This window comes from Stenotrophomonas sp. C-A (assembly GCF_054030835.1).
In genome coordinates this window covers 3,943,006-3,999,393 of sequence record NZ_CM132916.1, presented here as the reverse complement: position 1 = coordinate 3,999,393, position 56,388 = coordinate 3,943,006, and the positions used below count along the sequence as shown (strand labels likewise).

The 56,388-nt window shown below is 66.7% G+C and carries 50 protein-coding genes (1 of these 50 only partly in view); 25 read left to right on the top strand and 25 right to left on the bottom strand.

Features of this window, described 5'->3' with window-relative positions:
* A protein-coding gene (gene gnd / locus ACW5IY_RS18560; protein ID WP_019338841.1) for a phosphogluconate dehydrogenase (NAD(+)-dependent, decarboxylating) crosses the window boundary here: on the top strand, positions 1-426 show its 3' end. 480 nt of this gene lie to the left of the window's left edge; the window shows 426 of its 906 coding nt (coding positions 481-906); its start codon lies beyond the left edge, outside the window; the stop codon is at positions 424-426.
* Positions 427-748: 322 nt separating this feature from the next.
* Here the strand turns inward: gnd and ACW5IY_RS18555 are convergent, their stop codons facing one another.
* On the bottom strand, positions 749-1,792 hold the full coding sequence (locus ACW5IY_RS18555; protein WP_049434268.1) for an oxidoreductase: 1,044 nt from the start codon (positions 1,790-1,792) through the stop codon (positions 749-751).
* A gap of 170 nt (positions 1,793-1,962) precedes the next feature.
* Here ACW5IY_RS18555 and ACW5IY_RS18550 point away from each other — a divergent pair, with 170 nt between their 5' ends.
* From ACW5IY_RS18550 to ACW5IY_RS18535, 4 genes are all read left to right on the top strand, one after another.
* On the top strand, positions 1,963-2,346 hold the full coding sequence (locus tag ACW5IY_RS18550; RefSeq protein WP_049429380.1) for a BON domain-containing protein: 384 nt from the start codon (positions 1,963-1,965) through the stop codon (positions 2,344-2,346).
* Positions 2,347-2,577: 231 nt separating this feature from the next.
* Positions 2,578-4,395 (top strand): sensor histidine kinase, encoded by a 1,818-nt coding sequence (locus ACW5IY_RS18545; protein ID WP_049434266.1) that lies wholly within the window; start codon positions 2,578-2,580, stop codon positions 4,393-4,395.
* Entirely contained in the window at positions 4,392-4,832 is a 441-nt protein-coding gene (locus ACW5IY_RS18540) for a response regulator (protein ID WP_005411057.1), read from the top strand. Before ACW5IY_RS18545 ends, ACW5IY_RS18540 begins: the two co-directional genes overlap by 4 nt.
* Positions 4,833-4,836: 4 nt before the next feature.
* A complete protein-coding gene (locus ACW5IY_RS18535) occupies positions 4,837-6,348 on the top strand; it encodes a hybrid sensor histidine kinase/response regulator (RefSeq protein ID WP_010480961.1) in 1,512 nt (503 codons plus the stop codon).
* An 80-nt stretch (positions 6,349-6,428) separates the two neighbouring features.
* Here ACW5IY_RS18535 and ACW5IY_RS18530 read toward each other — a convergent pair whose 3' ends face one another.
* Positions 6,429-7,169, bottom strand: coding sequence for a 20S proteasome subunits A/B (locus ACW5IY_RS18530; RefSeq protein ID WP_049434264.1), 741 nt, complete (start codon positions 7,167-7,169; stop codon positions 6,429-6,431).
* A gap of 91 nt (positions 7,170-7,260) precedes the next feature.
* Between ACW5IY_RS18530 and folK the strand changes: the two genes are divergently transcribed.
* Positions 7,261-7,746 carry a 2-amino-4-hydroxy-6-hydroxymethyldihydropteridine diphosphokinase gene (gene folK, locus ACW5IY_RS18525; RefSeq protein ID WP_049434262.1) on the top strand — a complete coding sequence of 162 codons (486 nt, stop codon included), beginning with the start codon at positions 7,261-7,263 and terminating at the stop codon, positions 7,744-7,746.
* Between the two features lie 31 nt (positions 7,747-7,777).
* On the opposite strand, the gene ACW5IY_RS18520 is transcribed toward folK, so the two are convergent.
* Positions 7,778-8,515, bottom strand: coding sequence for a pteridine reductase (locus tag ACW5IY_RS18520; protein ID WP_008265570.1), 738 nt, complete (start codon positions 8,513-8,515; stop codon positions 7,778-7,780).
* A 59-nt stretch (positions 8,516-8,574) separates the two neighbouring features.
* Here ACW5IY_RS18520 and ACW5IY_RS18515 point away from each other — a divergent pair, with 59 nt between their 5' ends.
* Both ACW5IY_RS18515 and ACW5IY_RS18510 read left to right on the top strand, forming a co-directional pair.
* The gene (locus tag ACW5IY_RS18515; RefSeq protein WP_010480950.1) at positions 8,575-9,759 is read left to right on the top strand and encodes a class I SAM-dependent methyltransferase; all 1,185 of its coding nucleotides are present in this window, start codon (positions 8,575-8,577) and stop codon (positions 9,757-9,759) included.
* Entirely contained in the window at positions 9,756-10,148 is a 393-nt protein-coding gene (locus ACW5IY_RS18510) for a VanZ family protein (protein WP_049434260.1), read from the top strand. The genes ACW5IY_RS18515 and ACW5IY_RS18510 overlap by 4 nt, the downstream gene beginning before the upstream one ends.
* 125 nt (positions 10,149-10,273) lie before the next feature.
* On the opposite strand, the gene ACW5IY_RS18505 is transcribed toward ACW5IY_RS18510, so the two are convergent.
* The 3 genes from ACW5IY_RS18505 to ACW5IY_RS18495 form a co-directional block, all read right to left on the bottom strand.
* The gene (locus tag ACW5IY_RS18505) at positions 10,274-12,628 is read right to left on the bottom strand and encodes a beta-N-acetylhexosaminidase (protein WP_049434258.1); all 2,355 of its coding nucleotides are present in this window, start codon (positions 12,626-12,628) and stop codon (positions 10,274-10,276) included.
* Positions 12,629-12,739: 111 nt separating this feature from the next.
* Positions 12,740-15,400, bottom strand: a complete 2,661-nt coding sequence (locus tag ACW5IY_RS18500) for a TonB-dependent receptor (RefSeq protein ID WP_049434257.1) — start codon at positions 15,398-15,400, stop codon at positions 12,740-12,742.
* A gap of 143 nt (positions 15,401-15,543) precedes the next feature.
* Positions 15,544-16,560 carry a glucokinase family protein gene (locus ACW5IY_RS18495; RefSeq protein ID WP_049434254.1) on the bottom strand — a complete coding sequence of 339 codons (1,017 nt, stop codon included), beginning with the start codon at positions 16,558-16,560 and terminating at the stop codon, positions 15,544-15,546.
* Positions 16,561-16,936: 376 nt separating this feature from the next.
* Between ACW5IY_RS18495 and ACW5IY_RS18490 the strand changes: the two genes are divergently transcribed.
* The 6 genes from ACW5IY_RS18490 to ACW5IY_RS18465 all read left to right on the top strand — a co-directional run bounded on the left by ACW5IY_RS18490 (position 16,937) and on the right by ACW5IY_RS18465 (position 25,837).
* Complete coding sequence (locus ACW5IY_RS18490; protein ID WP_049434251.1) at positions 16,937-18,226, top strand: sugar MFS transporter; 1,290 nt, start codon at positions 16,937-16,939, stop codon at positions 18,224-18,226.
* Positions 18,227-18,265: 39 nt separating this feature from the next.
* Positions 18,266-19,333, top strand: coding sequence for a LacI family DNA-binding transcriptional regulator (locus ACW5IY_RS18485; protein ID WP_006391719.1), 1,068 nt, complete (start codon positions 18,266-18,268; stop codon positions 19,331-19,333).
* 7 nt (positions 19,334-19,340) lie between these two features.
* A complete protein-coding gene (locus tag ACW5IY_RS18480; protein WP_049434249.1) occupies positions 19,341-20,369 on the top strand; it encodes an SIS domain-containing protein in 1,029 nt (342 codons plus the stop codon).
* Positions 20,369-21,517 (top strand): N-acetylglucosamine-6-phosphate deacetylase, encoded by a 1,149-nt coding sequence (gene nagA / locus ACW5IY_RS18475; RefSeq protein WP_049434247.1) that lies wholly within the window; start codon positions 20,369-20,371, stop codon positions 21,515-21,517. The genes ACW5IY_RS18480 and nagA overlap by 1 nt, the downstream gene beginning before the upstream one ends.
* Complete coding sequence (locus tag ACW5IY_RS18470; RefSeq protein ID WP_049434245.1) at positions 21,517-22,584, top strand: heparan-alpha-glucosaminide N-acetyltransferase domain-containing protein; 1,068 nt, start codon at positions 21,517-21,519, stop codon at positions 22,582-22,584. Before nagA ends, ACW5IY_RS18470 begins: the two co-directional genes overlap by 1 nt.
* 226 nt (positions 22,585-22,810) lie before the next feature.
* On the top strand, positions 22,811-25,837 hold the full coding sequence (locus ACW5IY_RS18465) for an autotransporter family protein (RefSeq protein WP_049434244.1): 3,027 nt from the start codon (positions 22,811-22,813) through the stop codon (positions 25,835-25,837).
* Between the two features lie 156 nt (positions 25,838-25,993).
* On the opposite strand, the gene ACW5IY_RS18460 is transcribed toward ACW5IY_RS18465, so the two are convergent.
* Complete coding sequence (locus ACW5IY_RS18460) at positions 25,994-26,428, bottom strand: hypothetical protein (RefSeq protein WP_049434283.1); 435 nt, start codon at positions 26,426-26,428, stop codon at positions 25,994-25,996.
* Between the two features lie 411 nt (positions 26,429-26,839).
* Between ACW5IY_RS18460 and ACW5IY_RS18455 the strand changes: the two genes are divergently transcribed.
* From ACW5IY_RS18455 to ACW5IY_RS18445, 3 genes are read left to right on the top strand one after another with little or no spacing between them, the layout of a single operon-like run.
* Positions 26,840-27,877, top strand: coding sequence for a S41 family peptidase (locus ACW5IY_RS18455; RefSeq protein WP_049434243.1), 1,038 nt, complete (start codon positions 26,840-26,842; stop codon positions 27,875-27,877).
* 3 nt (positions 27,878-27,880) lie between these two features.
* The gene (locus ACW5IY_RS18450; protein WP_049434241.1) at positions 27,881-28,216 is read left to right on the top strand and encodes a hypothetical protein; all 336 of its coding nucleotides are present in this window, start codon (positions 27,881-27,883) and stop codon (positions 28,214-28,216) included.
* 49 nt (positions 28,217-28,265) lie between these two features.
* Entirely contained in the window at positions 28,266-28,700 is a 435-nt protein-coding gene (locus ACW5IY_RS18445) for an SseB family protein (RefSeq protein WP_049434238.1), read from the top strand.
* Between the two features lie 342 nt (positions 28,701-29,042).
* Here ACW5IY_RS18445 and ACW5IY_RS18440 read toward each other — a convergent pair whose 3' ends face one another.
* The 3 genes from ACW5IY_RS18440 to ACW5IY_RS18430 form a co-directional block, all read right to left on the bottom strand.
* Complete coding sequence (locus tag ACW5IY_RS18440) at positions 29,043-30,263, bottom strand: multifunctional CCA addition/repair protein (RefSeq protein WP_049434235.1); 1,221 nt, start codon at positions 30,261-30,263, stop codon at positions 29,043-29,045.
* A 55-nt stretch (positions 30,264-30,318) separates the two neighbouring features.
* A complete protein-coding gene (locus ACW5IY_RS18435; protein WP_049429401.1) occupies positions 30,319-30,555 on the bottom strand; it encodes a hypothetical protein in 237 nt (78 codons plus the stop codon).
* Positions 30,556-30,674: 119 nt separating this feature from the next.
* Positions 30,675-32,660 carry a transglycosylase SLT domain-containing protein gene (locus tag ACW5IY_RS18430; protein WP_049434233.1) on the bottom strand — a complete coding sequence of 662 codons (1,986 nt, stop codon included), beginning with the start codon at positions 32,658-32,660 and terminating at the stop codon, positions 30,675-30,677.
* Positions 32,661-32,811: 151 nt separating this feature from the next.
* Between ACW5IY_RS18430 and ACW5IY_RS18425 the strand changes: the two genes are divergently transcribed.
* Positions 32,812-33,219, top strand: coding sequence for an ExbD/TolR family protein (locus ACW5IY_RS18425; RefSeq protein ID WP_019338425.1), 408 nt, complete (start codon positions 32,812-32,814; stop codon positions 33,217-33,219).
* 55 nt (positions 33,220-33,274) lie between these two features.
* On the opposite strand, the gene ACW5IY_RS18420 is transcribed toward ACW5IY_RS18425, so the two are convergent.
* Positions 33,275-34,162, bottom strand: coding sequence for a hypothetical protein (locus ACW5IY_RS18420; protein ID WP_152906195.1), 888 nt, complete (start codon positions 34,160-34,162; stop codon positions 33,275-33,277).
* A gap of 267 nt (positions 34,163-34,429) precedes the next feature.
* Here ACW5IY_RS18420 and ACW5IY_RS18415 point away from each other — a divergent pair, with 267 nt between their 5' ends.
* Together ACW5IY_RS18415 and ACW5IY_RS18410 are read left to right on the top strand one after the other, a co-directional pair.
* Positions 34,430-34,675, top strand: coding sequence for a hypothetical protein (locus tag ACW5IY_RS18415; protein WP_152906625.1), 246 nt, complete (start codon positions 34,430-34,432; stop codon positions 34,673-34,675).
* Between the two features lie 117 nt (positions 34,676-34,792).
* Positions 34,793-37,654 (top strand): TonB-dependent receptor, encoded by a 2,862-nt coding sequence (locus ACW5IY_RS18410; protein ID WP_049434229.1) that lies wholly within the window; start codon positions 34,793-34,795, stop codon positions 37,652-37,654.
* 132 nt (positions 37,655-37,786) lie between these two features.
* On the opposite strand, the gene fhuE is transcribed toward ACW5IY_RS18410, so the two are convergent.
* The 3 genes from fhuE to ACW5IY_RS18395 form a co-directional block, all read right to left on the bottom strand.
* Entirely contained in the window at positions 37,787-39,925 is a 2,139-nt protein-coding gene (gene fhuE / locus ACW5IY_RS18405) for a ferric-rhodotorulic acid/ferric-coprogen receptor FhuE (RefSeq protein WP_049434227.1), read from the bottom strand.
* A gap of 172 nt (positions 39,926-40,097) precedes the next feature.
* The gene (locus ACW5IY_RS18400; RefSeq protein ID WP_049434226.1) at positions 40,098-40,649 is read right to left on the bottom strand and encodes a M23 family metallopeptidase; all 552 of its coding nucleotides are present in this window, start codon (positions 40,647-40,649) and stop codon (positions 40,098-40,100) included.
* Between the two features lie 77 nt (positions 40,650-40,726).
* A complete protein-coding gene (locus tag ACW5IY_RS18395) occupies positions 40,727-41,209 on the bottom strand; it encodes an Lrp/AsnC family transcriptional regulator (protein WP_019336685.1) in 483 nt (160 codons plus the stop codon).
* A 72-nt stretch (positions 41,210-41,281) separates the two neighbouring features.
* Here ACW5IY_RS18395 and ACW5IY_RS18390 point away from each other — a divergent pair, with 72 nt between their 5' ends.
* Positions 41,282-42,157: an EamA family transporter gene (locus ACW5IY_RS18390; protein ID WP_049434282.1), complete on the top strand. Its 876-nt coding sequence runs from the start codon at positions 41,282-41,284 to the stop codon at positions 42,155-42,157.
* A 78-nt stretch (positions 42,158-42,235) separates the two neighbouring features.
* Here the strand turns inward: ACW5IY_RS18390 and ACW5IY_RS18385 are convergent, their stop codons facing one another.
* From ACW5IY_RS18385 to ACW5IY_RS18370, 4 genes are all read right to left on the bottom strand, one after another.
* Positions 42,236-42,973 carry an endonuclease/exonuclease/phosphatase family protein gene (locus ACW5IY_RS18385; RefSeq protein ID WP_005419292.1) on the bottom strand — a complete coding sequence of 246 codons (738 nt, stop codon included), beginning with the start codon at positions 42,971-42,973 and terminating at the stop codon, positions 42,236-42,238.
* A gap of 53 nt (positions 42,974-43,026) precedes the next feature.
* Positions 43,027-43,857 (bottom strand): thiol:disulfide interchange protein DsbA/DsbL, encoded by an 831-nt coding sequence (locus ACW5IY_RS18380; RefSeq protein WP_049409093.1) that lies wholly within the window; start codon positions 43,855-43,857, stop codon positions 43,027-43,029.
* Positions 43,858-43,963: 106 nt separating this feature from the next.
* Entirely contained in the window at positions 43,964-44,614 is a 651-nt protein-coding gene (locus tag ACW5IY_RS18375) for a thiol:disulfide interchange protein DsbA/DsbL (RefSeq protein WP_049434220.1), read from the bottom strand.
* Between the two features lie 106 nt (positions 44,615-44,720).
* The gene (locus ACW5IY_RS18370) at positions 44,721-45,521 is read right to left on the bottom strand and encodes a c-type cytochrome (protein WP_043401710.1); all 801 of its coding nucleotides are present in this window, start codon (positions 45,519-45,521) and stop codon (positions 44,721-44,723) included.
* Positions 45,522-45,677: 156 nt separating this feature from the next.
* Between ACW5IY_RS18370 and yihA the strand changes: the two genes are divergently transcribed.
* Positions 45,678-46,280 carry a ribosome biogenesis GTP-binding protein YihA/YsxC gene (yihA, locus tag ACW5IY_RS18365; RefSeq protein ID WP_014038472.1) on the top strand — a complete coding sequence of 201 codons (603 nt, stop codon included), beginning with the start codon at positions 45,678-45,680 and terminating at the stop codon, positions 46,278-46,280.
* Between the two features lie 105 nt (positions 46,281-46,385).
* Here yihA and ACW5IY_RS18360 read toward each other — a convergent pair whose 3' ends face one another.
* The 3 genes from ACW5IY_RS18360 to ACW5IY_RS18350 form a co-directional block, all read right to left on the bottom strand.
* Positions 46,386-47,360, bottom strand: coding sequence for an MBL fold metallo-hydrolase (locus ACW5IY_RS18360; RefSeq protein ID WP_049434217.1), 975 nt, complete (start codon positions 47,358-47,360; stop codon positions 46,386-46,388).
* Positions 47,361-48,088: 728 nt separating this feature from the next.
* Positions 48,089-48,913 (bottom strand): helix-turn-helix transcriptional regulator, encoded by an 825-nt coding sequence (locus ACW5IY_RS18355; RefSeq protein ID WP_043400074.1) that lies wholly within the window; start codon positions 48,911-48,913, stop codon positions 48,089-48,091.
* Positions 48,910-49,614, bottom strand: a complete 705-nt coding sequence (locus ACW5IY_RS18350) for a VIT1/CCC1 transporter family protein (protein WP_049435367.1) — start codon at positions 49,612-49,614, stop codon at positions 48,910-48,912. Before ACW5IY_RS18350 ends, ACW5IY_RS18355 begins: the two co-directional genes overlap by 4 nt.
* 152 nt (positions 49,615-49,766) lie before the next feature.
* Between ACW5IY_RS18350 and ACW5IY_RS18345 the strand changes: the two genes are divergently transcribed.
* Positions 49,767-51,131 carry a glutamate--cysteine ligase gene (locus ACW5IY_RS18345; RefSeq protein ID WP_049435366.1) on the top strand — a complete coding sequence of 455 codons (1,365 nt, stop codon included), beginning with the start codon at positions 49,767-49,769 and terminating at the stop codon, positions 51,129-51,131.
* 88 nt (positions 51,132-51,219) lie between these two features.
* On the opposite strand, the gene ACW5IY_RS18340 is transcribed toward ACW5IY_RS18345, so the two are convergent.
* A complete protein-coding gene (locus ACW5IY_RS18340; RefSeq protein ID WP_005419275.1) occupies positions 51,220-52,278 on the bottom strand; it encodes an NAD(P)-dependent alcohol dehydrogenase in 1,059 nt (352 codons plus the stop codon).
* A gap of 107 nt (positions 52,279-52,385) precedes the next feature.
* Here ACW5IY_RS18340 and ACW5IY_RS18335 point away from each other — a divergent pair, with 107 nt between their 5' ends.
* A complete protein-coding gene (locus ACW5IY_RS18335) occupies positions 52,386-53,270 on the top strand; it encodes a LysR family transcriptional regulator (protein WP_049435365.1) in 885 nt (294 codons plus the stop codon).
* Between the two features lie 72 nt (positions 53,271-53,342).
* Here the strand turns inward: ACW5IY_RS18335 and ACW5IY_RS18330 are convergent, their stop codons facing one another.
* Positions 53,343-54,005, bottom strand: coding sequence for a TetR/AcrR family transcriptional regulator (locus ACW5IY_RS18330; protein WP_049435364.1), 663 nt, complete (start codon positions 54,003-54,005; stop codon positions 53,343-53,345).
* A gap of 75 nt (positions 54,006-54,080) precedes the next feature.
* Here ACW5IY_RS18330 and ACW5IY_RS18325 point away from each other — a divergent pair, with 75 nt between their 5' ends.
* Positions 54,081-54,776: a DAPG hydrolase family protein gene (locus ACW5IY_RS18325; RefSeq protein WP_049435362.1), complete on the top strand. Its 696-nt coding sequence runs from the start codon at positions 54,081-54,083 to the stop codon at positions 54,774-54,776.
* A 12-nt stretch (positions 54,777-54,788) separates the two neighbouring features.
* On the opposite strand, the gene ACW5IY_RS18320 is transcribed toward ACW5IY_RS18325, so the two are convergent.
* On the bottom strand, positions 54,789-55,205 hold the full coding sequence (locus ACW5IY_RS18320) for a VOC family protein (RefSeq protein ID WP_049435361.1): 417 nt from the start codon (positions 55,203-55,205) through the stop codon (positions 54,789-54,791).
* A 59-nt stretch (positions 55,206-55,264) separates the two neighbouring features.
* Entirely contained in the window at positions 55,265-56,368 is a 1,104-nt protein-coding gene (locus tag ACW5IY_RS18315; protein WP_049435373.1) for an alkene reductase, read from the bottom strand.
* Positions 56,369-56,388 lie beyond the last annotated feature (20 nt).

Genomic DNA, 56,388 nt, shown 5'->3' with positions numbered 1-56,388 from the left:
GCACGTGTCGGCCCGTCCGGCGCTGGCCACTTCACCAAGATGGTCCACAACGGCATCGAATACGGAATGATGCAGGCCTACGCCGAAGGCTTCGCGCTGATGGAGCGCAAGCAGGAGATGGAGCTGGACCTGGCCCAGGTGGCCGAGGTGTGGCGTCACGGCAGCGTGGTGCGCTCGTGGCTGCTGGACCTGAGCACCGAAGCCCTCAAGCGAAATCCGTCGCTGGATGGCATTGCGCCGTACGTGGAGGATTCCGGCGAAGGCCGCTGGACCGTGGCCGAAGCGATCGCGCTTGACGTGCCGGCACCGGTGATCACCTTGTCGCTGCTGGAACGCCTGCGCTCGCGCGAATCCAATTCGTTCACCGACCGCCTGTTGTCGGCGATGCGCAACGAATTCGGCGGCCACGCCATCAAGAAGTCGTAAGCACGAAGCCGGGGTCGGAGCCCTTTCCGCAGGAAAGGGCTCCGACCCCATCAGGAAAGCTGTCTCCGATCGTTTCCACGTCATCCACGCATGGCGTCGATGTGTCGACCAAGGTCGACACCTACCAACAGCCGCAGGAATCTGTCGAAGGCGGGGTGGGGCCGGTTGCGGGGGCGTGAGCCGCATGGATGCGGCGACCGAGCCTACAGGGACGTATTTACGGCGTCCCTCGCAACCGGCCCCACCACGTCATACACGGAATGCCCGCTTTTGACGTTGCTGTTGCCGTTGATTCGGCAGGTGCAGGGCGCAGCCCTGCCGATCACCCCAACGCGATTCGCCGCCCTTCGCGCGCACTGTCCATGCCGGCCTGCAGCAGCCGCATCAGCTGCAACGCCTGCACCGGGCTGACCGTGGCTTCTCCGTCGCCATGCATCGCCGCCGCGAACTCTGCATACAGCCACCGGTAGTCACCGGGCAGGTTGTCGACCGTCGTGCGCTGCACGTTGTCTTCGGCATCGCAGCGCACCAGCTCACCGTGCCGCGGATCGATACCCCAGCCCGGCGCACCGGGTGCCACACCGCGGCGCAGCTGCGCCTCCTGCACGTCCAGGCCGTGCTTGATCCAGCTGGCCTTGCTGCCATGCACGCTGAAGTGCGGCGTCTGCGCCGCCACCAGCGAACCGGAATGGATGATCGCGCGATGCCGCGGGTAGTGCAGCACCGCGTGGAAGTAATCGATGCCGCTGCCACCTTCGCGCTGCACGGCCAGATCGGCATCGATCGCCTCGGGCCAGCCGAACAGCACCAGCATCTGGTCCAGCAGGTGCGGACCCAGGTCGTACCACAGGCCACTGCCGGGGCCATCCTGTTCGCGCCAGCGGTCGCGTACCTGTGGACGGTAGCGATCGAAGTGCGCATGGCACTCGGCAATGTCGCCGAGCGTCCCGTCCGCAAGCAGCGCCTGCAGCGTGAGGAAGTCGGCATCGAAGCGCCGGTTCTGGAACACGGTGGCGATGCGTCCGGCATCGCGTGCCGCAGCCAATACCGTTTCCGCTTCGGCCACGTCCAGCGCGAATGGCTTGTCGACCAGCACATGCTTGCCCGCAGCCAGTGCCGCGATTGCCAGCGGCGCATGCTGTTCATTCGGCGTGGCGATCACTACGGCATCCACGGCCGGATCGTCGAACACCTCCTGCGGCGTGGCACGCACGTGCACGTCGCTGAACGCGCGCAGCAGCGTGTCGCGCTGCGAACTGACGATGCTGTGCAGCGCTAGGCCCGGTGTGTGCTGGATCAGCGGTGCGTGGAAGACACGGCCGGCGAGGCCGTAGCCGATCAGGGCCAGTTGCAGGTCGGGGCGCATGACAGAGCTCCGGCAGTGGGAAGGGCAGGGTAAACGACGCGGGGCCACGGGCCAAAGCTGAACGGTTGTCGTTGCAGATGCCCCGATTCACGGCGGCATGACCGCAACGCCACGCCTGCTCTACGTCGGTTTGTCCAGACTGGCAGCACATTCCGAAGGAGTACGACACGATGAGCAATACGACCCGCACGCTGATTGCCTCCGCCCTGACGCTGGGCCTGGCGCTGTCCTCCTCGGCCGCATTTGCCAAGGACCCGGCCGCAAAGAGCCCGCCGACCAGTGCGCATCCGGCGACCCATGCTGATCGCCACGATTCCAACGAGCCGGTGACCGATACCTGGATCACCACCAAGGTGAAGGCCGACCTGCTTGCCAGCAGCAACGTTCCGGGTACCGAAATCAAGGTGGAAACCGTGAACGGCGTGGTCAGCCTGAGCGGTGCCGTGGCCACCCAGGCAGAGAAGGACAAGGCGGTCACCACCGCCAAGGGCATCAAGGGCGTGACCCGCGTTGATGCTGCCGCATTGAAGGTCAGCGCTGCTGCCAAGCGCTGACCCCGGTGGGCGCCCCCATGCGGGGCGCCCACTGACCTGTAGAGCCGAGCCACGCTCGGCTGGAACTCCAAGGCAGCCGAGCATGGGCTCGGCCCTACAGGTCTGATTGCCAACCCGTTCAGCCAACCGCGCTGGAAATTCCAGAGTTGTGACCGCCTGCGCTATATTGCCGGTTCCGCCGCAGTGGGGCCGGTAACGGCAGACGCTTTGCGGCTGTGCTGACGAGGAACTATGGCGCTGGTTTTCAGTGATGACATCTGGGACCGCTGGCGGTTGCCGGCCCTGGCGCTGGCCGCTGCCGCGATCATCGCGGTGCCGTGGTTGACCCTGCGCAAACTGCAGCAGGACAGCGAAGATGCGATGGCCTGGGTCAACCATACCCAGGCTGTCGGTGTGGCCCTGCAACAGCTGCAGGCCGATGTACGCGATGTCGAATCGGCTGCGCTGACCCTGTCCAAGGGCGTGGACGCACCTGGCCTGCGCGAGCGCATGGCCAAAGCCAATGACCTTCCCGGGCGCCTGGCTGAACTGGGGCGGATGACCCGCGACAATCCTGATCAGCTGATCCGCATCGGCCGCATCGAGTCGATGCTGGAAGGGCGCATGGCGCTTGCCCGCGAACTGGCAAAGTCCGAGCCCAACAGTGATCAGCGCGAGCTGGTGCAGGATCTGAGCACGCGTTATCCGATCCGTGGCCTGGTGGAGGAACTGCAGGCCAGCGAGCAGAAACTGCTGACACAGCGTGCCGAGCAGGCTGCCCGCCAGCGCAAGCAGACCGAGCTGGTATCGTGGAGTTCGCTGGTGATCCAGCTGTCGCTGCTCGGCCTGGTGCTGTGGCTGCTGCAGCGGCAGATTGGTCGACGCCTGCATGCCGAACGGCAGTCGCTGCGCTCGGCCGCACGTGCAGCCTCGGTGCTGCAGACCGTGCGTGAACCGATCGTGCTGCTCGACCGCGACCTGCGCGTGCAGCTGCACAACCCTGCCTTCGCCGAGTTGTACGGGCTGCAGGATGAACGCGCCGATGGCCTGTTGCTGGACACTGTCGGCGACGGCGCGTGGAAAGATCCCGTGATGCGCCAGCGACTGTCCGATGTGCTGTTGCGCGGCCGCGAACTGTGGGACTTCGAGCATGAACAGCGCGCTGCCGATGGCATGGTGCGCTACATGCTGCTCAACGCACGGCGCATGCCGCTGCCGGACACCGACGACGAAGTGGTGTTGCTCACGGTCAGCGACGTCACCGTGCAGCGTGCCGTGCAGTTGCGGGTGGAGGAACTGAACCGCCAGCTGGAAGGCAAGGTTGCGCAGGTGTCCGAGGTCAACAGGGAACTGGAAGCCTTCAGCTATTCGGTCTCGCACGATCTGCGCGCGCCGCTGCGCCACGTGGCCGGATTCTCCGACAAGCTGTCGCGCCATCTGGGCGACGCCGCCGATGACAAGAGCCGCCATTACCTGGAGGTGATCTCCAGTTCGGCGCGGCGCATGGCGGCACTGATCGACGACCTGCTGGTCTATTCGCGGCTGGGCCGCGCGGCAATGCGCCAGCAGGCGGTGGACATGCAGTCGCTGGTGGCCGATACCCGTGCCATGCTCGATTCCAACCTGCAGGCCGAGGCCGAGAACAGCGGCCATGCGCACCATGTGGAGTGGAGCATCGCACCGCTGCCGATCGTGGTGGGCGATGAGAACATGATCCGCCAGGTCTGGCTGAACCTGCTCGGCAACGCGGTGAAGTACTCGGGCAACCGCGAACCGGCGAAGATCCGCGTGGACTACCAGCCGCAGCCTGACGGCGGTCATCAGTTCACGGTCAGCGACAATGGTGCAGGCTTTGACATGGCCTACGCCGGCAAGCTGTTTGGTGTCTTCCAGCGCCTGCACAAGGCCAGCGACTACCCGGGTACCGGCATCGGCCTGGCCAGCGTGCGCCGCGTGCTCACCCGTCATGGTGGCCGTATCTGGGCCGAGGCTGAACCGGACGTCGGCGCCACTTTCCACTTCTACCTGCCTCCCGCGACCGATGCGGACAAACAAGGGCCTTCTGCATGACCACTCTGCGCACCATTCTTCTCGCCGAAGACAGCCCGGCTGATGCTGAAATGGCGATCGACGCCCTGGAAGAGGCGCGTCTGGCCAACCCCATCGTGCACGTCGAGGATGGCGTGGAGGTGATGGACTACCTGTTGCGCCGTGGTGCTTTCGCCAACCGTGAGGAAGGCCTGCCGGCGGTGCTGCTGCTGGACATCAAGATGCCGCGCATGGATGGCCTGGAAGTGCTGCGGCAGATCCGCGAGCACGAAGAGCTCAAGCGCCTGCCGGTGGTGATCCTGTCATCCTCGCGCGAGGAAAGCGACCTGGCCCGCAGCTGGGACATGGGCGTGAACGCCTACGTGGTCAAGCCGGTGGACGTGGACCAGTTCTTCGGCGCGGTGCAGACCCTGGGCAAGTTCTGGGCGTTGATCAACCAGGCACCGGAACTCGAGTGAGCCCATGCCCCTGACCGGTCCCGCCCTCGGGGCGCTGCGCATCCTGCTGGTGGAGGACTCACCGGAAGATGCCGAGCTGATGTCCGAACAGATGCTTGATGCGGGCCTGGAGGCCCGTTTCGAGCGCGTCGAAAGCGAGGCCGAACTGCGCCAGGCACTGGTCGCGTTCCAGCCGGACATCGTGCTGTCCGACCTGAGCATGCCGGGGTTCTCCGGTGACGATGCGCTGCGCATCGTGCGCGAGACCTCACCTGAAGTGCCCTTCATCTTCGTCTCCGGCACCATGGGTGAGGAGAACGCGGTGGCGGCGCTGCAGAAGGGCGCCAACGATTACATCATCAAGCACCTGCCGGCGCGCCTGCCGTCGGCGGTGGCGCGTGCGATCCGCGATGCCCGCAGCGCCATAGAGCGCGCACGGGTGGAAACCGAACTGATGCGCGCACAGCGCCTGGAAAGCCTGTCGCTGCTCGCCGCCGGCCTCAGCCACGACCTGCGCAACATCCTGCAGCCGCTGCTGATCATGCCGGACCTGCTGAAGGCGCGAACCGACGATCCGCAGCTGCACCATCTGGCCGATGTCATCGCCGAGTGCGGCCGCCGTGGCCATGAGATGGCCGAATCGATGCTGTCGTTCGTGCGCGGTTCGCGCAAGCCGAGCGAACGCATCGAGATCGATGGCCTGTTCGATGCGGTGGCGCTGCTGTTGCGCAGCAACGTGCCCGACGCCGTGCGCCTGGAACTGCAGGTGCAGGACGAAGGCCTGGTGGTCGATGCCAACTACACCGAACTGCAGCAGGTGATGCTGAACCTGGCGCTCAACGCGATCCAGGCGATGCCCAACGGCGGTCGCCTGAGCCTGACCGCCAGCCATGCCGGCCAGCGCGATGGCGTGGACTGGATGCATATCCGGGTCGCCGACGAAGGCATCGGCATGGATGCGGACACGCTGTCGCATCTGTTCAATCCGTTCTTCACCACCAAGGCCGATGGCACCGGCCTGGGCCTGATCTCCTGCAAGCGCATTGTTGAAGGCGCCGGCGGCAGCATCCACGTCAGCAGCCAGCCGGGGCAGGGCACCTGCTTCGAACTGCGTCTGCCGATGCACGACGCCATTGATGGCAGTGAGCCGATCGAACAGCTGGTGGCCTTGGGCAGTGGCCAGTCGATCCTGGTGGTCGATGGCGAAGCCACGCGCCTGTCGCTGCTGGGCAATGCGCTGTCCAGCCAGGGCTACCAGCTGCAGCTGGCGTCCGACGGCCCGGCTGCGCTGCGCTGGATGCAGCAGGAGGCGTTGCCGGCACTGGTGATCGCCGACGCCGGCTCCAAGCTGCTGCCGGCCAGCCAGCTGCTGGGCGAGATGGCAGCACTGGGCTATCGCGGCCCGGCGCTGGTGCTGGAAGACCCTGCGGTGCCGGTCTCGGCCGATGCATTCCCGGCCGGTGTGGAGGTGCATGTGCTGCGCAAGCCGCTGCAGATGCAGCAGGTCTTCCGCGCGGTGGCCGAAGCGCTGGGTTGATGCCGCTGGGGTTCTGTTGAGCCGAGCCTATGCTCGGCTGCTGTTCGCATTGACCTCGACAGCCGAGCATGGGCCCGGCTCTACAGGGCGGTTTCCCAGGGGAACCGCGGCAGGGCGTCCACCGCCTGTTCCAGCCGCCGCGACCAGTTCTGATGGATGTCGGCATACAACGCCGAATCCGCGCCCAGCCGTAGCTGCTGGCCGATGCGCAGCTCACCGTCGCGCAGCAGCGCAAGATCGATCGGCAGGCCCACCGACAGGTTGGAACGGATGGTGGAGTCCAGCGAGACGATCGCCGTGCGCGCTGCATCCTCCAGGCGCGTGGCCGGGCTGAGGATGCGGTCGAGGATCGGCTTGCCGTACTTGGACTCACCGATCTGCAGGTAGGGGGTTTCCGGCGAAGCAGCGATGGCGTTGCCAAGCGGGTAGATCATGTACAGCCCGGGCCGCTCGCCGGCGATCTGGCCGCCGAAGATCAGCGTGGCCTGGGTGTTGACCCCATCGTGGCCATGTTCGCTGTGGCTGCTGTGCACCTGGCTGTCCACCAGCAGCTGGCCGACATACTCGGCAGCCTCGAACAGGTGGGTCATGTCGTGCAGGTTGGGCGTGCGTCGTTCACTGGCGTCGCGCCCCAGGCGCGACACCAGCAACTGGGTGGTGGCCAGGTTGCCAGCCGCCATCAGCACGTAGGCTGCCTGGCCGGGGTACTCGAACACGTGCAGCTTGCGGTGCACGCGCACATCGTCCAGCGAGGCATTGGTCCGGGTGTCGGCAGCGAAGACCAGGCCCTCGTCCACCTCGATTCCAACGCAATAGGTCATGTCGGTGCCCTATCATGTGCGTCCCGGATTGTAGGCAGGCCGCCGTGACGACGGCATGTCCACGCCCCCCAAGCACTGTCACCTGAACCGCATGACCACCGTGCTCCTGAGCCTGGGCAGCAACGTCCAGCCCCGCCGCTACCTCCACGCCGCGGTGACCGCCCTGCGCGAGCGCTTCGGTGCGCTGCAGGTGTCACCGGCCTACCGTACTGCCGCGGTCGGCTTCGACGGCCCAGCCTTCCTCAACAATGCGGTGGCGATCGAGACCGACCTGCCGCTGCAGGAACTGGACGACTGGCTGCATGCGCTGGAAGACGCGCACGGCCGCGACCGCAGCGGGCCGCGCTTCTCCGACCGTACCCTGGACATCGACGTGGTGTTCTACGGCGACCTGGTGGTGGAAGGCCCCGGCCACCTGCGCATTCCACGCCCGGAGCTGAAGCATGCCTTCGTGCTGAAGCCGCTGGCCGACATCGCGCCGGACTTCATCGACCCGGTCAGCGGGTTGGACCTGGCCACGCTGTGGCGTGCGCACACGCAGTTTGGCGAGGCGTTCGAGGTGGTGGACCTGGAATGAGGGAGGTTGCCGGCCAGCGGCCGGCACTACCTCAACTTACCGTGCGCCCGCCATCCACGCGCAGGGTGTGGCCGGTGACGAAGCTGGCTTCGGCCACCAGCCAGTACACCGCTTCGGCAATCTCCTCGACCGTGCCGATCCGCGCCAGCGGCGTGCGCGCCAGCAGCGCCTCGCGGGCGAAATCGTCCTTGCCCTGTTCCGGCCACAGGATCGCGCCGGGCGCCACCGCATTGACCCGCACCTTCGGCGCCAGCTCCAGCGCCAGCGAGCGGGTGGCCATTTCCAGCGCAGCCTTGGCCATGGTGTAGGCGATGTGGTCCCGCATCGGGTCGGTGCCGTGCAGGTCGGTCAGGTTGACGATGCAGCCCTGCTGGCGGCGCAGGTAGGGCGCGGCGGCCTGTGACAGCAGCAGCGGCGCGCGTGCATTGACCGCATACAGCTCGTCCATCGCCTCGGCGGTGACCTGGCCGAGCGGGGTGGGGAAGAAGTTGGAGGCGTTGTTGACCAGCGCATCCAGGCGGCCGAAGTGGGTGACGGCCTGTTCCACCAGGTCAGGCAGGGCGTCGGCGTCACGCAGGTCGGCCTGTAGGGCCAGCACGCTGCCCGGGCGCACGTTGTCGAAATCGAACGCGGCCTGCTGCAGCTCGGCGCTGGAGGTGTTGGCATGCAGCACCACCGACCAGCCACAGGCGTGGAACTGGCGGGCGATGGCCGCACCGATCCGGCGCGCGCTGCCGGTGATCAGGACCACGGGGTGGGTATCGCTCATCGAGGGTCCTCCAAGGCTCGGCTATCCTGTACACCATTGTCACCGCATTCGAAGACGCCATGCAGCCCACCTTCCCCCTGCCCGAAGCCGATGCCCTGGCCCACAGCGACCAGCTGGCCGCCGCCCTGCGCGCCGAGATCCTTGCGCAGGGCGGGGCGATGCCCTTCTCGCGCTTCATGGAGCTGTGCCTGTATACCCCTGGCTGGGGTTACTACAGCGCCGGCGCCAGCAAGTTCGGTGGCAGCGGCGACTTCACCACCGCGCCCGAGCTCGGCAGTCTGTTCGCCGGCAGCGTAGCCAATGCGCTGGCACCGGTGTTCGCGCAGCTGGGTGCGCAGGCGCGGATGCTGGAACTGGGCGGCGGTACCGGCGCCTTCGCCGAGGCGGTGCTGCTGCGCCTGGCCGAGCTGGACGCACTGCCCTCGCGCTACGCCATCCTTGAGCCCAGTGCCGACCTGCGCGAGCGCCAGCAGCAGCGCCTGCAGCAGAACCTGCCGGCCGAGCTGGCCGCGCGCGTGGACTGGGTCGACCGTCCGTTCGAGGAGGACTGGGAAGGCGTGGTGTTTGCCAATGAAGTGATCGACGCGCTGCCGACACCGCGCTTCCTGATCCGCGATGGCGAGGTCTACGAGGAAACCGTCGAGCTGGACGCCGAAGGCAACTTCATCCGCGGCGCGCAGCCGGCCGACATCCTGCTCAACGGTGCGGTGCGCCACATCGAACGTTATCTGGAGAAGCCTTTCGCCGAAGGCTACCGTTCCGAGGTGCTGCCGCAGCTGCCGTACTGGCTGCAGGCGGTGGCGGGCGGCCTGCAGCGCGGCGCGATGCTGTTCGTCGACTATGGCTACAACCGCGGCGAGTTCTACCAGCACGACCGTGACGATGGTACCGTGCGTGCGTTCTACCGCCACCACGTGCACAACGACGTGCACCGCTGGCCGGGCCTGCAGGACATCACCGCCTCGGTGGATTTCACGGCGATGGCCGAGGCCGGCATGCACGGCGGCTTCGAGCTGGCCGGCTACTGCAGCCAGGCCAGCTTCCTGCTCGGCAACGGCCTGGACCAGGTGCTGCTGCTGGCCGAGGAACGCACCGACGAGGTCGGCCGCATCCAGCTGCGCGACCAGGTGAAGAAGCTGACCTTGCCGACCGAGATGGGCGAGCGCTTCCAGGCCATCGGCCTGCAGCGTGGCGTCGACTTCGAGCCGGCCTTCGAGCTGGGTGACCTGAGCTGGCGCCTGTGAGTGAGGTGTTGCCGGTGATCAAGCCGCTGCGGCGGCCGCGGTTGTGGGGCGCGCTGTGGGCGCTGGCGGTGCTGGTGGTGATCGTGGTCTGCCTGATCCCGCCGCCGCCGATTCCGCTGCCGGAAAACAGCGACAAGGGCGAACACTTCCTCGCCTATTTCATCCTGGCTGGCAGCGCGGTGCAGCTGTTCCGCCGCGGGCGTCCGCTGCTTTGGGTAGGCGTGGGCCTGGTGCTGATGGGGATCGGCATCGAATTTGCGCAGGGCGCGCTGACCAGCAACCGCATGGCCGACCCGATGGATGCCGTCGCCAACACGATTGGCGTGCTGGCCGGTATGGCCACTGCATTGACCCCGATGCGCGACCTGCTGCTGCGCTGGCGCGGGTGAGGTTCCTGTAGAGCCGAGCCCATGCTCGGCTTTCCGGTTGAAAAGCAGCCGAGCATGGGCTCGGCTCTACAGTAGATCCACGCCATGCGTGGATCCGGCCGCAAAGCGCCAACCAAGGTTGGCACCTACCTGAGCGTGACCTCATCCAGCACCCACATCGCCGGACGCGTGTCGCCGGTGAAGTTGATGCACAGATCGCCGTTGCCAGCGGTGCCCTTCGGCAGCGCCGCGCGCAGGGTCACGAAGCCGTCGGCATCGGTCTGCGCCGGCAGCGGCACCTGAGCCAGCACCTTGCCCGTGCAATCACCGCGGCGGATCAGCATTTCGCCGTGTGCGCTCCGGGCCTTTTCGAAGCGGCGCTTCGGCTCGTCGTGGGCCAGCTGGAAGTAGTACGGAATACGCCCCGCACGCACTTCCACGTTGCCGATGCCGTCCAGCTGCGCCTGCGGCCAGCGCCAGCACGGCTGGAAGATGTCCACGTTGAACACCGCACGCGTTCCCTCACGCGGGCCATCGTCTTCCAGGCGCAGCACCAGCCCCTTCTTGCCCACGCAGCTGAGCAGCTCATCGCTGCGGCGGTTGAGCAGCGACTGCGCGGTGAATGCGGCGATGGTCGGCTTCGCGGCCAGCATCTGGCCCTGGTAGAACGCGGCAGCCTGCACGGTGGTTGGCAGCTTTCCGGTCAGCGGCTGCTGGTACAGCGGCGACTGCGCGGTCACCGGTTGGCCATCGGTGCTGTAGCGCACTTCATAACCCAGCGGATTGGCCAGCGACAGGGTCACTGTGTCGGCCGCGCGGTTGTCGGTGTAGTCCACGCCCACCTCGAACGGGGTCTGCGCATAGGCCAGGCCCCAGGCACGGTAGCGCTGCAGCTGGGACGGCAGGCGCGCGAGGAAATCGCGGAAGTCGCGATGCTCCGGCGTGCTCCAGCCGGTCTCGGCCACCGCGGCCAGGCGCGGGAACAGGTTGTGCTGCAGGCGTGCATAGCTGCGCGTGTGCTCGGTGAACATGTTGGCCTGCAGGCCCAGGATGTGCCCACGCTTGTCGGCGGCCAGCTCGGCCGGCACCGGCTCGAAGTTGTAGAGCTTGCCGAGATTGACCTGGGTCGGGCGGCCCGGTGGTTCATTCGGCGAGGCCGTCTGCAGGTAATCCAGGTACAGGTAGCCGACCGGCGACATGATCACGTCATGGCCGGCGCTGGCCGCAGCCAGGCCGCCTTCGGTGCCCTGCCACGACATCACTGTGGCCTGCGGCGGCAACCCGCCTTCGAGGATTTCATCCCAGCCGATCAGGCGCCGGTCGTGCTCCTCCAGGAAGGTTTCCAGGCGCTTGATGATGTGGCTCTGCATGGCCATTTCATTCTTGATGCCCAGCGCACGCATGCGATGCTGCACCTGCTTCGACGCTTCCCACTGGTCCTTCACCGCCTCGTCGCCACCGACGTGCACGTACTTGGCCGGGAACAGGTCGATCACTTCTTCCAGCACGTTCTCCAGGAAGGTGACGGTGCTGTCTTCAGTGTTGAACAGGTTGGGGAACACGCCCCATTCGCTGATCGGCTTCAACGGCGTATCGATGGTGCCCAGCTCCGGATACGCAGCAATCGCAGCAGTCGCGTGGCCCGGCACATCGATTTCCGGAATCACCTGGATGTGCAGCTTTGCGGCATAGGCGATCACTTCGCGGATCTGGTCCTGGGTGTAGAAGCCGCAGTACGGATGCTCCTGGCCGCTGACCGGATCGATGCCGCCGTCACCGGCCGGCAGGCGGCAGCTGCCCACTTCGGTCAGCTTCGGGTAGCGCTTGATCTCCATGCGCCAGCCCTGGTCGTCGGTCAGGTGCCAGTGGAAGGTGTTGAGCTTGTGCGCGGCCATCGCGTCGAGCACGCGCTTGATCTCGTCCAGGCTCTGGAAGTGACGGGCGGAATCGAGCATGAAACCGCGCCAGCTGAAGCGCGGCGCGTCCTGGATCTGCACTGCCGGCAGCACGCCGTTGCTGCCGCCGGTGGCGAGCTGGGCGAGGGTGGTCGCGCCGTAGAACAGGCCGGTTTCGTTGCCGGCCTGGATCAGCACGCCCTGCGCGGTGCTTTCCAGCGTGTAGCCCTCACCGCTGTCGCGGAACGTCGGCACGATCTGGAAGCGGATGCTGCCGGCCTTGGCGCTGGCTTTGCCCTTGGCCAGTGCCAGGCGCGGGCCACCGCTGCGGGCCAGCAGGTCGGCGAACTGGTTGGCGACGCGCTGCGCGGCTTCGCCTTCGGCCTGCAGCACGGTATCGGCGCGAACAGTGATGCCGCTGCCCTGGCCGCGCTGCACGTTGGCCGGGGCGGGAATCAGCATCAGGCTGCCGGCGCGCAGCTGCGGGCCGGGTGCTTCAGCGGCAGGCGTGGGATCGGCGGCGAGTGCCGGCAGTGCTGGCAACAGGACGAGCAGGCTGCCCAGCAGCACTGCGCTGCGCATCCGGGCGCGGGAAGGCTTGACCATCGGTACGACTCCTTGGAACGGTGCGATGAACGCTATACATGAAAAACGCCGGGCCCGGAATGACCCAGGCCCGGCGTGCGTGCACGACTCGGCGATGCTGCCGCCGCTGGATCAGTACTTGAAGCGGAAGTTGAGGTAGTACTGGCGACCGTTGCTGTAGAACGAGGTCGGGATGGCCGCGGTCTGGTAGTACTTGTAGGTCGGGTTGTTGAGGTTGAGCGCATCGAAGCTGATGCTCAGCCAGTCGGTGGCCTTGTAGCTCAGCGATGCCGACAGCGTGCCGAAGTCATCCTGGTAGTACGGGTTGGCGCCGGACAGGCCGATCAGGAACGACGAACGGCGCGTGTAGCTGACGCGTGCACCGAAGGTGTCATTCTCGAAGTAGGCACCGACGTTGTAGGTGTTCTTCGAAGTGCCGAGCAGGTTGTCGGTTCCATCGGCCCAGGTGTGTTCGGTGCTGCCATCGGCGTAGGTGTAGTTGGCATTGACGCCGAAGTACTCGCCGATCGGCTGCTCATAGGCCACTTCGATACCGCGGACCTTGCCGTCGGCGTTCTTCGGACGCGAGATGTCGTATTCCTCAAGCTGATTGGTCAACTCGCTGAACAGCATCTGCTTCTCGGTGCTGAAGGCCACGTAGTCCTTCAGGCGCATCGAGTACGCACCGACCGACAGCATGCCGCGCGGCATGAAGTACCACTCCAGGTTGGCGTCGAAGTTGGTCGAGATCACCGGCTTCAACTTCGGATTGCCGCCGCCGCCCTTGCGGTTCAGATCCGAGCCGTACGAAGACGCGCCCAGTGCGGAGTAGTCGGGCAGGGTCTGGGTCTGGGAGGCGGCGAGGCGCAGCACCAGGTCATCGCGCAGGTCGTACTTGAAGTTGGCGCTCGGCAGCACGCGGTTGTGCTTGTTCTCGAAGGCTTCGCGGGTCCACGCACCGAACAGGCTCTTCACGTCGGGCACGGTCGAACCCGTCGCCGTGGCGTAGGTGTCGATATCCTGCTTGATGTTGACGTAGCGCAGGCCGACGTTGCCGCTCCAGCGGTCACCGCTGAAATTGCCCTGCACGTAGGCCGCGAAATTCTTCTCGGTGACCTTCCATTCGGCGCCGTAGTTGTGGCGGCCGTCGGGGCCATCATTGCCGGACAGCCATTCGGAATTGTTGGTCACCGCGTTGCGCAACGCAGCCGGCGTGTAGTACCAGATGTTGCGCGGGAAGCTGCCACCGATGTCGCCGGCGAAGCCACCCGGGTAATTGGCGGTGGGGCTGCCGCGCAAGGCGTCCCAGATATTGCCCGGGGTGGCGCCTTCCGGCGACTTGGCCTCGCGCTTGTGGTCGGCGTAGCGCGCGCCGAAATCGATCGAGCTCAGTACGCCCGCGTTGAAGTACTGGCTGAAATCGACGTTGGCCCACTTTTCCTTGTCGATCGCGGTGACCTGCTGGTTACCCCAGGTGCCGCCCCAGCTGGCGCCGGCAGGGCTGATGTCGCCCCCCACATTCCAGTCCACCGGCGAGCCGTTGCCGTGCGTGGTCCAGCTGGCGCCACCACCGTTTGCGGTCAGCAGCTCGGCGATGTACTGGCGCGGCGTTTCGCCAGTGCCCTTGGTGGTACCGGCCTGGAACTTGGCAGTCAGGTTTTCGCTGAGCTGCCAGTCGGCATCCAGGGTGATGTAGTTGGTCTTGGCCGTCGACTCGCGGTAGATCATGTCGTACACCGCGTAGTTCGTGCCTGGCTTGCCGGCATAGCTGGCCTGGGTCAGCACGCCATCCTTGACCACGTAGCCCGGATCAGGCGCCTGCGACTTGCCGAAGCTGTTGCCGAACATCATGAAGTTGCGGTTGTAGTTGTTCGCTTCCAGCTTGGAGCTGAAGCCGCTGAGTACGAAGCTCAGATCGTCGGTCGGCTTGAACTGCAGCGAAACCAGACCGCCGGTGCGCTTGCGGGTCTGCTCGAACAGGGTTGAGCCCAGCAGGCCCGGAACCTGCACGCCGACCAGATCCGGATTGGTCTTGGCCACCGGATCGTTGGCTTCAATAGTGAAGAAACCGCCCGGGATTTCCTGGGCTTCACGGCGCAGCTCGCGCTTCTGGCTGAAGGCCTGCAGCATCACGCCGAAGGTGCCTTCATCGTTCTTGTAGTTGAACAGGGCCGACAGCTGCGGGTCATTCGACTTGGCCTGGTCCGAGCGCACCGCGCCGATCGAACCTTCCGCGGTGAACTGCTTGGAGAACTCCAGCGGCTTGCGGGTGATGATGTTGACGGTACCGGTGGTGCCGCCGTCCTGCAGCTTGGCCTGCGAGGACTTGTTCACTTCCACCGAGCTGACCAGTTCCGACGGCAGCAGCGAGTAGCTGACGCTGCGGCCGACGTTGTTGCCCTGGCTGAGCACGAACCAGTCGGCCGAGCCGACGGTGTGGCCGTTGATCAAGGTCTGGGTCAGGCTTGGGCTGGTGCCGCGCAGGCTGACGCGGTCGGCTTCGTCGAAGCCGCCTTCGTCTGCGCTGGACGAGCTGATGTTCACGCCCGGCAGGCGCTGCAGGGTATCGGCGACGTTGTGCGCGGGCAGCTTGCCCACGTCTTCGGCGGTGACCACTTCCACGCGCGCATTGGCTTCGCGCTTGGTGTCCAGCGACTTTTCCATCGAACCACGGATGCCGGTGACCTGCACGGTATCCAGGTCGGTGGCGGTCTGGGCGGCCTGCTGCGCGTGCGCACTGAAGGCGAGGCAGCTGACGATGGCGGCCGAAAGCAGGGTCTTGCGGGTGTTCATGATGTCTCTCCTCATCACTCGATTGGATGCCGGCGGCGGTGTTCGGTTACGGTTGCGATGACATGCGCGGGGCGGCGGCAAAGTCCCGTGCGTTGGCGTGCCACGTACTGCGTGCTGCGATTGCGTTGAAGCCTGTTGCGGTGTCAGGCGGCCGACTGCTGCAGGTACCAGCTGGCAGCGCCGACCACGCCCAGCTGGCCGTGCTCGACCACCTTCACCGGGATGCGTGCCAGCGCTTCGCCCATCGGCCCCTTCTGCAGGTAGCGCTCGACGAAGGTGCTGGCGTGCAGGTATTCGCGGATCTGCGGCAGGATGCCGCCGGCCAGGTAGACGCCACCGTGGGCGCCGTAGAACAGCGCCATGTCGCCGATGGTGCTGCCGAGCAGGCCGCAGAACACATCCAGCGCCTGGCGCGCGTGCGCATCGGTATCGGCCATGGCGGCGGCGGTGACCGCATCGGGGCTGGCCAGCGTCGGTGCCTGTCCCTGCAGTGCGCACACCGCACGGTACAGGTTCATCAGGCCCGGGCCGGAGATCGCATGTTCGATCGACACGTGCGCGCGGTCGCGCTGCATGTGGCGGACGATGGCCATTTCCAGCTCGGTGCTGGCGGCCAGGGTCGGCTGGCCGGCTTCGGTGGGCAGTACCACCGGGCCATGCGCAGTGGGAATCCACAGTGCTGCACCGAGGCCGGTACCGGGGCCGACCACCAGGGTCGGACCGCGCGTGGCGGTGTCCGGCCCGCACAGGTGCAGCACGCCGCTGGCGTCCACCTGCGCGGCGGCATAGGCCACCGCTTCGAAGTCGTTGACGATGTAGACCCGCTGCAGGCCGACGTCGGCCTCCACCTGGCGCGCCGACAGCGGCCACGGCAGGTTGGCGGTGATCACCGTGCCGTCCTCGCGGGCGTAGCCGGCGCTGGCGACCACGCAGTGCGTGGGCCGCGGGCCTTCGCCCAGGAAATCGGACAGGATCGCGCTGAGGCCGGCATGGTCGGCATTGCGGTACTTGCGGTACTCCAGCACCTGCACCGGGTGGGCGGCATCACCGCTGGCCTGGACCCGGGCCACGCGCACATGGGTGCCACCGACGTCGGCGGCCAGGAACGAGGGCGCGACTCGGGACAGGACATGGGCCGGGGCGGGGTGGCTGGCGGTCACGCGGGCTCCTGCTGCAGATGGGGCCGGCCCGGGGATCGGGGGCGGCGATTGGGGCGGAGTCTGTAACCCCGCTGACAACGATGTCAACGAGTTCGTGACACTTTCGTTGCTGCATCGCAACGAATGCGACATGCAGTAAACGTTTACATGGCGTGAGTGCGGGTTTCACGTTGGAAGCATTGCCGCACATGGGCCAAGGCCTCCGGCGCATTCAGCACGATGCGTTGCGATCGGGTTGCGCAGTGCAGCACGAGGTTCACGGGGCTGCGCGTGGAAGTTGACAAACCGCGGCTGTCCATCGAAAGAATGTGACAACGTTGTTCCCAGCCACTCTCCGACGCCGCGTTCTGCGGCCGTCGCCGCAGGAGCCCTCCTGATGTCCGCCGTCCCCGCTGCAAGCGCGCGCCCGAACGTGGCCACCTCCATCGCCATCGTTGGCGTGCTGTTCTTCCTGATCGGCTTCTTCACCTGGCTCAATGGCCCGCTGATCACCTTCGTCAAGTTGGCCTTCGAACTCAGCGAGGTCGGCGCCTTCCTGGTGCTGATGGTGTTCTACCTGTCCTACTTCTTCCTGGCCCTGCCGGCGTCATGGATCCTGCGCCGCACCGGCATGAAGAAGGGCCTGAGCCTGAGCCTGCTGGTGATGGCCGGTGGTGCCGCGTTGTTCGGCGAATTCGCCACCCAGCGCTGGTACCCGGGCGCGCTCGGCGGCCTGTTCGTGATCGGCAGCGGCCTGGCCCTGCTGCAGACCGCGATCAACCCCTATATCTCCATCCTCGGCCCGATCGAGACGGCGGCACGCCGCATCGCGCTGATGGGCATCTGCAACAAGATCGCCGGCATGCTCGCCCCGGTGCTGATCGGTACCGTGGTGCTGCATGGCATCGGTGATCTGTCGGCCACGGTGGCCGCTGCCGATGAAGCGACCAAGGCGCAGCTGCTCAACGAATTCGCCGCCAAGATCCATGCGCCGTACCTGGCCATGGCGGGCCTGCTGGTGCTGCTGGCGGTGGCCGTGCTGTTCTCGCCGCTGCCGGAAATCAAGTCGTCCGAAGCCAATGCCACGCCGGTTGCGGCCGGTGCTGCCGAACGGCGCAGCATCTTCCAGTTCCCGCATCTGTGGCTGGGCGTGCTGTGCCTGTTCGTCTACGTCGGCGTGGAGGTGATGGCCGGTGATGCGATCGGTACCTACGGCCATGGTTTCGACCTGCCGCTGGACCAGACCAAGATGTTCACCTCGCTCACCCTTGGCGCGATGCTGGTTGGCTACGTGGTCGGCCTTCTGCTGATCCCCAAGGTGGTCTCGCAGTCGCGCTACCTGACCATTTCGGCGGTGCTGGGCGTGGTGTTCTGCCTCGGCGCCTGGGCCACCCACGGCTACGTGTCGGTGGCCTTCGTGGCCCTGCTGGGCTTCGCCAACGCCATGATGTGGCCGGCGATCTTCCCGCTGGCGATCCGCGGCCTGGGTCGCTTCACCGAGACCGGCTCGGCCCTGCTGGTGATGGGTATTGCCGGCGGCGCGATCATTCCGCAGCTGTTCGCCGTGCTCAAGCAGCACATCGACTTCCAGCTGGTGTTCGTGCTGCTGATGGTGCCGTGCTACCTGTACATCCTGTTCTACTCGGTGATCGGCCATCGTGCCGGCCTGCCGCAGGACAAGGCCTGATCGGCGATGATGGACGGCAGCCAACCCCAGGGAAAACCCATGCGCAGAGCGACCATCAAGGACGTTGCGGAGAAGGCCAAGGTCTCGTTGAAGACGGTCTCGCGGGTGATCAACAACGAGCCCTCGGTGATGCAGGCCACCCGTGCGCGGGTGCTGCGAGCCATCGCCGAGCTGGACTACGAGCCCGATCCGTCGGCGCGCAACCTGCGCAGCGGCACCACCTTCGTGATCGGGCTGGTCTACGACAACCCGAACCCGTACCACATCATCGGCGTGCAGAACGGCGTGCTGGCCGCGTGCCGCGAGACCGGTTTCGGCCTCCAGATCCACCCCTGCGATTCCAGCTCACCGCTGCTGGCCGATGAGCTGGCCGACTGGGTGCAGCGTTCGCGGCTGGCCGGGCTGGTGCTGACCGCGCCGATGTCCGAGCGCCGCGACCTGATCCAGGCGCTGACTGCGCGCGGCATCAAGCTGGTGCGCATCATCGCCGCCACCGAAGACCCGGCCGACGGTGCCTGCGTGTTCGTCGACGACCGCGAGGCTGCCTACGAGATCACCGAGCACCTTATCCAGCTCGGCCACCAGCGCATCGGCTTCCTCTGGGGTGGCATCTCGCACCGCTCGTCGGGCGAACGCTACGCCGGTTACGAAGCCGCGCTGAAGGACTACGGCATGACCGTGGACAAGCACCTGGTGGTGCAGGGCGATTACACCTTCGACGACGGTTTCCGCGGTGCGCGCCGCCTGCTGGCGCTGCGCGAGCCGCCCACCGCCATCTTCGGTTCCAACGACGAAATCGCCGCTGGCGTGCTGGCCGCCGCCAAGTCGGCCGGCATGAACGTGCCCTACGATCTGTCCATCGCCGGCTTCGAGGACAGCCCGTTCTCGCGCCAGTCGTGGCCGCCGCTGACCACCGCCAAGCAGGCCACCGAAGACATTGCCCGCCATGCCGCGCGCCTGCTGATCGCACAGCTGCGCAGCGACGCCTACGACGACGCGCCGGCACCACTGCACAACCAGGGCTTCGTGCCGCAGCTGGTGGTGCGCGGTTCGACCGCGCCGATGCGCCCGGCCGGCGCACGCCCCCTTCCTTCCGATCCTGCCTGAGCCTGCCATGTCGCTGTCAGACCCCACTTCCACCCTGATGTTCGCCGAGGCCGCTGAAGCGGCTGACGTGGTTGCCCGCCAGTTCTCGCGCAACCACGCCACCATGGAATCCCTGGCCGCCAGCCTGCGTGCTGCGCCACCCCCGTTCGTGGTCACCTGCGCACGCGGCAGCTCCGACCACGCTGCCACCTATGGCAAGTACCTGCTGGAAACCCAGCTGGGCCTGGTGGTCGCATCGGCCTCGCCGTCGGTGGGTTCGGTCTATGCCGCACCCCTGCAGCTGCGCGGCGCACTGTTCATCGTCATCTCGCAGTCGGGCAAGAGCCCCGACCTGCTGCGCAACGCCGAGGCCGCCAAGGCGGCCGGCGCCCGGGTGATCGCGCTGGTCAACGTCGAGGATTCGCCGCTGGCGCAGCTGGCCGATACGGTCATTCCGCTGCATGCCGGTGCCGAAAAGAGCGTGGCGGCGACCAAGAGCTACCTGGCGTCGCTGGCCGCACTGCTGCAGCTGGCTGCGTACTGGAAGCAGGACAGCAGCCTTCGCGCCGCACTGGACCTGCTGCCGGACGCGATGCGCGAGGCCTGGCAGTGTGACTGGAGTGCGGTGACCGAAGGCCTGGTCGAGGCGACCAACCTGTTCGTGCTCGGCCGTGGCCTGGGCCTGGGCGCAGCCCAGGAGGCTGCACTGAAGTTCAAGGAAACCTGCAGCCTGCATGCCGAAGCCTACAGCTCGGCTGAAGTGAAGCATGGCCCGATGGCGCTGGTTGACCGTGGTTTCCCGGTACTGGCCTTTGCCCAGCCCGACGAGACCGGCGCCGGGACCCGTGCTGTCGTCGAAGAATTCACCGCGCGCGGTGCACAGGTGTGGATGGCCGGTGCCGGTGGCAACCTGCCGGTGGCGGCCGCACCGCATCCGCTGTGCGCACCGCTGCTGACCGTGCAGAGCTTCTACCGCGCGATCAATGCGCTGGCGCTGCGTCGTGGCTTCAACCCGGATCTGCCGCCGCATCTGAACAAGGTTACGGAGACGGTGTGATGGCCACGGTCCTGCGCAATGCCCGGATCCTGGCGGGCGACGACTTCCGCGACGATCTGGCGGTGGTGATCGAGGACGGTCGCATCAGCGCGCTGCTGCCTGACGCTGCACCGCAGCTGGGCCAGGCGGCTGAGCAGGTGGATCTGGGCGGCGGCTGGCTGCTGCCCGGTTTCATCGATGTGCAGGTCAATGGTGGTGGCGGTGCGCTGTTCAACAACACGCCCGATGTCGCCTCGCTGCGCACCATCGCGCAGGCGCACCGGCGCTTCGGCACCACCGCGATGCTGCCGACGCTGATCAGCGACGATGTGGGCGTGATGCGCGAAGCGATCGCCGCGATGCGCGAGGCGATCGCGCAGGGCGTGCCCGGCGTGATCGGCATCCACCTGGAAGGCCCGTACATCGCGCCGGCGCGCAAGGGCACCCACGATGCCAGCAAGTTCCGCGTGCCTGACGAAGAAGAGATTGCACTGGCCGCCTCGCTGGACAACGGCGTGACGCTGCTGACACTGGCACCGGAACGCGTGCCGCTGGAGACCATCCGTGCGCTGGTCGAACGTGGCGTGATCGTTGCTGCTGGCCACACTGCTGGCACGTACGAAGAGATTCGTGCCGGACTGGATGCTGGCGTGCGTGGCTTCACCCATCTGTACAACGCGATGTCGCCGCTGCAGGGCCGTGAGCCCGGTGCGGTGGGCGCTGCGCTGGAAGACCGCGACAGCTGGATCGGCATCATTGTCGATGGCGTGCATGTGCATCCGGCCAGCCTGCGCGTGGCGCTGGCAGCCAAGCCGCGCGGCCGTCTGCTGCTGGTGACCGATGCGATGCCGCCGGTCGGCGCCGACGATCCCAGCTACGTGCTGTATGGCGAAACCATTACCGCCATCGACGGCGTGGTGCGCAATGCTGCCGGTTCGCTGGCCGGCTCGGCGCTGGACATGGCCACCGCCGTGCGCAACACCGTGCAGCTGCTCGGCCAGCCGTTGGCGGAAGCCGCGCGCATGGCCTCGACCTATCCGGCACAGTTCCTCAACGTCGATGATCGCCTGGGCCACATCGCCGAGGGCTACCAGGCCGACCTGGTGCTGCTGGATGATGCCCTGCAGGTGCGTGGTACCTGGATTGCCGGACAGTACGAGGCCGCCTGATGAACAGTGCGCCGCCACGCCGGCTGGGCTCGATCGATGCCCTGCGCGGCATCACCGTGGCGGCGATGCTGCTGGTCAACAATCCGGGCGACTGGAGTGCGGTGTTCGCACCACTGCGCCATTCGGAATGGCATGGCTGCACGCCCACCGATCTGGTGTTCCCGTTCTTCCTGTTCCTGGTGGGCGTGTCGATGGCGTTCAGCGTAGCGCCGCGCGCGCTGGACGCGTCGGTGCGGCCTGCACTGGCGCGTGGCGTGCTGGAACGCGCGCTGCGCATCCTGCTGGCCGGTGCGCTGCTGCACCTGCTGATCTGGTGGGCGTTGGATACCCATCACTTCCGCATATGGGGCGTGCTGCAACGGATCGCGGTGTGTGCGGCGTTGGTGGGCGTGCTGGCGGTCTATGCGCGGCCACGCGTGCAGGTGAGCGCTCTGATCGCGCTGCTGGTGGGGTACACCGTGCTGCTGCTGGGCATCGGTGATCTGGCGCCATGGACCAACCCCGCCAGCCGTCTGGATACCACGCTGTTCGCCCCGTGGATCTATCAATGGCATGCCGATACCGGACTCGGCCATGACCCGGAAGGATTGCTGAGCACACTGGGCGCGTTGGCCAGCACCGTGCTTGGCCTGCTGGCCGGGGGCCTGTTGCGCAATGGGCGTGCTGCCGCGCTGGCCGGGCTGGGCTTGGCGACCGCCGTGCTCGGCCTGCTGCTGGCCATCGTGCTACCGCTGAACAAGCAGCTGTGGACGCCCAGTTACGTGCTGTGGACCGGCGGCCTGGCGGCGCTGGCGCTGTGGCTGGGCCACCTGTTGATCGACCAGAAGGGCTGGCCGGCGCTGGGCCGGCGCTTCGGCGTCAATGCGATCACGGCGTATCTGGGCGCATCGGTGATGTCGGTGGTTCTGATGGCTACCGGGGTTTGGGGGTGGGTCTGGCAGCAGCTGGCCACCGCAATGCCGCAGGCGCTGGAGCTGGTATCGATGCTGCAGGCGTTGGCGTTCGTCGCGCTGTGGTGGGGCGTGGCATGGTGGCTGGACCGGCGGAAGATCTATCTGAAGATCTGACGGCACCTCATCTACGCCATGCGTGGATGCTCTCCGCGCGGCCTTTGACCGCCGCAAAGATGAACAATTTCAGCCACGTGGAGGTGAGGTGATGCCCGGTCAAGTTCGCAACTGAACTGTGATAGCCGCCACGCAATTTCACCTATCGAAACCGTTCACCACACGGCAGACTGCCTGCGCAGTAGCGCATATCCGCAGTTCCTGATCCCTTGTCCAGGAGTGCCGTATGTCCCGTGCCGTTCCGCGCGCTTTCCGTCCGCACCGCCTCACCGTTTCCGTGCTGCAGGCCCTGGCTGTCCCGTCCGTCATACTGCTGAGTGCCAGCGTCGCCTGGGCCGGCTGTAACAGCGCCGCCCCCGTCGCCGGCCAGACGGTCACCTGCGATGCCAATGCGCCGAACCCGCAGACTGTTCCCATCACCGCCAATGGCGCGGCCGGCATCACCATCAATATCGCCAGCACGGCACAACTGCAGCAGAGCGGTGGCAGCAGCGCGATTTCGCTTGTTGGTGCCGGTGGGCACCTGTTGTCCAACCTGGGCACGATCAGTGCGGTGGGCGGAGTGGCGGTCCAGCTCGGTGGCGGCAGCCGTGTCGAAAATGCGGGCAGCATTAGCACGGGCAACAACACCGCCCTGCAGTTCGTCGGTGCGGGCGACAGCGTTCTGGTCAACCGCGGAACGATCAGTGGCCGCACGGGTGTGCAGTTCGGTGCGGGCAACGACCGCCTGGAGATGCAGGCAGGCAGCATCTCCGGGGGCGTCCAGCAGGGCGATGGCAATGATGTGCTGCTGTTGAGCGGTGGCACGATCGACAGCGTCGACCAGGGCAGTGGCGATGACCAGATGACCGTCACCGGCGGCACCATCACCGGCCTGGTAGCGCAGGGCAGTGGCCGTGATGATTTCGTCATGAGTGGTGGCACGATCGGCGCGCTGCAGCAGGGCGACAACGTCGATACCTTCCGCATGAGCGGTGGCCGCATCATCGGCGCGTTCGAGGATGGCGACCAGGCCTGGATGACCGGTGGCCGCATCGGCCGCGTCAACATGAAGCTGGACAAGAACCTGTGGGACCAGTCCGGCGGCACCGTGGATGGCAACGTGGTGACCGGCTTCGACACCGACACGATCATCATCTCGGGTACGGCCTACGTCGGCGGCAACATCAGCGTCAGCGGTGGCAACGACAGCGTGACCATCACCGACGGCACCGTGCGTGGGCAGGTACTGCTCAGTACCGGCAATGACACCTTCAACTGGAAGGGTAGTGGCATCGTCTACGGCGCGATCGACATGGGCCCGGACAACGACGTGGCCAACCTCAGCAACCTCAACCAGGGCAACCTCGGTGCGGTGCCGCTGTTCGACGGTGGCGGTGGCATCGACCAGCTCAACCTGAGCAACGTCAAGACCACGGGCGTGGGCCGCTTCCAGAACTGGGAGGCGGTCAGCCTGGCCAACAGCACCGAGCTGAGCTTCGATGGTGATCTGGTGCTGGGCGACAACGGTAGCGGCACCGGCACGCTCACGGTGGATGACACCAGTACCGTCTACGCGGGCAGTGGGGGGCATGCCATCCGCCCATTCAACAGTGGTGCACTGGTGGAGATGGTCAATGCCGGGCGCATCGACCTGACCGGTACCGGCGCTGGCGACGTGTTCACCGTGCGTGGCAACTACCGCGGAGACGGTGGTGGCCTGTACCTGCGTACCGTGCTGGGCGCGGACAACTCCACCAGCGACCGTCTGGTGATCGACGGCGGTACTGCCACCGGGACCACCGGCATCGGCGTGCTCAATGCCGGCGGCAGCGGCGCTGCCACGCTGGCCGACGGCATCCTGGTGGTGCAGGCCTTGAATGGTGGCCGCACCGCGCCGGGCGCGTTCTCGCTGTTCGCACCGGTCGCGGCCGGTGCCTACGAGTATTTCCTGTTCAAGGGCGGTGTCAGTGCCGGTACCGGCGAGAACTGGTACCTGCGTTCGACGCTGGTGACCGGGCCGACGCCAGCACCCAACGGTGGCGGCAGCGTGACACCGCCACCGCTGACGCCTCCAGTGGCCCCACCGCCGCCGATCACCCCGGCACCGCCGCCGCCGCCCGAAGGCGCCAGCGATCCGGATCTGACCGCGGGCGAGACCGCGCCGCCGCCACCGCCACCGGAACCCGCGCCGGTGGCGCCACCCAGCGATCCGGCCGTGCCGGACGTGCCCGTGGCCGGCGGTGCACTGCCCGGAACCGGTGCGCCGCCGACGCCGGGTGCACGCCCCGGCGAGGGCGCAGTGGTGCCGCTGTATCGCGTGGAGACTGCCACCTATGCCGTGGTGCCGCCGCTCCTGCGCGAGACCTCGCTGGCCAGCCTCGGCACCTTCCACGAGCGGCAGGGCGAGCAGCGCCTGCTGTACAACCAGGGCGCATTCCGCACCGCCTGGGGCCGCTTGGTGGGTCAGAGCAGCGAGATCCATTGGAAGGGTGATGCGCAGCCGGGCTTCGATGGCGATGTGATGGGCCTGCAGGCTGGTCTCGACGTGTGGGCTGCGGCGTCTGACAACCACCGCAACCAGATCGGCGTATTCGTTGGCCGCACCCGCGCGCAGGGCAAGACCACCGGCCTGGCACTGGGCTGGGAGAACGTACAGGTGGGACAGAACCGCCTGGACGACAAGCACGTGGGCCTGTACTGGACGCTCACCGACAGCAGTGGTGGCTATATCGACGCCGTAGCGATGCAGAGCCGCTACGACGGCCGCGTGCGTTCCTCGCGTGGGCTCGGCTTCGGAATCAGCGGCGATGGCACCAGCGTGTCGGTGGAGGCCGGCAAACCGCTGCTGCACTTCGGTCAGTCCGCATGGTGGCTGGAGCCGCAGGTGCAGGTGATCTGGCAACGCACGTCGCTGGACGACCGCCGCGATGAGGTATCGAGCGTGCGCTTCGACAACGACAACGCCTGGACCGGCCGCATCGGCCTGCGTCTGGCCGGCGACTACCAGCTGGCCGACAACGGCTGGCAGCCGTATTTCAAGCTCAATTACTGGCATGGCCGCTCCGGCGAGGACCGCATCCGCTTCGACGACGACACGATCATCAATTCGCAGCGCTCACGCGCGCTCGAAGCCGGTGTGGGCGTGGTCGGGCGCTTCAACCGCACCATCAGTGCGTACGCGGTGGCCGACTACACGCGCGAGCTGGGCGGTGACCGCAACGAGAAGCGCCGCATCATCGAAGGCAACATCGGCTTGCGTGCGGACTGGTAGCGCGCGGTGCAGATGTCATGACCCGCTCTGGTGGGTGTCGACCTTGGTCGGCACGGTGCTTTCCGCCGCCATGACCTGCTCTGGTAGGTGCCGACCTTGGTCGGCACGAATCCCACCGACGCCATGACCTCCGCGCAGTCGAGCATAGGCTCGGCTCTACAACAGTGGTGCGCACGCATCCGGTTCCACCAGCGCCCCGGCATGATCGGCCAACACCACCACCGCATGCAGCAACCCTTCCTCCACCTGCGGCGGACACTGCGCCTGCGCATCGTCCGTCTCGCGCGCCGACTGTGCAGCCAGCAACACGCCGCCGCAGGCGGACAATGCGGCAAGGCAGCGCGTTGCCTCGGCCAGTTCCCGACCGCGCGCCTCGCTGAGTTGCCGCTCGCGCCACGGCTGACCATCGGCAGCGTGGCTGTGCGTGATGCCGCGCAACCGCGCGAAGAATGCGGACGGCGGCGCCTGTTCGTTGGCTTCGGTGAGCGCATCTTCCAATGCCTCGGCTACGGCATTGGAGAGCTGCAGGCCGGGCAACGCGGCGCCGAGCAGTGCCTGCAGGCGTGGATAGGTGGGGAAGGGTTTGTTCATGGCGGCAACCTCACGGAGCAAGGCCACCTGCGGCATGCAAGGTGGCGGGCGGTGCGGGTTGGCGTGCCGGTCAAAATCAAAGAGAAAAAAAGCCGACGGATCACGAGGATCCCCACGCACCGCCCGCCATAGGCGAGCCGGTGCATTGTCGTGATTGCCGCAACGACGGCAACCCGTTCTCTTTGATGTTTGATTCAGGACGCCAATCCCGGCCAGCGCAGGAGGCGCCGACGGAGGCAACCTTCTCGCGTTCTACATGGCAATGACATGGGCAAAGTTGCAATTTACTGATCGCGTGCACGCTGTCTTGCTGCAACCCGCGGCGGGGCCAGATACGACAGTTCGCGCATGGCGAAAGCCATCACCTGCGGGCTATGCTGTGCGCCTGCCTCAACGACAAGGAAACGTCACATGCAGGTTCGCAAGGGAGTGCGTCGCATTGGTGCGCTGGTGATCGCGCTGGTGGCTGCCAACGCCATGGCCGATACGCCCAAGGCAATCGAAGTGCCCTCACCGGAGGCGGAGGCCGAGATCCTCAACCTGCTTGAACGGCAGGCGCTGTATCGCGACCGGGTGGACTGGCCTGGAACCCGCACACGACTGCAATCGGTGCAGGGCGACCCCGTGAAGCGGCTGGCGTTACTGCGCGAAGCCATTGCGGTCAGCACGGGCAATCATGGCGTATGGACGACGACCCAGCGCCAGAGCGAATCCCTTGCGCGCGCGCAGCAGGTCGGCGCCGCCGCCGTGGAAAGGGCCAAGGCCGCCGATGCGGTGGATGCTCGCATCGGCTGGCTGGTCATCGAGGGATATGCCTCCACGCCCGGCGCGACGCCACAGGAAGCGTTCCGTCAGACCATCCAGCGCGCCGCGCGGTGGCAGCAGGTCATCCGCAGCAAGGACGACGGCATGCGCTGTGGCTGGATCGTCGACCTGCGTGACAACAGCGGTGGCAACATGTGGCCGATGCTGCTGGGCATGGCACCGCTGCTGCGCACCTCGGTGGTGAACAACGAAGATGTGGGGTCGTTCGAAACCGCACAGGGGCCGGAGCGCTGGACGTTGACCGCGACCGCCGTGCAGCGTGCAGGCAAGCCGGTGCTGGACTTCGGCCAGACCGGCTATGTGCTGCGGCAGCCTGGCGCGCCGGTGGCGGTGCTGTTCGGACCGCGTACCGGCAGTTCGGGCGAGGCCTCGGCACTGGCGTGGCGTGGCCGCGCGCAGACGCGCAGCTTCGGCCAGCCGACGGCAGGGGTCTCGACTGGCAACAACGTGCGCACACTGGCCGATGGCAGCCGCCTGTTGTTGACCACCACCGTGATGCGCGACCGCAATGATCGTGGTGATGGGTTGAAGATCGAGCCCGACCAGCGCATCGAGGGTGATCCGGCCACTTTGGCCGCCGCCCAAGCCTGGCTGCTGGCCCAACCCGCCTGCCAGGGCCGCTGATACATGTTGCTGATCGGCCAGCAGGAGCGGGTGGTGGTGGTCGGCCCAAGCGAAGCCCACCACTGCCTGCGCTGCCAGACGGAAACCAAGTTCGCGCCCCAGCTGCGCTACAAGATGGCGCGCATCGACCTGCTGTTCGGCCTCACCTACCATCGCCGTTATGAGCTGGCCTGCACCCGGTGCGGGCACGGCTGGGTGCTGGATACCGACACCATGGACCAGCAGCTGGGTGGGGTGCCGATCCCGTGGCGGCATCGCTTCGGCCTGCCACTGATGCTGGTGGTGGTGGCCGGTCTGGCGGCGTTGGGCTGGCTGTGGCGGCACGGATTCCTCGGTTGAGGACAGGGCCTGTTAAAGTCTGTCCTGCAATCACGTACCGGAACCGACCATGGACCACGACACCCCGTTCGAACCCCTCAACGACCTCGAGGAGCGCCTGCTGCAGGCCCAGGACGGCACGCTGACCGCAGCGCAGTTCCTCGATGGCCTGCTGACCTCGACGGCGTTCGTGCTGCTGGACAAGGCCATCGGTGAAGATGGCGCCTGGGACGAGAGCATCTCGCCGCTGGTGCTGACCAGCGAGAGCGGCGAGCCGATGTTCGCGGTGTTCACCGCCCCCGAGCGCGCGGGCCTGTGGCACGAGCAGCTGCCGCAGTTTGCGCATGCCATGCCGATCGCGGTGCACGCGCTGCTGGCCGGTATCGGCGACGGCGTCGGCCTGGTGCTGAACCCGGGCCTGGACGTGGGCATGGAGATGATTCCCGATGCGGTGGCGCAGCTGAAGCAGCGGGCTGCGGCGATCACCCGTGGGATGGCGCACTGATCCCGCGAGTGTCTGGTTGCCGGCCAGCGTCCGGCACTACCCGTGGTGCCGGACGGCGGCGATGGCTTGCAAGTGCGTCCTGTTCAATGGAGAGGAGCATCGTGGGCAGGCGTTCTAACCGATCGCTGTGGGTCTATGAGATCGGCCTTGTTGCGGGTTTGGCACTGGTAGCTGCGTTCATCACCCGGTTCAATCCGGTGGAGACACTCCGGCTGGGTGGATGGCTGTTCCTCTTGATGCAACCCATCTTGTTGGGTGCTCATGCTGTCGACCACTTCTCGCGTAAGCGTCGTCGATAGACGGGCGATCGGTGCCGGCCAGCAGCCGGCATCACCAGGTGCTTCAGCGGGCGGCGGCGATGGCTTTCACCCGCGCCTTGGCCAGCGCCTCGCCAATGGCCGGCCCCTTCAGGTGCGTCGTATCCAGATCCCGCGCCTGCACTGACAACGCCGCCTGGTGCAGGCGCTTCAGCGTTTCGCCCTGCGGGTAGTCGGCGTCCTCGAAGCCGAGCCGCCCGCGCTTGTCGGCCTCGCAGCACAGTGCGATGCGGGCCACGCGCTCCGGCCGACGCAACGCATCACAGCGGCCCAGTAGTTCCAGCACGGTGGCATCGCGCAGTTCGTCGATGCGGTGCACGTTCAAGTGCTCGCGGCACACCGCTTCGGCCAGCTGCTGGTGCTCGGTGGGAATCTTCAACCGCGCGCACAATGCCTTCAGCGGTTTGATGCCGCGCTGCTCGTGCATGATGTGGCGCGGCCATTCCTCCGGCGGTGTCAGGCCCTTGCCGAGGTCGTGGGTGAGGGCAGCGAAGCCGACCAGGTCATCGCCCGGCGCCAGCCTGGCAGCCATGTCGCTGACCATTTCCTGGTGGATGCCGGTGTCGACTTCCGGGTGGAATTCGGCACGCTGCGGCACGCCGTACAGCGCTTCCAGCTCGGGCAGGATCGGACCCAGCGCCTGCGCATCGTGCAGTGTGCGCAGGAACGCGGAGGGCCGCTCACTGACCAGCGCCTTGCGCAGCTCCTGCCAGACGCGCTCGGGCACCAGCGCGTCCAGCTCGCCACTGGCGGCGACCTCGCGCATCAGTGCCATGGTCTCATCGGCGACGGTAAAGCCCAGCGATGCAAACCGCGCCATGAAACGGGCCGCGCGCAGTACGCGCAGCGGATCTTCCACGAACGCAGGGCCGACATGGCGCAGCACGCGTTGCTCGATATCGCGCACACCGCCGTAGGGATCGACCAGCGTGCCGGTGTCTTCGTCGCAGGCAATCGCGTTGATGGTGAAGTCACGGCGCTGCAGGTCCTCTTCCAGCGTCACCGCCGGATCGGCATCGACCACGAAGCCGCGGTAGCCACGGCCGGATTTGCGCTCGGTGCGCGCCAGCGCGTATTCCTCACCGGTCTTCGGATGCAGGAACACCGGGAAATCGCGGCCGACTGCGGTGTAGCCCTGCGCTTCCATCTGCGCAGGCGTGGCGCCGACCACCACCCAGTCGCGGTCGCCGGCAGAGCGCTGCAGCAGGCGGTCGCGCACGGCGCCGCCGACAAGATAGATCTTCATGGGGGGATGATCGCATGGCCGGCCCAGATGTTCCGGCACGACCGATGCAGAGCCATCACGGCAGGCCGCGCCACTCCGGCACGAACAGGCCGGCCAGGAACCACAGGCCGTAGACGATCCACAGGCAGAGGAAATACAGCTTGATCTGCGCTTCGTCCCACAGGCTGCCCCAGCTGTCGACGAAGGCCAGCGACTTCCAGCCTTCCATCCAGGCCGCGCCACCCCAGCGCAGCACCCAGGTGGCGAACAGGCTCCAGGCGGCGAATATCCCGATCCAGGCCAGCAGGCTCATTGTTTTCCCCTCCCCTGGGTGATCATGTAGAGCCGAGCCCATGCTCGGCTCATCGTGTGGCAACGCGACCGGAACGAACCGCAGCCGAGCATGGGCTCGGCTCTACAGATGCAGTGCGATCAATCGCCGCCCTGGTCGGCGTTGGCCGCGCAGCTGAAGCTCTTGCGCTTGTCCACCAGACGGCCCATCAGGCGGTCACTCAGCGGCAGCGCATCGCCATTGAGGCGCCAGTCGTAGATCACGCTGAAGGCCAGCACACGCGCGACGTATTCGCGGGTTTCCTTGTAGCTGATCGTCTCGATCCACAGGTCCGGATCAAAGCCCGGGCGCTGGCCCTGCCAGCGTGCGGTCGGGGTCGGGCCGGCGTTGTAGGCGGCGATGGTCACGTACGGCAGGCCATCGTACTTGTTCATCAGCTGGCGCAGGTAGGCGGTGCCGATGGCAATGTTGGTGTCCGGGTCGTAGAGGCTGTCGGCACCGCCGTAGCCGGTCAGGCCGATCGACTTGGCCACACCGGCACCGGTGGCCGGCAGCACCTGCATCAGGCCCATGGCGTTGGCAGGCGAGCGCGCACGCGGAGTGAAGGTGCTCTCGGCGCGGATTTCCGCCGCTACCCAGGCCGGATCGATCGCGTTGCGTGCCGATTCGCGGCGGATGGTGGCGTCGTGGTGCAGCGGGAAACGCAGGTCGTACAGGCGCTGTTCCTGCGGCTGCTTGCCGAGCGCGAACACGGCGCGGTCGAACCAGCCGTTGTCCTGCGCCACGCGTACCGCCAGGCGGCGCTGGGTGTCATCGAAGCGCGACAGCGCGCTGTTCCATTCGGCCACGGCCCAGCCGGCGCGGTCGATCTGGTACAGCGCCATCGCGCGCTGGATGGCCGGATCGCGCGCGACCACTGCCTGTGCCTGCGCGCTGTCATTCGGCTTCCACGGGCACAGGGTGTAGCCCTGCTGCAGCTTGTCGGCGGCCAGGAAACCGTGGAAGGTGGGGGCACGCGCCGCATCGCGGAACAACGGCTGCGCCTGTTGGGCCTGCCCGGTCTTCTCCAGCATGCGGCCTTCGAAGTAGCGCCAGCGCGGGTCGCTGCGCTGCTTGCTGGCCATCTTGCGGATCGCGGTCAGCGCCGCCGGCCAGTCACCGCGCGACATCGCTTCGCGCACGCGCCATTCGTGCAGGCGTTCGTCATACGCCGATTCCGGCACCGCGTTGAGGCGGCGCGCCGAATCGGGCAGGTAGGAAGCCACCGTCCACAGTGCGATCTGGTACAGCACCTGGCCCTGCTGCTCGGCACTCAGGCCCAGCGCCTGGGCATACTGCGGCAGCTGCTGTTCGGTGGCGGCCGGGTCGGCCTTGGCCAGCTTGGCCAGGCCATCGGTGGCGATGCGCCGGCTGCGCTCGTTGCGCGGCCAGTTCAGGGCGCTGGCATTGGGCCTGTCGACAAAGGCGGCGTAGGTGTTCGCCAGCGCCAACTCGGTGGCAGGCAGGCCACGTGCAGCGCTGCGCATCACGGCCGGCTGCTGGGCGTCGGCGGCGGCATCGATGCGTTCCCAGCGCAGGGCGTCGCTCAGGCCACCTTGCGCCTGCAGCACGGCGAAAACGGCATCACAGCCGTCCGGCAGCGACTTGCCGTTCTTGCGCCACAGATCCTGCGCTTCACTGATCCACTGCGGATCGACCTTGCCCGTCACCTGGCGCGCGGTCAGCTGCGCACAGCGCAGGCCGGCGTTGTCGGTGGGGACCCAGTTGGCGAGCAGGGTAGGCCAGTCCTGGCGGCGTGCGACCGAGGGCAGCCACACGCTGCGGAACGTGCTGGCCACGGCCTGGCCGTCATAGCGCTTGAGGAAGGCCTGTGCCTGCGCGGTATCGACGGTGTCGATGTTGCGGCGCAGGTTGGCGTACTCCAGCCATCCGTAAGCCGGATGGCGGCTGAGTGCAGCGGCCTGGCCGGGATCGAACTGGCCGCGTTCGGCGGCAGCGATCGCAGCCTTCAGCTGCGCGTTCTGGGCGTCGAGGGACTGGGCGTTGGCGCAGCCGATCAGCAGCGTGGTGGCCAAGGGCAGCAGGGACAGGGCAGTTGAAGTGCGTCGGGTCATGGCGACCAGCATAGCGGGCGATGGCTGAATTCAGTTTCGCATTGCGTGCACGCCGAGCGTCGGCAACGACAGCTGAATGACCCCGCGCAGGCCACTGCCGCAGCGGATGGGAGGCGTCGTAACGTCGGCCTTGGGCGAACGGCCCGGCTGCAGGGAGCGGCACATGGCGTTCAGTAGCGCAGGAAGAAGCGGACCGCTGGCGGACATCAATGTCACGCCACTGGTGGATGTGATGCTGGTGCTGTTGATCATCTTCATCGTGACCGCGCCGATCGTGGCCCGGCCGATTGCCGTGCAATTGCCGCAGGCCACCGATCGGGTGGTCGACCGTCCCGAACCGCCACCGCCGATCGAGCTGCGCCTGGACGCTGCCAACCAGCTCAGCTGGAATGGCCAGCCGATGGCGATCGGCGAACTGCAGGCGCGCCTGCAGGCACAGGCGGGTGAACATGCCGGCAACCTGCCGGAGCTGCGCATCGCCACCGATCCGGCGGCCGAGTACGAAGGCATGGCGCGGATATTGGCTGCGGCCGAAGCCACTGGCATGGAGCGCATTGCTTTCGTGCGATAGCGTATCTAAACCGCCGCTCATGGGGAGATTGCGACATGAGCGGCGGATGAGGGTGTCAGTATTGCTGGCAGTAGACTGTGCGACCATCCCAGCTGCACGAGATGCGGCTGCTGCTTCCGCGCTGGACGGGGACTCCATACATCTGTGCGGATCTGACCCAGTTGTCCAGGTCGCCATGCTGGCCGAAATAGTATTGTCCGGCGTACGAAGGGGCGGAGATCGGGTCGGCGATGGATTCGTCAGGAACCTTGTTGCCTGTGCTGTCGCGACTTTCGCCCTTCTGATACTTCGCTTCGGCAACGTTGTCCGGTGTTACTCGATAAAGCGTCTTCGATCCGTCACGCCATGTGATCATTATTGTTATGGATCCGCCACCTTTGAGGCCTGCCCAGTTCAGGGCCGCTTGTTGAATCGAGAGCGCAATACTGTTCCAGGTTGGGCTTCCCGTATTGGCTCCTGCCAGTTCTGTGGCTAGATACTGGCCAAGTCGGGTTCGCAGTGTGGCTGAGGCGACGATGTCAAAGGTATTGGAGGACTTGTAAGACTCGGGGAACCTCACTCCATTGGAGTTTCCGGGGTTGTCTGGATGCAGCACGACCACTGATCCGCCTCCTGCCATCGCGTGGGCCCCTTCAGGTGGCCCTCGAAAGGCTGACGTCGAATCCAGAATCCGTAGGAAGGCCATTTGAATCTGTGCGGGAACCGGTGTCGAAAGTGCGCGCCACTTTCTGATCTCGCGATCATATTCAACTTCGAAGGCGCTCAGTCGGGCTTTTTCGAAGTCCATTACAACCGCCAACCCGGAGCCTGACATCAGGGCTGCATCTTTGGGAGAGGCACAGTTGTTGCATTCAATCAGGCCCCCCGCTCTCGATTCGCTTGTAGGGAACAGAAGCAATGCCGTGACAACCGCGACATGGATCATGACGGTGATTGTTTTCACAATTGAGCCTCATGAGAATGACTGGGGCTCTCAGTCTCACCTTGGTTGGCCCCGGAAATTCGTTTGACGGGCAGTTTTCAAACTATTCCTAAGCGTTGTCTGAATTTGCTTCGTAGATTCAAGCTGGTCGATGCATGTGGCTCTGTCATCGAGATGGCAGCAGCCAAAAGAGCAGCCATTGAGTGCCTCAGGTTCGCACGGTGATCCCGGCGATCTGCAGTCCGTCATTGCAAGGGCTCCTGCCTATGGATTACTCGCCATCTTGGTATGAGTTCCAGCTCAAATGCGATCTGTTCGACGCCGTCAACCGACGGCAACGGCGATGATCATGCTGCCGATGGCACCGGCGCATTGTCGTTGGACGGATCGGCAAGAGCACTTGCCCAATTGCGGGAAAGCCGGGAAGCCGCTGTCGCAGCCTGCATCAAGGCTGCCTGCGGTGAACAGTATCGTCCGGTCATAACCTGCAGCTATCTGACGCAATCGGCCTGCAATTACGTCAATTCCGCGTGAAAGAGTGTCGATCATCACGCCGCGATTTTTACCACTTGTTTACAAAGGAGACGGCGCCGCCATGCAGGGAGGGAGTGCGGCGGCCCATGTCCCGACATTCCTTTGGAGAGAGAGCGAATGAATCACCTGCACCACCGCCCTTTGGCGGTTGCCGTCGCGCTGTGCGTGATGACCCTGGCACCGTTGGGTGCCGCTGCACAATCCACCACCAACCTGGATGCGGTGGAAGTCACCGGTACCCGCATCAAGCGCGCTGAGGTGGAGGGCCAGGTGCCGATCCAGACGCTGACGCGCGGCGATATCGAACGCACCGGCCTGACCTCGATCGGCGAAGTGCTGCAGCAGCTCACCGGTTCCGGTTCGGCGCTCAACGCCAAGTTCAACTCGTCCGGCAACTTCGGCTTCCCGCCCGATGGCAGTGGTGTAGGTGCCGGCTCGGCGCAGGTGGACCTGCGCCACCTGGGCGCCAAGCGCGTGCTCGTGCTGGTTGACGGCATCCGCTGGGTCAATGAGTCCTCCGCATCCGGCGTCGGCTCGGCCACCGATCTCAATACCATTCCGCTGGCCATCGTCGAGCGCATCGAAGTGCTGGAAGATGGCGCGTCGTCGCTGTACGGCTCCGATGCCATTGCCGGCGTGGTCAACATCATCACCCGCCGTGACTTCGATGGCGGCCAGGTGACCCTGAACTATGGCGAGTACAGCAAGGGCGATGGCACGCAGAAGGGCGTGGACCTGGCCTGGGGCAAGAGCGGCGACCGCTTCAGCCTGTTCCTGGGCGCCAGCTGGACCAAGCAGGATCCGGTGTTTGCCAAGGACCGCGAGCAGTCGCGCTTCCCGATTCCCGGCACCGGGCTGGCGTTCGGCAGCGGTGGCATTCCGCAGGGTCGTTTCATGTTCACCGACCCGAACACCGGCGCGGTGCAGAACATCGTTCCCAATACCGGCGTGAGCAACCCGCGCTACGACGGCAGCGCCGGCTGCGCGCGCACCGATGACTATCACTGCTTCACCAGCGCCGACCGGTTCAATTTCGCCGAGTACAACATGGTGCTGACGCCCTCGGAGCGTAAGGGCCTGTTCGGCCAGTTCCGCTTCGACATCACCGACAACGTGCAGTGGTACGTCAAGGCACTGGGCAACCGTCGTGAGTCGACCAACCAGGCCGGCCCGGAGCCGCTGTTCTTCGGCCCCGATGGTGCCACCGGCAATCCACTGGCCGACAACATCACCGTGTCCGCGCGCAATCCGTACAACCCGTTCGGCTTCGACCTGGTCTCGGGTGACAACCTGAGCCTGATCGGCCGCCGCCCGGTGGAAGGCGGCGCGCGCGTGTTCAAGCAGGAAGTGGACACCACGTATTTCGCCACCGGCTTCGTCGGCAACTTCCAGGCGGCTGACCGCAGCTGGTACTGGGACGTCAACGGCATGTACAGCAAGAACAAGGCCGAACAGACCAACTACGGCAGCTACAACATCTACAACGTCAACATGGCGCTGGGCGATCCGTCGGTCTGTGCGGCGACGCCGGGCTGCGTGCCGCTGAACATCTTCGGCGGTGTCGGTTCGATCACCCCGGACATGCTGAAGTGGATCCAGCCGGTGGTGCGTGACCGCAGCCAGAACGAACTGAGCCTGTTCACCGCCAACCTGTCCAGCGACCTGTTCACGCTGCCGGCCGGCCCGGTGTCGTTCGCTACCGGCTTCGAGTATCGCAAGTACGAGGGTTCGTACCAGCCCGATCCGCTGACGGTGGCCGGCCACTACAACGGCGTGCCGTCGCAGCCGACCTCGGGCTCCTATGACGTCAACGAGGCGTATCTGGAGTTGAGCGTGCCGATCTTCGCCGATTCGACCTTCGGCAAGAAGCTGGACCTGAGCCTGGCCGGGCGCTACTCGGACTACTCCACCTTCGGTGGTGAATTCACGCCCAAGTACGGCCTGCGCTGGCAGGTGACCGATGACTTCGTGCTGCGCACGACCTATGCCGAAGGCTTCCGTGCACCATCGATCGGTGAGCTGTACGGCTCGGCCGCGCGTGCCGACCTGCAGCTGTTCGATCCGTGCTCGGTGGGCCTGGGCGGTACGCCGCCGCGTGGCAGCGCGGCCAACTGTGCTGCGCTGGGCGTACCGGCCGGGTTCCAGCAGGCCAACTCGCAGATCTCGGTGACCACTGGCGGCAACCGCGAGCTGGATCCGGAACGCTCGCGCAGCTTCAGCGCAGGCTTCGTGTGGAGCCCATGGTTTGGCAGCAACAGTTCGTGGTCGGAGCGCTTCGATGTGGAAGTGACCTTCTACCGCCATGCCATCGACGGCGCGATCCAGGCAATCAACGCGCAGACCCAGCTGGACCTGTGCGTGGACACGCTGGACCCGATCTACTGCAACGGCATCACCCGTGCCAGCACCGGTGCGGTCAGCAGCTTCAACAACCGCCTGACCAATCTGGGTTCGATCAAGACCGATGGCTGGGATGTGGATCTGTTCTGGACGTTGCCGCAGAGCTCGATCGGCCAGTTCAAGCTGGGCTGGAAGAACACCTTCGTGGGTCGCTACGAAGCCACCGGTGCGGCGGGCCAGAAGCAGCCGCAGAAGCCGGGCGTGGAAGTGGCCGACAGCTCGATTCCGGAATGGACCAGCAATGCCAGCATCGGCTGGACGCTGGATCGCTGGAGCGCCAACTGGACCGTGCGGCATATCTCCGAACTGACCGAAAACTGCGGTGACGCTTCCGTGTTCCCGGTCTGCAGCAACCAGGCTGCGGGCACCAATACGCTGTCGGCCACCACCTTCCATGACATGCAGGTGGGCTACAAGATCGACTGGATGAAGGGGCTGCAGCTGACGGCCGGCCTGAACAACGTGTTCGACAAGGATCCGCCGATCTGCCTGTCGTGTTCGTTGAACGGTTACGACGCCTCGACCTATGACATCCCGCGTGGCCGCTACTGGTACCTGCGCGCGGACCTGCGCTTCTGATGTAACGGTGGCAGTGCCGGTCAGTTCCGGCGCCGCCTTGCTGGTGTAGAGCCGAGCCCACGCTCGGCTCAGAGAATCAGCCGAGCGTGGGCTCGGCTCTACAGGTGCGGGGCGATCGTGCCCCGCGCCTGATCAGAACGCCCAGGTGAACGTCAGCGAGCCATTGCGGCCGTCGCCGTATGCACCGTAGCCGGTGATCTGCGAGTAGTACTTCTTGTCGAGCAGGTTGTTGAGGTTGGCCTGCACGCTGAACTCCGGCGAGATGCGGTAGCGCACGAAGGCACTGACCAGCGCATAGCCTTCCTGTTCGAAGCGGCCCACCACCGGTGCGGCGTAGTAGATGCGGTTCTGCCAGTTGGCACCGCCACCGACGGTCAGCGCCTGCAGCGACTGCGGGGTGTAGCTGGTGAACAGCTTCAATGCGGTCTGCGGCAGGTTGGTGTTGATGTCGGCGCCGTTGATGTCCTTTGCCACATAGCGCGAAGCACCGAAGGTCGCGTTCCAGCCGGGTGCCAGTTCGCCGTTCACTTCGAACTCGAAGCCACGGCTGACGGTACCGCGTGCAGCGATCGAGGCGAATTCACCCGGGCGGCCGATGATCGGCTCGCTGGTGACCTGGGCGACGTTGTCCTGCTCGATGCGGAACACCGCCAGCGAGGCGTTCAGACGGTTGTCGAACCAGGCGCCCTTGACGCCCACCTCGTAGCTCTTGCCGTCTACCGGATCGAGATAACGGCCGTTGCGGTCGCGCGCGGTCTGCGGCTGGAAGATCTCGGTGTAGCTGGCGTACGCGGAGTAGGTGTCGTTGATGTCATACACCAGGCCGGCGTACGGGGTGGTCACCTTGTGTTCGCGGTCGTCGTTCTCGCCTTCGCTCTTCCAGTTGGTGTAGCGCGCACCGAGGATCAGCTTCAGCGGATCAGCCAGCGACAGACGGGTGGCGGCATAGCCGGCCTTCTGGGTGATGGTGCCCTGGCTGGCCAGCGCCAGCGGGTTCCAGTTCGGCTGGGCGATGTTGCCGGTCCAGTCGAGATAGGAGCTGAAGGGGTTCCAGCCGGTGCCGGGGCCGCCCATCTGGAAGTCACCGTAGTTGGCGAACTCGCGCTTGTTGTAGCTCAGGCCGGCCATGAACTGGTGTTCGCGGCCGAACAGCTGGAACGGACCGTCGATGTAGCCATCAATGCCGTCGACCTTGCGCTCGGTGTTGTAGAAGCCGGCCATCGGCGTGACGCCTGTGCCCGTGGCCTTGTCGAACGCGGTGTAGGCCGGATAGAACAGCTTGTCATCGGCCTTGGTGCGGTCGTGGGTGGCGCCGATCTTGAACTTCCAGCCATTGCTGAAGGCGTGCTGCAGGGTGGCGAACGGACGCTTGCTGGTGGTATCCCAGTAGGTCCAATCCGGCGACGGATTGAACGAGGTCGGATAGTTCGTCGGGCTGCCATCGGCGTACCACATCGGGAAGCCGCCCCAGGTCGCGCCATTGGCGCGCTTCTGCTGGTAGTCGTAGCCCACGCTCAGCTGCGTATCCGGGGTCAGGTCGGCGTCGATGACGGCGTAGCCCAGCGTCTTGCGCTGGTTGTAGCGGTCCATCTGGCCATCGGTGTCCAGGTAGCTGCCGATCACCCGGCCGCGCACCGTGCCACTGGCGTTGAGCGCGCTGCCCACGTCCACGGTGGTGCGGGTGCGGCCCCAGCTGCCGACGTTCACCGAGACGCTGCCGGTCAGTTCGGCGCTGTCGGCATGCTTGCGGATCAGGTTCACCGACGCCGACGGATTGCCGGCACCGCTGAGCAGGCCGGTGGCACCGCGCACCACTTCAACGCGGTCATACAGCGCCAGGTCCAGGCCGGAATCGCCGTAGCTCCAGTTCTGCACCATCTGCGTCGGCAGGCCGTCGAACTGGTAGGCATCGATGTAGAAGCCGCGCGCGTAGAACTCGGTGCGCTCGCTGTCGGACTGGGTGCTGGTGACGCCGGTGGTGTTGGCCAGCACGTCGATGATGTCGTCCAGCTTCTGATCTTCGATGCGCTGGTGGCTGATGATGCTGACCGACTGCGGGATCTCGCGCGGCGCCAGATCGAAGCGGGTACCGGCCGAGGTGCGGTGCACCGAGTAGCCTTCGGCGCGTTCGCCCTTGACGACGACCTTGTCCAGCGTGGTCGGGTCGGCGGCGGTGTCGGCGAAGGCGGCCGGGGCCACGGCGCAGAGAACGGCGAGCACGGCAACGGACAGCCGCTGCGGCGGCGGGGTACGGAAGGCGGAACGGTTCATGGGGGTCCTGGGCGAGCACGCGCGATCGGCCGGCATCCAGGAGGCGAGGCGCTACGGGTAGGGAGAGGACGGGCAGGCCGTCCTGGCACCACCGGAAACGAAAGAAATGGTAATACGAACTATTCCTATTTACAAATCATGAGCGGATCAGTGCGCGGGTACGCAATGGCGGTCAGCGCAGCAGTGGCAGCGGGTCGCGGGTGCCGTCGGTGCCGTAGATGCCCCAGTGCAGGTGCGGCGGCGTGCCCTTGGCGTTGCCGCTGTCGCCCACATGGCCGAGCAGGTCGCCGGCCTGGACCACCTGGCCACGCGCCAGGCCATCGGCCCAGCTTTCCAGGTGCGCGTAGTAGTAGCGCTCGCGTCCGGGCCCGATCACCCACACCTGGCGCCCGCCGAGCCCACGTTCGCTGACATCCGCGACGACACCGGCCGTGGCGCTGCGCACTGGCGTGCCGCGCCTGGCGAAGATGTCGATGCCGGCGTGGGAGCGGTCACGGCCTCGCGGCGCACCGAAGGTATCGGCAATCTGGCGTGGCCGCACGCCGTCCACCGGTACCGGCAGCTCGGCGGCTGGCGGCATCCGTGAGAGTGCCCACAGCATCTTCGGTGCGGCGGCCCAGGGACTGTTCCACAACGCCATCATCGCAAGGACGGCAATGGTCAGCCACAGGCCGCGCAGCAGCCAGCGGCGCAGGCGGTGGGCGGGGGAGGGCGATGTGCTCATGGTTTCGGAGTGTAGAGTCGAGCCATGCTCGACTGCTTCAGCTTTGCGGTCAAAAGGCCGTCGAGCATGGCTCGACGCTACAGGACCGGCAGCAGCGGCACTTCGAAACTCCGCTTCAACGTGCCCAGTGCCACCGAGGTGCGGAAGCGCTCGATGTTGTCATCGCCGCCGAACAACCGCTCGGTGATCGCCTCGTATTCTTCCATCGACGCCGCCGAAAGCAGCAGCAGGAAATCGCCATCGCCGGTGATCGAGTAGCACTGCTGCACGGCGGGGTCCTCCTGCACGCGGCGCTTGAACGGCGCCACGCGTTCGCGTTGCTCGCTGACCACGCGGACCTCGACGATGATGGTCAGCGGCCGCCCGACCTTGGCCGCGGCGACCACCGCCACATTGGCCGCGATCACGCCGCTGTCCTGCAGGCGCTTGATGCGGCGTTGCACGGCCGGGGTGGACAGGTGCACGGCCTCGGCGATTTCGCGCTGCGGCAGGGTGTTGTCCCGCTGCAGCAGGTCGAGGATGGCGCGGTCGAAACTGTCGAGCACGGGGGCGGTGGCCATGGCGAGCAGAAGTTGCACGAACGGGCTGTCAATTGAGCCAAGTGCTCGGCGCCGGCGCAATAGACTTTGCGCATGCAGACCTCACGACTCGCGCCGATGTTGCCGGCGCTGGCGGTGCTCGGCTCGGTCACCTCGCTGGCCATCGGTACCTCCTACGCAAAACACCTGTTCCCGCTGATCGGCGCCCAGGGCACCAGCGCGCTGCGCGTGGGCTTCTCGGCGCTGTTGCTGCTGCTGTTCTGGCGGCCATGGCGCTGGAAGACCAGTCGCGTGGATGCGATCACCATCCTGCGCTACGGGCTCACCCTGGGCCTGATGAACCTGCTGTTCTACATGGCCCTGCGCACGATTCCCTTCGGCATCGCGGTGGCCATCGAGTTCACCGGGCCGCTGACGGTGGCGATGCTGTCGTCACGACGCCCCATCGATTTCGTCTGGGTGGGCTGTGCTGTGGTCGGGCTGTTGCTGCTGCTGCCGCTGGGCGGCGGCCCGGCGCTGGATCCGGCCGGTGTGCTGTATGCGATGGGCGCAGCGGCGTGCTGGGGCCTGTACATCGTGTTCGGCAAGCGTGCCGGTCATCTGCACGCGGGGCATTCGGTCTCGCTGGGGCTGCTGGCCGCGTCGCTGGTGGTGGTGCCGGTGGGCGTGGTGCATGCCGGCGCCGCGCTGCTCGACCCGAAGATCCTGGCGGCCGGCCTGCTGGTGGCGCTGGTCTCCAGCGCGATCCCGATGTCGCTTGAGATGATGGCGCTCAAGCGCCTGCCGAAGGAAACGTTCGGCATCCTGATCAGCATGGAACCGGCGGTGGCCGCGCTGTGGGCGATGCTGCTGCTGCACGAGCACCTGCACGGGCTGCAGTGGCTGGCGATCGGCTGCACGGTGCTGGCCTCGGTGGGCAGCACGATGACCGCGCGGCGGTTGAAGGTGCCAGTGGTGCAGGCCGGGTAGCGGCGGAGAGCGTGCGGACCAACGGTCCGCACCCACCAGAGCGGCGTGCCAACCAAGGTTGGCACCTACCAGGAGCGTTCAGCGCAGGGCGTCGGCCGGGACGTCGATCTGCATCGCCAGGGCGAGGTGATCGGAGAATGCGGCCGGTACGGCTTCCACGGTGCGGGTCTGCAGGCCGCTGCTGACCAGGATGTGGTCGATGGCGCGGTCGGGGCGCCAGCTGGGGAAGGTCGGCACGATGCAGCCCGGGGGCTGCAGCCGGGTCTTCTGGTACAGCACCTGCATTTCCGGGCGCTCGGCCAGGCAGTTGAAGTCGCCCATCAGCACCGCGTTGGGGTGGTCGGACAACAGCTCGGCGATGAAGCCCAGCTGCGACATCCGTGAGCCCGCGCCCAATGACAGATGGGCCACCGCCACCGCCAAGCCGTCGGCACCGTCGCCGAACTTGGCCAGCAGCACGCCACGCCCACCGATGCGGCCTGGCAGGGCGTGGTCCTGCACTTCCACCGGTTCGAGCTTGCTCAGCAGGCCATTGGCGCTGGACGCGACCCCGCCCATGCGCCGGTTCGGCTGGTGGCTCCAGTAGTTGAAGCCGGCACGCTGGGCCAGGTAGTGGGTCTGGTTGGTGAAGCCCGAGCGCAGGCTGCCCGGGTCGGCCTCCTGCAGGCCGACGATGTCATGTTCGCGCGCCAGGGTGGCGATCGCGTCCAGGCTGCTGCGCTTGCGACCCGCCGGCAGCGCATGTGACCAGCTGCGGGTCACATAGTCGCTGTAGCGGCGGGTACTTGAGCCGGCCTGGATGTTGGCCGTCAGCAAGCGCAGGGTCCGTGTACGGGGGGAATTCACGGCCGGGAAACGCTTCTCTTGGATCAGTGAGCCTGGGCCGCACCGCGTTCGCGGGCGATCAGGTGGTCGGCAATGCGCAGCATGTCCGGGAAGCTCTTGCCCTTCACCAGGTACTTGCCGTTGACAATGATCGAAGGGGTGCCGCTGATCTGGCTGCGCTGCGCGAACTGCTTGGCCGAGTTGGTCTTGGCATTCACTGCGAAGCTGCCCATGGTGGCGGCGAACTGCTTCGGATCCACGCCGTAGGCACCGTAGAACTTGGCGATGTCGTCAACCGAATCGGTGCCGCGCTCGCCCTTCAGGGTCTTCTGCGAATGGATGGCAGCGTACAGGGCTTCGTGGGTCTTCTCCTGCACGCCCAGGGTCTGCGCGGCGTAGAAGGCACGGGCGTAGTTGTCCCAGGTGCCGCCGAACATGGCCGGCACGTAGACGAAGTTCACATCGCTCGGCAGGCCGGCCTTCCACGGGCCGACCAGCGGCTGGAACGCGGCGCAGGCCGGGCAGACGTAGCCGAAGATCTCGGTCACTTCGATCTTGCCGGCGGCCGGCTGGAACGGCTGGCCGTTCGGGATCACCTGGTAGTCGGCGCCTTCCACCGGGGCCGGGCCGGTCAGCGCGGCGGTGGTCGGGGCCGGTGCAGTGGCCGGTGCGGCTTCAGCCGAGGCCTTCTCGCCTTCGGCAGCGGCCGGTGCGGCGCCTTCGGTACCCGCGGCCGGCGCAGCCGGTTCGGTGGTCGCCGGAGCTGCAGCCGGTTCGGCCGGGGCCGCGGTGGTGTTGGTGCTGCCGTCGTCGGCCTTGCAGGCAGCCAGGATTGGCAGCAGCGCTGCGAGGGCGAGGGCGTAACGGATCTTCATGGAAACGTCTCCAGCATCTGGAAAGGTGGGGCCGGCGTCATGCGCCGGCCAGGGGGAAATGATGACACGCGGCGGCGACAGCGCCGTGTCGGTGGTGGGTGTTGGTTCAGCGGCCGCGGGCGGCGCGGGCCTGGGTGATCAGCGCCGAGGCGATGCGCAGCTGGTCGTCGAAGCTGTCGCCACGGACCAGGTACTGGCCGTTGATGATCAGCGCCGGGGTCCCCGGGATCCTGGTGCGCTGGGCGAACGCGCGGGCGGCATCGACCTTCTTCTGTACGGCATCGCCGCGCAGGGCCTGCAGGTAACGGTCCGGGGTCACGCCGTAGGCCTTGTAGAAGGTGGCGAGCTCATCGGCCGAAACGTTCTGCATCGGCAGCGAGCCGTCCTGGTGCAGGGCCTTGAACACGGCGCCGTGGCTGCGCTTGGCCACGCCGACTTCGTCGGCGGCGTAGTAGGCCAGGGCCCAGGCGTCCCAGGCGCCGCCGAAGGCCGCCGGAACCGGGGTGAAGCGCACGTCGGCCGGCAGCTTGGCTGCCCAGGCTTCCAGCTGCGGTTCGAAACGGGCGCAGTGCGGGCAGGTGTAGCCGAAGACTTCGACCACCTCGATCTTGCCGGCCAGCGGCTGGAACGGGCCCGGCTGGGCGATGCGCTCGTAGTCTTTGCCCTCGACCAGCGGGGCATTGGCAGGGGTTGCGGCGCAGGCTACCAGCGGCAGCAGCACCAGCACAGACAACAGCAGGCGGGAAATCAACCTCATCGACACGCATCTCCGTTGAAAAAAGCAACGCCGGCGCGGTCGCCGGCGTGAAGGAAACATACCGCAGGCGAGGGCCGCGGTGGCGGCCCCGGCCGACCAAAGGTGCTCAGGGGGCGGCAGCCGGTTGTGCCGGCGTGGTGGCAACGGCCACGTCGTCGGCCTTGTTGTGCAGGCCCTGCAGGTAGCTCGACAGCGCCTGCACCTCCTGTTCGCTCAGCTTCTGCGCAACCGCAGCCATGATCTGGAAGTGCGCCTTGTCGGTCTCGTTGGTCTGGCCGGCCTGGTATTCCTGCAGGCGGCGCGCGACATAGCTGGCGTGCTGGCCACCAATGTGCGGATAGGCCGGGCCGGGATTACCGGCCCCGCTGGGGCCGTGGCAGGCCATGCAGGCCGGCAGGCCGCGCTTGGCGTCGCCGCCGCGGTACAGCTGCTGGCCGATCTCGTAGAACTTCATGCCCTTGTAGGGGCCGTCGGTGACCGCCGTGTCATCGGCGATGCCGGCGGTGGCCTTCTGGGTGGCGAAGAACGCGCCGATGTCGCGCATGTCCTGCGGGGTGAGGTTCTGCACGAACGGCACCATCGCCACCGCCGCACCGGAGCTGCGCTGGCCGTTGGCGATCAGGGCCATCTGCTGGGCGACGTAGCGTTCGCTCTGGCCGGCGATGGACGGGTACATCTCCACTGTGGAATTGCCGTCGGCGCCATGGCAGGCCGCGCAGGCCGAGGCCTTGGTCTGGCCGGCCTTGGCGTCGCCCCAGGTGGTCTTGCTGAAATCCACTTCCAGCGAGGCGGTGCGGATCGGCCCGTTGTCGGGCAGCGGGGTCAACGTGGTCTGCGCGAACGCAGCAGCGGCAACGACTACAGCAGTGGCAAGGGCGGATACGGCAAGAACGCGAGCGTGGCGCATGCTGAAGCTCCGTATGGACCGGGCCGGGCGGTGGCCGCCGGCATCGCCCGGATTATCAACGCCGTTTCCGCGCACGGTCAACGCAGCAGTGCAGCAAAATGCCCGCAACGGCCGCCGGCACGGGCGCGCGGCGCCGCAACATGCGATCCTAGGCACATGTCATTGCTCATCGAACGCGCCCGTTACCACCTTTCGGCCCACAACGTGCGGCAGCTGCCCCCCGACGAAGGGGCCGAAGTGGCCTTCGCCGGCCGCTCCAACGCCGGCAAGTCCAGTGCGCTCAACGCGCTGACCCGCCAGAACGCCCTGGCCCGTGTCTCCAAGACCCCCGGCCGTACCCAGCAGCTGGTGTTCTTCCAGGTCACCCCGGAAGCGCATCTGGTCGACCTGCCCGGTTACGGCTACGCCAAGGTGCCGCTGGACCTGCAGGCGCACTGGCAGGCCTTCATCGACAGGTATTTCCGCACCCGCGAAGCCTTGAAGGGCCTGGTGGTGGTGATGGATATCCGCCATCCGCTGAAGGACTACGACCGGCAGATGCTGTCCTATGCCGTGCAGCGTGGCCTGCCGGCGCACGCGCTGCTGACCAAGGCCGACAAGCTCAGCCGCAGCCAGCAGATGCAGTCCCTGCAGAAGGTGCGCAAGGAGCTGCAATCGGCCTATGGCGACAGCGTGAGCGTGCAGGTGTTCTCAGGCGAAGACCGTACCGGTGTGGACGAAGCCCGCGGCGTGATCGGCGGCTGGCTGGGGCTGGAATAAGGCTTCCGGTTTTCCTGTAGAGCCGAGCCCACGCTCGGCTGCCGCGCGCAGCGCGGCCAGGCCCGGTAGCCGAGCATGAGCTCGGCTCTACAAGGGCTCATCGGCTCATTTCAACGGCGAGTACTCCGCCGGCACCCACGCATAGGCCTTACCCTCGCCACGCACGTGGCCCAGGCCGGGGAACGGCAGATGCGCACCGGCCACCCACCAACCGTTGACGGTGGCCTGCTGCAGCAGCCCGCGCCGGCTGGCGATGGCCGCCTTGCGGTCCGAATCGGCCTCGAATGCCGCCTCCGGATGCGCGAACTGCACCGCATGGAAGTGCAGCACATCGCCCCACACCAGCAGTGACTGGCCCTGGCTGTCGAACCGGTAGGAGACATGGCCGGGCGTATGGCCATGGGTGTCCATCGCCACCGCGCCACCGGGCAGGGCATCGCCGGGGCTGAAAGTGCGCAGGTGGCCGCTGGCCTGGTAGGGCGCCACCGCGTTGCGTGCCAGCGGGAAGGCGAAGCGCACGCCCTTCGGCGCGGTGGCCTCGCTGGCCGGGTTGAGCCAGTAGTCGGCATCGGCCTTGGACAGCCACACCGTGGCATTCGGGTAGGCGGGCTTGCCCTGCGCGTCGAGCACCCCGCACAGGTGGTCCGGATGGGCATGGGTCAGCAGCACCTCGTCCACCTCGGCCGGGTCCACGCCGGAGGCGCGCAGATTGCCCAGCACCTGGCCCAGGCCGGGGCCGAAGCACTGCGCGGTGCCGGTATCGACCAGGGTCAGGTGGTTGCCCTGGCGCACCAGGAAGGCGTTGATCGCGGTCTGCAGGCCTTTCTTGTCTTCGGGCACGTAGCGGCCTTCCAGCAGGCGGCTGACCAGCGTGGGCGGCACGTCCACCACTTCCTGCCGGCCCAGTGCGACCACGCCGTCGAACAGGGCGGTGACCTGCAGTGCGCCGACGCGCTGGTGATAGACGCCCGGCACCTGCTGGGTGGGAGCGGGCGAGGTGGCTTCGGCCAGTGCGGCCAGCGGCAGGGACGACAGGGCCAGCAGCAGGGCGGAGCGCAGGGGCAGGTGGCGCAGGGTCATGGTGGTTCTCGGTGGGCGACGGACGGTTCCGTTACCGCATAGCGTGGCGTGGCTGGCGTGTGCGCGGCGCTCAAACCACTGCGCGGAATGCTCAGGGAAGGGGGGGGTCTGCAGGGCTGCGCCCTGCACCCGCAGAGGCAACGGCAACAGCCGAAGCAATAGCAGCAGCCGAAGCAACAGCAACAGCGGGCTATCTGTGGGATGGCGGGGTGGGTCCGGTTGCGGGGGACGCTGCAAGTACGTCCATGTAAGCTCGGTCGCCGCATCCATGCGGCTCACGCCCCCGCAACCGGACCCACCCCGCCTTCGACAGTTTTCCGCGATCTGTTGGAAATGCTCTTGGGGTCAGATCCGTTTTCCGCAGGAAAACGGATCTGACCCCAGATCGATTTCGATATCTGACAGAAAAATCGTGTCGACCTAGGTCGACACCTACCAACAGCCGCAGAAATCTGTCAGAGGTGGGGCGGTGTGGGTGGGCAGGACCGTTGGCGCCATGGATGGCGCCATCGAGCCCCCATGGGTGAGGGGGCTTTGCTTGCGAAGCATTGCTTCGCAAGCGCCCGAACGCACAGCCGCCAGCGGCTGGGCCGGACCGCGGAGCGGGGTTTACGGCGTGTCCTGCCCACCCACACCGCCCCGCCATCCCACGGAATGCACGCTGTTGCTGTTGCTCCGGCTCTTGCTCTCGCTTCGGCGGGTGCAGGGCGCAGCCCTGCCGAACCCCCTCAAATGTCGGTGGGAGCCAGTCCGTACTGCTCGGCGAAGCGCTTGCTGAAACTCGCCGCGGACCGATAGCCCGCGCGTGCGGCCACGGTCTTCAACGGCAGGTCCGTGGTGTAGAGCAGCTGCATGCCATGCGCCAGCCGTGCCTCGGTGAGCAGCTGGCGCAGGCTGGTGTCCTCGGCGGCGAGTCGACGGCGCAGGGTCGCACCACTCAGCGCGAACTGTTCTTCCACATCGCGCGACTGCCAATCGCGTGCCGGTTCGGCGGCGATGCGGTCGCGGATCTGTTCACCCAGGCTCGGCGCCTGCGGCAGCAGCAGGTTGCCGTGGCCCTGCCGGCACAGGGTTAGTACCAGCGAGGCCAGGGCCAATCGTGCTTCGCTGTAACGCCCGTCCTGCAGCGACTGGCGCCATTGGCGCAGTACCGCGCCATGTTCGATCAACGGCAGTCGCGCCATCGCCTGACCAGGCGCGGGAAGCCCCTCGCTCCACAGCGTGCGAGCGGCCGCCAGCACTTCGGCACACAGCGGCACGATGGCGCTGAGGTAACGGCCACTGCGCGGGTCGGGGGTGTTGACCACATCGATGCGGCAGCGCTGGGTCAGCAGCAGGATGTCGCCGGGAACGAACGCCAGAGACTGATGAGCGGTACGTACCTGCTTGCGGCCTTCCAGCAGGATCGCGAACTGCGGTTGCGGAATCTCCACCGAGCTGGCGCCATGCTCGCGACGTGCGGTGATGCAGGCATAGCCGTCGGCGCGCTCGCAGCCGGCCAGGCTGGCCATCTCGGCCAGCAGTGCGGTGGCCGCGGGCAGCATGGCGGTCATGTCACGTGTGCGCCGAGCAGGCGACCGACGCCGGCGGCCGCGGCCATCGCCAGCGCGCCCCAGAACATCACCCGGATCGCGCCGCGTACCGGCGGTGCGCCGCCGGCCTGGGCTGCCATTGCGCCGGTCAGGCACAGGCCGAGCAGGGTGCTGGCGGTGGTCATCATCGCGACCTTGTCGACCGGCGCGAGCAGCGCGGTCAGCACGGGCAGTGCCGCACCGCAGGTGAAGGCGCCGGCCGAGGCCAGCGCTGCCTGCAGGGGGCGTGCGCGCAGGGTATCGGTAATGCCCAGCTCGTCGCGGGCGTGGGCACCGAGCGCGTCGTGCGCGGTGAGCTGTTCGGCCACCTGCCGTGCCAGCGCCGGTTCCAGTCCGCGGTGGCGGTAGATCGCGGCCAGCTCTTCCAGCTCGCTGTGCGGGTCTTCGCGCAGCTCGCGCTTTTCCATCGCCAGGTCGGCGTCTTCGGTGTCGGCCTGGGTCTGCACCGAGACATACTCGCCGGCGGCCATCGACATCGCGCCGGCCACGGTGCCGGCCACGCCGGTGGCCAGGATGGTCGCAGCGGAGGCGCCGCTGGCGGCCACACCGACCACCAGGCCGGCCACCGAGACGATGCCATCGTTGGCCCCCAGCACGGCGGCACGCAGCCAGCCGACGCGCTCGGAGCGGTGCAGTTCGGGGTGTCGTGAATGGCGGCTCATGCCCCCGAGTGTACGAGGGTCAAGAGGGCGTCGGTAGGATGCTGAAACCCGTCACCGTCGCATGACGCAGCAGAGTGCCACGCTATAGTGCGCCCTTGCGATGGAAGGCCCTGGGCCCCACATCCCCTGCCACTGTCCAGCGAGCCACCCCCTTGTCGAGCCCCAGCCACGTCGCCGATACCCCCATTACCGACCGCTCGCAGCTGGTGGAGGTGATCGCCTCCGGCGAGAAGCCCCGCGCGCAGTGGCGCATCGGCACCGAGCACGAGAAGTTCGGGTTCCGCCTGGATGACCTTCGCCCGCCGACCTTTGAAGGCGAGCGCGGCATCGAAGCGCTGCTCAATGGGCTGGTCCGCTTCGGCTGGGAGCCGGTGCAGGAAAACGGCAACACCATCGCCCTGCTGCGCGATGGCGCCTCGGTGACGCTGGAACCGGCCGGTCAGTTGGAACTGTCCGGAGCGGCGCTGGAGACCATCCACCAGACCTGCGTGGAGACCGGCACTCATCTGAATGAAGTGGCACAGGTGGCCGGTGAGCTGCAGCTGGGCTTCCTCGGCATGGGCTTCCAGCCGAAGTGGAAGCGCGATGAGATGCCTTGGATGCCGAAGGGCCGCTACAAGATCATGCGCGCGTACATGCCCAAGGTCGGTTCGCTCGGCCTGGACATGATGACCCGCACCTGCACGGTGCAGGTGAACCTGGACTACGCGACCGAAGCGGACATGGTGAAGAAGTTCCGCGTGTCGCTGGCGCTGCAGCCGATCGCCACCGCGCTGTTCGCCGATTCGCCGTTCACCGAAGGCAGGCCCAACGGCTACCTGAGCTACCGCTCGCACATCTGGACCGATACCGATGCCGACCGCACCGGCATGCTCGACTTCGTGTTCGAGGATGGCTTCGGTTACGAGCGCTATGTCGATTACCTGCTCGACGTGCCGATGTATTTCTCCTACCGCGATGGCATCTACCACGACGCCAGCGGGCAGAGCTTCCGCGATTTCATGCAGGCCAAGTTGCCGGTGTTGCCGGGTGCGCTGCCGACTCTGCGCGACTGGTCGGACCACATGACCACCGCCTTCCCCGAAGTGCGCCTGAAGAAATACCTGGAAATGCGCGGCGCCGACGGTGGCCCGTGGAGCCGCCTGTGCGCGCTGCCGGCGTTCTGGGTGGGCCTGCTGTACGACGACACCGCGCTGGATGCCGCCTGGGACCTGGTGCGTGACTTCACCCTGGCCGAGCGCCATGCACTGCGCGATGGTGTACCGAAGCATGCGATGAACCTGCCGTTCCGCAACGGCACGGTGCGCGACCTGGCCCGCGAGGCGGTGAAGATTTCAGTGGAAGGCCTCAAGCGCCGTGCCGCGCGCAATGCCGATGGCCAGGACGAGAGCAAGTTCCTGGACGTGCTTCAGGAGATCGTCGAATCCGGGCTGACCCCGGCCGAGCGCAAGCTGGCGCTGTTCCATGGCCGCTGGCACGGCGACGTCGATCCGGTGTTCCGCGAGTTCGCGTATTGATGATGTTGGGTGGGTGCCGACCTTGGTCGGCACGCGATGAAAAAACCCCGGCACTGCCGGGGTTTTTCTTTTTCACACCTGCCTTGGATCAGGCCGCGTTCTTCATCGTCGCCATGTCGATCACGAAGCGGTAGCGCACATCGTTCTTCGCCATGCGTTCCCAGGCTTCGTTGACGTTCTTGATGTCGATCATCTCGACGTCGCTGACGATGCCGTGCTCGGCACAGAAATCCATCATTTCCTGGGTCTCAGCCATGCCACCGATCGCCGAGCCGGTCAGGTGCTTGCGGCCGAAGATCACGCTGCCACCGGTCAGCGGCGGGTCCAGTTCGGTCAGCACGCCGACCAGGCACATGGTGGCCTCGCGCTTGAGCAGGCCCATGTACGGGTTGGTGTCATGGCCGACCGGGATGGTGTTGAGCAGGAAGTCGAAGCTGCCGGCATGCGCCTTCATCTGCGCGGCATCGCGCGAGACCAGCACTTCATCGGCGCCCAGGCGCTTGGCATCGGCACCCTTTTCCGGGGTGGTGGTGATCATCACCACGTGCGCGCCGAGCGCCTTGGCGAACTTCACGCCCATGTGGCCGAGGCCACCGAGGCCGATCACGCCGACCTTCTGGCCCGGGCCGACCTTCCAGTGGCGCAGCGGCGACCAGGTGGTGATGCCGGCGCACAGCAGCGGCGCGGCCGCCTTCAGGTCGAGGGTGTCGGACACCTTCACCACGAAGCGCTGCTCGACCACCACGTGGTCCGAATAGCCACCGTAGGTCGGTGCGCCGCTTTCGCGTTCACGGCCGTTGTAGGTCCAGGTCGCGCCTTCGGCGCAGTACTGCTCCAGGTCGTGCTCGCAGGCATCGCAGTGACGGCAGGAATCGACCATGCAGCCGACGCCGGCGTGGTCGCCGACCTTGAAGCGGGTGACGTTGCTGCCGACCTCGGTCACGCGGCCGATGATCTCGTGGCCCGGCACCATCGGGTAGATCGAGCCACCCCAGTCGTCGCGGGCCTGGTGCAGGTCGGAATGGCAGATGCCGCTGTAGAGGATCTCGATGCGCACATCGTCCGGGCCGACCGCGCGGCGTTCGAATTCGTACGGGATCAGCGGATCGGTATGTGAATGGGCGGCGTAACCACGGGCGAGGGACATGGGGAATCCTTGGCAGGGTTTGTCGAAAGGCGTTTTACAATACGCCCCGTTCCCAGCGGCAGAAAGCGCGGATATCGGCATGATTCATCAAGTGGAACTGCACAATCATGGCCACTGACAACCTCACTCACCTGGCCGCGTTCGCTGCGGTCGCTCGTCACCGCAGCTTCCGCCGTGCCGGTGCCGAGCTGGCGCTGTCGACCTCGGCGGTGAGCTATGCGATCCGCGCGCTGGAAGAACGGTTGGGGGTGGGCCTGTTCCATCGCACCACCCGCAGCGTGGCCCTGACCGAGGCCGGGCAGCGCCTGCTGGAGCGCCTGCAGCCGGCGCTGGGCCAGGTGCATGACGCGCTGGAAGAGATGAACCAGTTCCGCGCCGCCCCGGCCGGCCTGCTGCGCATCAACGCCACCCGCGCGGCGGTGTCGACCCAGCTGGGGCCGCGGCTGGCGCGCTTCCTGCGCGCTCATCCGGATGTGCGGGTGGAGCTGACCGAGAACGATGGCCTGGTCGACATCGTCGCCGAGGGCTATGACGCCGGCGTGCGCCTGCACGAGTTCGTGCCCGAGGACATGGTGGCGGTGCCGATGGGGCCACCGCTGCGCGGGCTGATTGTCGGCTCGCCGGACTACCTGCGGCGACACCCGGCACCACAGCATCCGCGGGACCTGGCGGCACACGAATGCATCCGCTTCCGCTTCGCCAGCGGGCATCTATACAAGTGGCAGTTCGAGCGCGGTGGGCAGGCGCTGGAGATCGATGTGCCGGGAAGGCTGACGCTGGGCGAGCAGGGCACCGTGGTCGGCGCGGTACTCGATGGCATCGGCCTGGCCTACGTGCTGGAAGACACGGCAAGGCCTTACATTGATTCGGGGCAGATGGTGGCGGTGCTGGAAGACTGGAGCGAACCGTTCGCCGGCTTCGCGCTGTACTACCCGAAACAGCGGCAGATGCCCGGTGCGCTGCGCGCGTTCGTGGACATGCTGCGCGAGTGAGCTGTGATGGAGGATGCGGTGCCGACCAACGGTCGGCACCCACCGCTGTCGTCCATGCGCGGATGGGCAACGCTACGGCCCCCGCAACACCGGCCCCAACAACGCCAGGCAATCACGCAGGTGCATCTCCACCGGTGCATCGTCGGCCACCACGCCGATCACACGCTCGCGCAGCGGCTCGGCCACGGCCATCGCCAGCAGCAATCGCGCCATGCGAACAGGATCCCCCTCACGCAGCAGGCCACGCTGCTGCTGCCGCGCCAGCCAGTCGGCCAGCAGCGCACGGCCACGTTCGATGCCGTTGTCCAGGTAGGCCTGCAGCAGTGCGTCCTTGCCGGGGAAATCGGTGGCCAGCAGGCGGAACACCTGCACCGCCTGCGCCGACAGCGCCTGTGCGCACACCGCGTGGAGGATGTTCTCCAGCAACGGCAGCACCTCGTCGGCATTGCGCGCATCGCGCTGCAACTGTGGCGCGAAGCCGTCGGTCCACTCGCGCACCGCCAATCCGACCAGCTCCTCGCGGTTGCTGGCGTGGCGGTACACGGTCTTCTTCGCCACCCCGGCATGTGCTGCCACCGCTTCGATGGTGGTGGCCTCGTAACCCTGCGCCAGCAGCAGCTCCAGCGTGGCCTGCAGCACGGCGTGGCGGACTTCGGCTTCCGGGCGCGCAGGGCGGCCGCGGCGGCGGGTCGGCGTTGTGGGCTCGGGCAGGGTGGTGCTGTTCATTGCCCCCATCTTACCGCATTTGGTTAATTGCGAAACGCTATACGTTTCCGTATTGTCGGGTCTCCCAACCCATAGGAGACCCCGATGGATACCGCTGTAAACGCCCACGCCTGGCTGGACCACCACGATCTGCTGGTCCCGGCGCCGATGCGCCTGGAAACCGGCATCCAGCGCCGCGAAGACGGCACCCTGCTGGTGGCGGTGCGTACCGATCTGCACGGCTGCAAGGGCCGCATGCTGGACTGGTGGTTCACCTTCTTCGAGACCACCCAGCACATCCGCTGGTGGCATCCGGTTGATCATGTCGAGCATCGCGGCTGGGACCCGGCGTGGCAGCGCGGACGCAGCTACCACGGTGCCAGCATTCATGCCGTGGAATCGCTGGCTGACATTCCGCCGGTGGCGGCGCGCCTGAAGTTCCATGATCCGCGCACGTTGTTGGTGCCAGAGCGCCTGCAGGCGGCACAGGATGCCGGCGATGTATCGGCGGTGATTGCCGCGCGCATCGGCTTCGGCGACCACGTGCGCCTGGATGCAAACGGTGATCCTTGCGACGGGCAGATGCTGCACGTGGCACGCGATACGCCGTTTGGCTGTGTGCTGCGCAGCCGCTTCGTGCTGGGCCTGGACAGCGCCGATCCGCACCGCGAGGCCGGCGATGCGGTCGGCCTGGGCCTGCTCAAGCACTGCTACACCGAGTTCAGTTTCCTGTCGCGGCTGCTGCCGTCGCTGTACTACGGCGAGCGCGCCAACGGCGAGGCGGTGCCGTTGCCGTGGTGAATGGCGCAACGGTCATTCGACCAGCGCGTCGTAGCCTTCAGCACTGAACTGGATCAGGCAGAAGCCGTGGCCGAACGGGTCGGCCAGCACGGCGATGCGGCCCCAGCGACGCTCGCGCACGGACTGCTCGAGTGTCGCCCCTGCTGCAACCGCACGCGCCAGTGCGGCTTCGATGTCATCCACCACCCAATCCAGGTGCAGCGGCGTCCAATGGCGCTCGTAGTCGCGCACCTCGCCGTCTTCGGTGGCGGCGCTGCCGGTCTCGTTCTGCAGCAGGTACAGCGGCGCTGGCCCACCGAGCAGTTCCACCGCGCCCGGGCCGAGACGGCGGCTGATGCGCAGGCCGAAGGCTCGGATGTAGAAGTCTTCGGCAGCGGCGAGATCGGGGACATCGAGGTTGACGATGAACGACGCGGTGGGCGTATCCATGGGCAGATCCGGTGGATGCGGGCGGGCAGTGTACGCCCGCATCCACGCGTGGCGTGGCTCTATTGTGCGCGCGGGTAATCGAGGTAGCCTGCCTCGCCGCCACCGTAATAGGTGTTGCGGTCCGGCGTGGCCAGCGCGACGTTGTGCTGCAGGCGCTCGACCAGATCCGGGTTGGCGATGAACGGCTGGCCGAACGCGGCCAGGTCGATGGTGCCGGCGTCGATCAGCTGCAGGGCGCGTTCGCGGGTCATGCCACCGGCCAGGATCACGGTGCTACCGTAGGCCTGCTTGAACTGCTGCAGGAACGCCTCGCCCAGCACCGACTGGCCCGCCTGCTGGTTGTCGTTGAGATGCACATAGGCCAGGCCGCGCTTGCCCAGTTCCTCGGCCAGGTACAGATAGGTGGCTTCGTTGTCGGGGTAGAACGGCATGTCGAAGGTGAGATTGTTCGGTGCCAGGCGCACGCCGATGCGATGCGCACCGATACGCTGCGCCATTGCATCGACGGTGTCCAGGATCAACCGCGCACGATTGGGCAGCGAGCCACCGTAGCGGTCTTCGCGCTGGTTGATGAGCGGGTTGAGGAACTGCTCGAACAGGTAACCGTTGGCGGCATGCAGTTCGATGCCGTCGAAGCCGGCCGCAATGGCGTTGTCCGCCCCGCGCACGAAGTCGTCGACGATGCCGGGGATCTCCGCGGTCTCCAGTGCACGTGCCGGGGTGGGATCGGCATGGCCGCGGCTGCCATCGGCCAGATACACGAACGAGGTGTTCTTCGGTGCGCTGGCCACCGGGCGCGTGCCGGCGCTGACCGGTCGCCCACCATCGGGCTGCAGCGAGCTGTGCGACATGCGGCCGACATGCCAGAGCTGGGCGAAGATCCTGCCCTGGGCGGCGTGCACCGCCTCGGTGACGAGCTTCCAGCCGGCCACCTGTTCGGCCGACCAGATGCCGGGCACGTCGATGTAGCCCTGGCCCTGCGGCGAGACCGGGGTGCCTTCGCTGATGATCAGGCCGGCGCTGGCACGCTGCCGGTAATACTGCGCGGTCAGTTCGTTGGCCACGACGCCGGGGTTGCGGGCGCGGGTCATCGGGGCCATCGCGATGCGGTTGCGCAGGGCGGTTCCTGACAGGTCGAACGGGCGGAAGAGGGCGGCGGTCATATCAGTCATCTCGGTGCGGG

Coding starts and splice junctions, on each gene's coding strand:
- ACW5IY_RS18555 (WP_049434268.1), bottom strand. CDS start 1,792: ATGCGCCCCGACCTGCAACTGGCCCTGATCGGCTACGGCCTCGCCGGC.
- ACW5IY_RS18550 (WP_049429380.1), top strand. CDS start 1,963: ATGAGCAATACGACCCGCACGCTGATTGCCTCCGCCCTGACGCTGGGC.
- ACW5IY_RS18545 (WP_049434266.1), top strand. CDS start 2,578: ATGGCGCTGGTTTTCAGTGATGACATCTGGGACCGCTGGCGGTTGCCG.
- ACW5IY_RS18540 (WP_005411057.1), top strand. CDS start 4,392: ATGACCACTCTGCGCACCATTCTTCTCGCCGAAGACAGCCCGGCTGAT.
- ACW5IY_RS18535 (WP_010480961.1), top strand. CDS start 4,837: ATGCCCCTGACCGGTCCCGCCCTCGGGGCGCTGCGCATCCTGCTGGTG.
- ACW5IY_RS18530 (WP_049434264.1), bottom strand. CDS start 7,169: ATGACCTATTGCGTTGGAATCGAGGTGGACGAGGGCCTGGTCTTCGCT.
- folK (WP_049434262.1), top strand. CDS start 7,261: ATGACCACCGTGCTCCTGAGCCTGGGCAGCAACGTCCAGCCCCGCCGC.
- ACW5IY_RS18520 (WP_008265570.1), bottom strand. CDS start 8,515: ATGAGCGATACCCACCCCGTGGTCCTGATCACCGGCAGCGCGCGCCGG.
- ACW5IY_RS18515 (WP_010480950.1), top strand. CDS start 8,575: ATGCAGCCCACCTTCCCCCTGCCCGAAGCCGATGCCCTGGCCCACAGC.
- ACW5IY_RS18505 (WP_049434258.1), bottom strand. CDS start 12,628: ATGGTCAAGCCTTCCCGCGCCCGGATGCGCAGCGCAGTGCTGCTGGGC.
- ACW5IY_RS18500 (WP_049434257.1), bottom strand. CDS start 15,400: ATGAACACCCGCAAGACCCTGCTTTCGGCCGCCATCGTCAGCTGCCTC.
- ACW5IY_RS18490 (WP_049434251.1), top strand. CDS start 16,937: ATGTCCGCCGTCCCCGCTGCAAGCGCGCGCCCGAACGTGGCCACCTCC.
- ACW5IY_RS18485 (WP_006391719.1), top strand. CDS start 18,266: ATGCGCAGAGCGACCATCAAGGACGTTGCGGAGAAGGCCAAGGTCTCG.
- ACW5IY_RS18480 (WP_049434249.1), top strand. CDS start 19,341: ATGTCGCTGTCAGACCCCACTTCCACCCTGATGTTCGCCGAGGCCGCT.
- nagA (WP_049434247.1), top strand. CDS start 20,369: ATGGCCACGGTCCTGCGCAATGCCCGGATCCTGGCGGGCGACGACTTC.
- ACW5IY_RS18470 (WP_049434245.1), top strand. CDS start 21,517: ATGAACAGTGCGCCGCCACGCCGGCTGGGCTCGATCGATGCCCTGCGC.
- ACW5IY_RS18465 (WP_049434244.1), top strand. CDS start 22,811: ATGTCCCGTGCCGTTCCGCGCGCTTTCCGTCCGCACCGCCTCACCGTT.
- ACW5IY_RS18460 (WP_049434283.1), bottom strand. CDS start 26,428: ATGAACAAACCCTTCCCCACCTATCCACGCCTGCAGGCACTGCTCGGC.
- ACW5IY_RS18455 (WP_049434243.1), top strand. CDS start 26,840: ATGCAGGTTCGCAAGGGAGTGCGTCGCATTGGTGCGCTGGTGATCGCG.
- ACW5IY_RS18450 (WP_049434241.1), top strand. CDS start 27,881: ATGTTGCTGATCGGCCAGCAGGAGCGGGTGGTGGTGGTCGGCCCAAGC.
- ACW5IY_RS18445 (WP_049434238.1), top strand. CDS start 28,266: ATGGACCACGACACCCCGTTCGAACCCCTCAACGACCTCGAGGAGCGC.
- ACW5IY_RS18440 (WP_049434235.1), bottom strand. CDS start 30,263: ATGAAGATCTATCTTGTCGGCGGCGCCGTGCGCGACCGCCTGCTGCAG.
- ACW5IY_RS18435 (WP_049429401.1), bottom strand. CDS start 30,555: ATGAGCCTGCTGGCCTGGATCGGGATATTCGCCGCCTGGAGCCTGTTC.
- ACW5IY_RS18430 (WP_049434233.1), bottom strand. CDS start 32,660: ATGCTGGTCGCCATGACCCGACGCACTTCAACTGCCCTGTCCCTGCTG.
- ACW5IY_RS18425 (WP_019338425.1), top strand. CDS start 32,812: ATGGCGTTCAGTAGCGCAGGAAGAAGCGGACCGCTGGCGGACATCAAT.
- ACW5IY_RS18415 (WP_152906625.1), top strand. CDS start 34,430: ATGAGTTCCAGCTCAAATGCGATCTGTTCGACGCCGTCAACCGACGGC.
- ACW5IY_RS18410 (WP_049434229.1), top strand. CDS start 34,793: ATGAATCACCTGCACCACCGCCCTTTGGCGGTTGCCGTCGCGCTGTGC.
- fhuE (WP_049434227.1), bottom strand. CDS start 39,925: ATGAACCGTTCCGCCTTCCGTACCCCGCCGCCGCAGCGGCTGTCCGTT.
- ACW5IY_RS18400 (WP_049434226.1), bottom strand. CDS start 40,649: ATGAGCACATCGCCCTCCCCCGCCCACCGCCTGCGCCGCTGGCTGCTG.
- ACW5IY_RS18395 (WP_019336685.1), bottom strand. CDS start 41,209: ATGGCCACCGCCCCCGTGCTCGACAGTTTCGACCGCGCCATCCTCGAC.
- ACW5IY_RS18390 (WP_049434282.1), top strand. CDS start 41,282: ATGCAGACCTCACGACTCGCGCCGATGTTGCCGGCGCTGGCGGTGCTC.
- ACW5IY_RS18380 (WP_049409093.1), bottom strand. CDS start 43,857: ATGAAGATCCGTTACGCCCTCGCCCTCGCAGCGCTGCTGCCAATCCTG.
- ACW5IY_RS18375 (WP_049434220.1), bottom strand. CDS start 44,614: ATGAGGTTGATTTCCCGCCTGCTGTTGTCTGTGCTGGTGCTGCTGCCG.
- ACW5IY_RS18370 (WP_043401710.1), bottom strand. CDS start 45,521: ATGCGCCACGCTCGCGTTCTTGCCGTATCCGCCCTTGCCACTGCTGTA.
- yihA (WP_014038472.1), top strand. CDS start 45,678: ATGTCATTGCTCATCGAACGCGCCCGTTACCACCTTTCGGCCCACAAC.
- ACW5IY_RS18360 (WP_049434217.1), bottom strand. CDS start 47,360: ATGACCCTGCGCCACCTGCCCCTGCGCTCCGCCCTGCTGCTGGCCCTG.
- ACW5IY_RS18355 (WP_043400074.1), bottom strand. CDS start 48,913: ATGACCGCCATGCTGCCCGCGGCCACCGCACTGCTGGCCGAGATGGCC.
- ACW5IY_RS18350 (WP_049435367.1), bottom strand. CDS start 49,614: ATGAGCCGCCATTCACGACACCCCGAACTGCACCGCTCCGAGCGCGTC.
- ACW5IY_RS18340 (WP_005419275.1), bottom strand. CDS start 52,278: ATGTCCCTCGCCCGTGGTTACGCCGCCCATTCACATACCGATCCGCTG.
- ACW5IY_RS18335 (WP_049435365.1), top strand. CDS start 52,386: ATGGCCACTGACAACCTCACTCACCTGGCCGCGTTCGCTGCGGTCGCT.
- ACW5IY_RS18330 (WP_049435364.1), bottom strand. CDS start 54,005: ATGGGGGCAATGAACAGCACCACCCTGCCCGAGCCCACAACGCCGACC.
- ACW5IY_RS18325 (WP_049435362.1), top strand. CDS start 54,081: ATGGATACCGCTGTAAACGCCCACGCCTGGCTGGACCACCACGATCTG.
- ACW5IY_RS18320 (WP_049435361.1), bottom strand. CDS start 55,205: ATGGATACGCCCACCGCGTCGTTCATCGTCAACCTCGATGTCCCCGAT.
- ACW5IY_RS18315 (WP_049435373.1), bottom strand. CDS start 56,368: ATGACCGCCGCCCTCTTCCGCCCGTTCGACCTGTCAGGAACCGCCCTG.